We start from the raw sequence: 56,453 nt of genomic DNA on the forward strand, positions 1-56,453 counted from the left end.
CGGCACGCAACGCGCTCACCGCGGCCTGCAGGTCGACTCCCGACATGCTTCGAACATACATTCGACCACCGACAAAAAACGGCCTGCGCGTCTGCGATGTCATGCGAGATAACGCGCTTGCGTCACGGTCTGTTTGGGGCGCCACCGGGATGGCCGGGGTCAGTGCGCCCCCTCGCAGGGAGCCAAGGGTGCTTCAGTTATATCCCGCTGAGGCTATATCCCGCTGGGGCCCATGTCCCGGTGATACCGCCCAATATCTGGGAGAGTCACCTCCGTTACTGCCCGCCTCACCTCCGTTTACTGCCCGCCTACGCGCGAATTATTCGCTGCCAGCGAATAATTCGCTGATAGCCGGGCAGTTGCACACATGGGCCCGGCGGGGGACTGGTGAGACTGGTGGTGCGAGTCGCCTGGCCCCGCCACGAATTCCACGTCCGGTCGAGTCGCGCCTGGCCGCAGCATCAGCCCCGAGAGACCTCGGGTAACCGGGCTCCGGCGAACACTCCGACGAGCCCCATCGCCGCGAGGAACAGCAACGCCCAAGAGATGTGGACGATCGCCAGCAGCGAGCTGATACCACCGACGATCAACAGGATGAATCCCATCGCCGAATTCGAAACCGCCACGTACACGGTCCGCTGGTCACCGACGGCCATATCGATGACATAGGTCTTGCGCCCCACCCGCACGCCGGTGTGCATCAGCGCGAGAGCGAAGTACACGGCGATGAACATCGCATTGCTCAACCAGCCCACACCGCTGAACCCGGGAAGCGCGACGATGACGACCGTCGCGATGACGATCACCGAAGACACGCCCGCGCCCACGCTCATGAGCCGCTTGCTCGAGCGGTCGGCGAAGCGGCCGAAGAGGCGACCGCCGATCAGCGCCGCAAGCCCGGAGGCGATGACGAAGCCCCCGAGACCGGCGAGGCTGTGGGCGCCCGACTGGATCGACAGCGTCACCACGAACGGTGTGCTCAGCGAGGAGACGAGCAGCAGGCTGCGCACCCCGACGAAGTGCCGGAACAGCTTGTCCTCCCGCAGCAGCGTGTGCGTCTGCCTGAACCAGTTCTCCGACTCGGTGAAGCTGTCGAGGTCGGAAGAGGCGTCCGGCTCCGGCTCCTCCCATGGCGCTTCGCCGGGCGGCTCGTGGACGCCTCGGTAGACCACCGCCACCGCAACCCAGAGCACCGCACCCGCGGCGAGCACCCACGCGAGTTGACCGGGCGAAAGATCCTCACCGCCGAAAAGACGGATTGCGAGCCCGAGAGTGACGGCGACGAGCCCGGCCGCCGTCGTTGCCACGCCGTTGATCTGGCCGCGTTCACCCTTCGGGATCGTTCGACCCTGCACATCCTTCGAAGCGATCGAGCACAGGCAGCGGCCCAGCGCGAAGACCGCGAGGCTGGCCACGATGACGACACCGGCGGCCAAACCCCTCCCGAGAGCCGCGGTGGCCGCCATCACCGCGACCGCGGCGGCCTGCACCAGCGCGCCCGCGATGAACACCCACTTGCGGTACCGCACCCTCAACACCAGCGGTGTCAGAAAAGCCTGCGGCAGCATCGAACCCGACTCACGGACCGGTACCAGCACACCGGTGAGGGCGGGAGGCACACCCAGGGTCGCGAACAGCCACGGCAGCACCGTCGATGCGTTGACCGTCTCATCGCCCGACGACTGCAGGGCGCTGGCGAGCATCAGCCTCAGTCCGTTCGGCGCGAGGTTGCGCCGCACCTCGCTCGGCAACTCGCGCTCGGCTTCCCGATTCCGCTTCAACAGTGCGGAATAGAGGTTTTGGACTGCGCCCATCGCGTCAGCGCCTCAATCGGGTCCTCAGAGACCGGCGGGCTTAGTGGTCCTCGTCGGCCTGCGTCTCGTGCACCGTGCCATGGGCGTGGTGCGGCGGCGCGTACAGGCTGTACAGCTTCAACGGCTCATCGCCGATGTTGGTGATGTTGTGCCACGACCCCTTCGGCACCAGGATGATCCAGTCGTCCGAGATCTCCTCGTCGAACGTGAGGTTGTCCTTTGACGGGCCCATCTGGACTCGCGCGCGGCCGTGCTCGAGGCGCAGGAACTGGTCGGTGTCGGAATGGATCTCGAGACCAACATCGCCGCCCACCGGGATCGACATGAGCGTGAGCTGTAGCTTCTCGCCCGTCCACAACGTCGTGCGGAACTTGTCGTTGGCTTCAGTGGCATCCTCGATGTTGACGACGTAGGGCTTGGGTCCGTGGTCGGTGAACTGGGCCAACGGTCTCTCCTTATGTTCGGGTCGCAGACGGCATTTCGGGCAAGCGTCGGTGGTTGCCCACCGGATGCCGACGACCCGGTTCGCAAACCCGAACGCGCGCAATGGCGCTCGGGCAAGCGGCCAGGTCATCAGGCATTGTCTGACGCTAACAAGCCGGGGTGCTCGCTTCCAGCAAGGGCAGCCTGACCTTGTGTATCCTGGCGGCCTTTGAGCGTGGCGGGAGACGTGGCGAGACAATGACCAGTGTGAAATTCTTTTCCGACCCGGTACTGGAGTCGATGGCGACGCGGCGGTCGATCTCGAAAGTGGGTCCGGACACGCCGGGCGACGAGGAGCTCGCCGAGCTCCTCGCGGCCGTCACGTCCGTGGCGGATCACAAGGCCCTGCGTCCCTGGCGGCTCATCCTCCTGCGCGGCGATGATCGGATGAAATTAGCCGAGGCGCTCGACGCGGCGGCAGGCGAAGTGCGCGAGCCCGGCGACTACAACACGAAACCCTTCCGCGCCGAACTGTTGATCGCGTTGGTCGCAAGCCCGACGGAGCATCCCAAGGTGCCGACCTGGGAACAGCACGCGGTCGCTGCCGGGGTTGGTCACCTGCTCGAACTCGCGCTGTGGGCCGCAGGGTGGGGCGTCATGTGGCGCACGGGTCTGCTCGCCAACAGTCGTGAGGTTCGCGCGGCCCACGGCCTGACCGAGCAGGAGCACTTGATGGGCTGGCTATACGTGGGCAGCATCGACGACTCTCTGCGTAGGCGTCTGCGCGAATCGAAGCGCCCTGCCCTCGATCCCCACCAGTTCCTGGGCCGCATGCCCCCGTAGCGGCAACTGCGCTCAGGAGTAGAACGAGTCGAGCAGCTCCTGGTTCTGTTTCTCGACAACCCCCCGCTTGACCTTCAGCGACGGTGTCAGCTCACCGTTTTCGATCGACAGGTCGTGGTCGAGCAGCTCCCACTTCTTGATGGTCTCCCACCGGTTCAGTTGCGAGTTGAGCTCGTCGACGTAGCCACCCACCATGTTCCGCACCGCATCCGCCTGGACCAGCTCCGCGTAGGACTTGCCGCCGAGGCCGTTGTGCTCGGCCCAGCCGGACAGCGCATCGGGATCCAGCGTGATCAGCGCGACGCAGAAGTTGCGGGATTCGCCGAAGACCAGAATGTGGCCGGCATACGGGCACAGGGCCATGAACTTGCCTTCGATGGCCGGCGGAGCGACGTACTTTCCGCCCGAGGTCTTGAACAGTTCCTTGATCCGGCCCGTGACCGTCAAGAAGCCGTCCTCGTCCAACTGGCCTTTGTCCCCGGTGCGTAGCCACCCGTCCTCGGTGAACGTCTCCGCCGTCTTGTCGGGCAGGTTGTGGTAACCGTCCATCACGCATGGGCCCTGCACTTGCACCTCGCCGTCATCGGAGAGACGCACCGACGTGCCGTCGAACACCTGCCCGACGGTGCCCAGCTTGTAGTTGTCGGGCCGGTTGATGAATGCGCCCGCCGCGGTCTCTGTCAGCCCGTAGCCCTCCAGAATCAACAGACCGGCGGCGTGGAACCATTCGGCGATGTCGCGGTTCAGTGGAGCGGATCCGGAGATGAAGAATTTGATGCGCCCGCCGAACACATCGCGCACCTTGCTGAAGACCAGGCGGTCGAACGCGGCGTGCGCGATCTTCAGCGGAAGCGGTACCGCCTGACCCGCCAGCCGGTAACGGTCGGCGTTGCGTCCCGCGGCGAAGGCGGCGGTGAACAGCTTCTCCTTGACCCCTTCCTGAGACGAGGTGACGCGCGCGTGGGCCTTCTCAAAGATGCGCGGAGCCGCGCCCATGAATGTCGGTTTCACCTCGGCCATGTTCGGCACGATCTTGTCGACGCGGCCGTCGATCGCGCTGGCGAAGCCGCACGCCAACTGCGCCGTGATCAACACCTTGCCGAACGCGTGCGCCAGCGGCAGCCACAACAGCTGCAGGTCGTCCTCGCCCAGAATGCCGAAATCGGCGATGGTGTTTCCCTCGTACACCCACGCCCGGTGCGACAGCCGCACACCTTTGGGCTTGCCGGTCGTACCCGACGTGTAGATCAGCGTCGCCAACATATCCGGCGTGATCGAGTCCGCCGTTGTCCGCACGCAGTCGGGGTGATCGGCGAGGTACTTGGTTCCAAGGCCGGCCAACTCGGCGATGGTGGTGACGTGGTCTCCGTCGCCCGAGCCGTCGAAGAGCACGACCTTCTCGAGGTGCGGCAGGTCGTCGCGCCGCTCTTTGAGCTTCTCCAGTTGCGTCTCGTCCTCGGCGAACACGACGCGAGACTGCGAATCGCTCAGGATGTAGGCGGTGTCGGTCGCGTTGGTCGTGGGGTACACCGTGGTGGTGGCGGCACCGGCACACATGACCGCGAGATCCGCCAGAATCCACTCGTACCGTGTGCTCGAGGCGATCGCGACGCGTTCCTCGGGCTGGATGCCCAGCGCCAGAAGCCCGGCGGCCAACGCCTCCACCTGTTGTGCGGCCTCTCGCCAGGTGAGGGAGACCCATCGATCCCGATCGAGTTTGCGGAACGCCTCCCGGTCTGCGGATTTCCCGACGCGGTCGAAGAACATGACGGCCACGTTGGCCGGCGACACGGTCGTGGATGGCTGGTTGGTGTCGGTCGACATCGCTGATCTCCTGAATCTCTTACGGCACCGGTGCCGTTCATGGTGCGCCTCTCATACCCAAAGCGGGCAGGTATGACGCGATAGGGCTGGAAGCCCCGATGTCGGCGTCGTGTTGTCCCTCTCCCTGGGGGAGACTTGAGCATGAGTACATGACACTGCACAAGAGCGATGGCACCGACATTCGACGCGATGAACTGCCCTGGGCGGTCGCGACCTATCTCACCGCGCACCGCGACGTCACAACCGCGCTGACGGCCTTCACCGCCGACGCCGCCGTCACCGACGAGGGCCACACCTACCGCGGCCACGACGAGATCGCCGACTGGATTCGCAACGCGGCCAGCGAGTACACCTACTCGACCGAGCTCGTCAGCGCGACCCGGTTCGGCGGCGCACACCTCGATGTCCTGCAGCATCTCGAGGGCGACTTTCCCGGTGGCGTGGCCGACCTGCACTTCCGGTTCACGCTCGAGGGCGAGCTGATCGCGCGCCTGGTGATCGAACCATGACCAGGACGTGGTTCATCACCGGAGGCACCCCCGGCGGGTTCGGGATGGCGTTCGCCGACGCCGCTCTCGAGATCGGCGACCGGGTCGCCTTGACCGTCCGCCGTCCGGCCGAGCTGACCGACTGGGCGCAGCGGTACGGCGAGCGCGTCCTGGTGCTGCCGCTCGACGTCACCGACACCGAGCAGGTGCGCGAGGCGGTGCGCGCGACCGAGGAGCACTTCGGCGGTATCGATGTCCTGGTCAACAACGCCGGCCGCGGCTGGTACGGGTCGATCGAGGGTATGGCCGATACGGCGGTCCGAAAGATGTTCGAGCTCAACTTCTTCGCGGTGCTGTCAGTGATTCGCGCCGCGCTGCCCGGTATGCGTTCCAGGGGCAGCGGGTGGGTCATCAACATGTCTTCGGTCGCCGGATTGTGCGGCGTCACCGGCTTCGGTTACTACAGCGCAACGAAATCGGCGATCGAGACGGTCACCGAGGTCCTTCGCGAGGAGGTCGAACCTCTGGGCATCCGCGTCATGGCGGTCGAACCAGGAGCGTTCCGCACCCGCGCCTACGCGGGTTTCGCCGACGAACCGATCGAGGAGTCCGTTCCGGAGTACGCCACTGTGCTCGAGCGGGTCCGCGACGCGATGGTCGAACAGGACGGCGCGCAGCCGGGGGATCCCCGACGTGGGGTGCGCGCGGTCATCGCGGCGATGGCCGAGGATCCGCCGCCCCGGCGGCTCGTCCTCGGCAGCGACGGTTACGACACCGTCGTCACCACACTCGAAAACTCCCTCGCCGAGATCCGGGCACATGAGAAGCTGTCCCGCGGTGCAGATTTCCCGCCTGAGAGCTGACGCGAGCTCAGACGGGATCCCCATCGGGAGCGACCCGGAACACCGGCCAGCCGATCTCCGTTCGCCACCGCGCCGGATCCGTCGTGTCGCGGGGCCCGACAACGTACGTTTCGTGGATCGGCCCGTCGACAGCGAGCGCATTGTCCACCACCCAGGCTCCGAGACGGCCGTAGGTGACGTCGAGATCGTCGTGCGGACCTTCGTGGACGGTGACGACCAGATCGACGGGCGGAAGCTCCACGACCTCGATACGGCCGGACGGCCGCGGGACGCGCACCGGCCGGAAGACCGTCATCGCCCCGACGGACTGGGTGAACAGTTCGTTGGCGTAGCGCCCGCCGGGTGGTCCGGTGCGCTCGGCTTCGGGGAATGCGGCATCCAGTTCGGCCATCGCCTCGTCGTACCACGCAAGCGAATCGTCGAGCCGCACAAGACCGGTGATCGCGGCGACCCGCCGCGCGGGAACCGACCGCAGCTCGACATCGAGGTCGGCCGGCTCCGGATTGAGCAACCGGCGCAGCGACACCACGGCGGCGCGCGTCCGGTCCAGCTCGCCTTCCAACCGCCGCACATGACCGGCGATCACCTCCGGGCGTCGCTGCGGATCCTCGGTGTCGAGGATGGCCCGGACTTCGGCGAGCGGCACGTCGAGTTGACGCAACCTGTGGATCACCTGGGCGGTCGGTATTTGTTCGGCGGAGTAGTAGCGGTATCCGGTGAACGGGTCGACGGAGGCGGGTTCGAGCAGTTTGGCCTCGTGGTAGCGGCGCAGCGTCCGCACGCTCAGGTGCGTCACCGTGGCGAACTCTCCGATGGTCAAACCCGACCGCATGCGGCCAGTCTGCCTTCTCGCCGTCTATCCTGCGCGCATGGGAAGCTCGCGAGTGTCCGGCGGCGTGGTGCACAAGCTGCCGACCGATCTGCGTAAGGCATTGCTCGCCAACGACACCGCGCTCGCGGCCTGGAACGACATCACCCCGCTGGCGCGCAACGAGTTCATCTGCTGGGTCGAGGACGCCAAGCAGGAGAAGACCCGCGAACGCCGGATCCGCCGGACCCAGGAGGAACTCGAAGAAGGTAAGCGCCGCCCGTGCTGCTGGCCGGGCTGCAAGCACCGTGAGCGAAACGGCAGATAGTCACTGCCCGTACGCGGGCGCCGTCTGCAGTTCCGGTGCCGCCGCGGCGAGCAGCGCCTGACGGTCACCGGTCAGCGGGGGATAGATCCGCTCGCCGTTGATGATCCGCTTTGTGGCCTTGGCCGCCGCGCCGGTGCTCACGACGCGCCGGTCCCAGCCCTCGGTGTACACCGCACCGGCCGCACCGAGGTCGAGCACCGTGACATACCAGGGGATCCGCAGCGTCCTCATGGGCAGACCCAGCAGGTCGCCGATCACGTTGTAGCCCGCGTACCGACCCATCGGCCTGCCGTGTTGACACGACATCACCGACATGTGCTCGTCATCCATCCGCGCGGCAGCCACGTCACCGGCCGCGAACACACCACTCACGCCCTGCACCCGTAGGTAGTCGTCGACTGCGACGCGGCCGAACCGGTCCAGCGGAACACCCAGCTGACCGGTCAGCGGATGGGCGCGCATACCGGCACACCAGACGACGGTGGCCGCGTCGATCACCTCACCCGTCGACAGCGTGACGCTGCGCTCACCGACCGCGGTGACGCCCACTCCGGTGATCACCTCGACGCCGTTGTCGCGCAACGCTTTCTCGATGACCGGCCGTGCGGATGCGCCCATGTCCGAGCCGACGTGTGCATTCCGGTCGACGAGCACGACCCGCGGTGTCGATCGCGGACCGAGAGCGTCCGCCAGCCTCGCGGGCAGTTCGCTGGCCGTTTCGATACCCGTGAGGCCGGCGCCGACCACGGCGGCCGTCGCCGACGCCGGGTCGCCGGGCCGCAGCGAGCGAAGGTGTCTCTGCAGCTTGTGCGCGGCGTCGTAGGTGTCGACGTCGAACCCGAACTGCGCCAGACCGGGGATGTCGGGTGTGACGACGCCACTGCCCACCGCCAGCACCAAGCGGTCGTAACTCAATGTCGCCCCGTCGGCGGTGCTCACCGTCGCGGCCGCCGGGTCGATTGTGGCCACCTCGGCAGCCAGGTAGCCGACGCCGACGGGATCGAGCAACTGCGACAGCGGAATTCGGCACGGTGTGAGGTCGGGTTCGTAGTTGCGCACCCGGATGTCGTGGTATGGCTTCGGGCTGACGACGGTGACGTCCACCGTGCGGACGTCGAGTTCGTCGAGGCGGCGCGCTGCGCCGAGCGCGGCCCACAGTCCGGCGAACCCCGACCCGACTACGAGAACACGCGCTGACGTCGGCATCGTCTCATCGTGGTGCGGCGACGGGGCGCGGGCAAGCACCATGACGAACTCGCGAACTGTACGCCAGGGTCGTGGTCGCCGGCATCCCGCGACCCTCCGGTACATTTCGCGAGCTTCACGACGTGCTGACGCCGCCGAGGCTAAATCAATCGCTTGATTTAACCAGGGCCGGGGTGTCTACTGAGTCGGTGACCGCAGCCCGGCCCCTGAGTGGACACCGATCGGAAGGGACGCGCGAAGTACTGCTCGCCGCCGCCGAACGCCTCTTCGCCGAACGGGGTATGCACGCCGTGTCCAACCGCCAGATCAGCGAGGCCGCTTCGCAGGGCAACAACGCCGCGGTCTGCTACCACTTCGGCACCCGCACCGACCTTCTGCGCGCGATCGAGAGCAAGCACCGGGTGCCGATCGAACAGTTGCGCGCCAGGATGCTGGTCGAGATCGGCGCGTCCGCGGACCTGCGGGACTGGGTCGACTGCCTGGTGCGGCCGCTGACCGAACACCTCGACCAGCTCGGCAACCCGAGTTGGTACGCCCGGTTCGCCGCGCAGGCCATGGCCGATCCGACCTACCGCGAGGTCGTCACCAAGGACGCCCTGTCGTCGCCGCATCTGGTCCAGGTGATCGACGGCATCACGGGATGTCTCGCCGAACTGCCCAAGCGAGTCCGCTTCGAGCGGATCGTAATGGCGCGCAACCTGCTCATGCATACCTGCGCCGAACACGAGGGGGCGCTGGCGCACCACGGTCGGCTCGCGCGGTCGCCCTGGAAGCAGGCCGCCGAGGGACTCACCGACGCGATCACCGGGCTCTGGCAGGCGCCGGTCCGTCGCACCGCTTCCGGGAACTCGCGGTGAGCACACGGCCGTGACCTACCTGGATCGAGCGCCATGACAACCGACGCGATCACCGCGGCCGACGAGGTCTTCCACTCCGCCACCGACGATCCGCACTGGAACGAGAGCGGATGGTTCAACTTCGCGATCCCCGAGCGCGACATCAACGGATTCGTGTACTACTTCCACGACGTCCGCACCGGGACCAGCGGAGGCGGGCCCGCGATCTGGGACCCCGGCGGCGAGCAGACTTACGACTGCCTGTTCTACGACTGGCGCTGGATCCAGCCTCCGACCGGGACATTGGATTTCACCGACTTCCGACTCCCGAACTCGTTGCGTCACAGGGTCGTCGAACCGATGCACCGCTACCGGCTGTCCTACTCGGAACTGGGACTCGACCTCGACCTCGAGTGGACGTCGCTGCTGGCGCCACACGTCCTCGGTGACGCATCCCCGCAGCACTGCCACTTCGACCAACCGGGCCGCATGCGGGGCACCGCGACGCTGAACGGCCAGCGCCTCGACATCGACTGCTTTTCAATGCGGGACCGCACCTGGGGCCCGCACCGCCCCGGGGCCCGCCGCTCCGGTGACTATCTGTGGGCCATCGCCGACGCCGAGTCCAGCTGGCATGCCATCACGATGGCGACCCGGTCCGGCGTCGACCGCGTGATCGGTGGGTATCTGCTGCGCGACGGAACGGTGGGGGAACTCGTGACCGGCGAGCGCCGCGTGCTCGACCGCCGCGCGGGCGCTCCCGTGCGGGTGGTGCTCGACGCAGAAGACGACCGCGGTCGCGCCCTGCACGCCGAAGGCGATGTGCGCACCGCGTTGCGCTGGCTCGGCTGGCCGGGACGGATGACGTTCTGGACGCTGACCGATTGGCGATGGGACGGCCGGCAGGGGTGGGGCGAGGATCAGGAGTTCTTCGCTCGCGAGCAGGTGCGGGCCCTTTTACGTTAGAGCGCACCAAGTTTCGTCACACCACCACGCGTATGCCACAGGTTCAGCACATTGATCAGCATCTGCAACGGCGCGCGCACACTCTCGTCGGACCGGATACGCGGATCGGTGCGGGTGGTGTGCGGGCCGGCATCGGGAAGCCGCTTGTGGATCAACGCCGGGACGTCGAGTAGCCAGGTGACACCCATCAGCGTCGCGTACAGGACAAGGTATCGCTGTACCGCGGCGGGGTCGAGCGTCGGTCCACCGCTGGCGAGCACCTCCTTGCAGAACATCTCGAGCAGCTCGTCGAGATGGTGGTCCCACAACGATGTCTCGGCTCCCGAAAGGGATCCCCAGACGGCCATCGACACGTTCATCCGGCTGACGCAGCCCCAGTCCATCAGCCCGCAGCGCAACTCTCCGTCGTCGTCGCGCCAGAACCAGGCGTTGTCGACGTTGGCGTTCCAGTGGCACAGCGCGAGGTAGTCGGGGTCGACGCTCAGCTGCTGCCACACTTCCCCTTCGCGCCTCATCAACTCCGTTGCCTCCGTGGTGATCTGAGACAGGAACGACGACGACCGCACGTTGGGCGCGAACAGACCCCGGTGATGCTCGACGAATTCGGCGAGCCGGCGTAGGCGGCGCTCGAGTTGACCGGCGGTGTACGCCGGCGGTTGGCCCACCGTCGCCGCCTGCAGGTCCACCGGGAACTGTGCGAGCAGATCGACGGGCAGCAGGCCCGACCGCTCGGTTCCCGCGAGCCGGGCCACCGCGGTCAACAACGCCCGATAATGTGTTGCCTGGTCCGGCATCTCGTAGTCCAGGCACTTGTGGTACTGCGGTTCGATCGCGCCAGTGCCGAACGCGATCCGCTCGCTGATCATCAACCCGGTGCCGGTTTCGCGGTGGAAGTCGGCGAACACGGTGGCCGGCACGGCGATCGGAAAGCCCGGGGCGCGGGTGAGCGCGGCGAACCGGGTTTCGGACTCCATCTGGGTGCGACCGATATCGCGCACCGCGTCGTCGAAGTCCCGGGAGAACTTCACGAACAGGTCGGTGTGCGCGTCGGGATGCTCGCGCGCGTAACGCACGCTCAGCAGGGCCTTGCGTCCGGTGCTGCCGCCGGACACGTCCTCGAAGCGCTCGATCGCGACCACCTCGTTGTCGTCGGGCAGCGCACCATAGGCGCGGAACGCCTCGGTGAGAAAGCCGGTTCCGGCCGCCCGCAGCGAGTCGGGATGGGCGGGGAACGCGAGTCCGGTCGCGTCGCCGCGCACCCAGTCGATCTTCACCATGTCTGTTCCGCCGCGCGAACGAGGATCTCGTTGACCGCGACGTGCCGGTCGCGGGTCACCATGTACCTCACGGCATCCGCGACGTCCTCGGGCCTCAGTTTGACCATCCCGGCTGTCCTGGATTGTTGAGCCGTAAGCGCCTGCGGGTCAAGGTGATCGAAGATCTCGGTCTCGACGGTGCCCGGTTCGACGATTCCCACGCGGACGCGGTTGCCGATGAGTTCCTGGCGGATGCCCTCGCTGAACGCGTTGACGCCGAACTTGGTCAGCGAGTAGACGGCGGTTCCCGGCCGCGCCACCCGCCCGCCCGTGGAGCTGATCGTGACCACGTCGGCGACGCCGCGGACAGAATCGGAGGCCGCGGCGATCAGATGGGGCAGCGCCGCACGCGTGGCGTACAGGACGCCTCGAATGTTGACCGACACCAGGGCGTCCCAGTCGGCCAGCGCCGCTTCGGCAGCGACACCCATCCGCAGCAAGCCGGCGTTGTTGATCAACGTGTCGAGGCGCCCCCACTGGTCGACGGTCGTCGCCACGGCGCCCGCCACCTGATCGGCATCGGTCACATCGGCGGGCACCACCAGTGCCCTGCCTCCAGCCTCCTCGATCTCTCCGGCGACCGCCCTCAAGCGCTCAGAGCGCCGCGCCAGCAACGCGATCGACGCGCCCTCGACGGCCAGCGCACGCGCGGTTGCCGCACCGATCCCACTGCTGGCGCCCGTCACCAACGCCACCGTCCCGGCCAACGCGGTCATCTGTTCCCCCCGTCCGTGCGCCCGAGGATGTCACCGAGCACATAGTCGTTGTGTTCGCCCAGAATCGGTGCTCCACGCTCGATGCGGGCGGGACGCGTCATCAGCCACGACGGCCCCAGCACGGGTCGCTGTCCCTCGAGCCGGTCGGACACGAACCGATACGTGCCGCGCCCCCAAAGCATTTCGTCACCGATGACGTCGGTGGCCGTTGCACTTTTGGCCGCGGGCACGCCGACAGAACGCAACCGACGCGCGAGGTCGGCAGCGTCATGATGGCGGGTCAACGCGCTCAGCTCGGCATCCAGGGCCGCCGCGTTGGATTGCCGCGCATCCACCGTCGGGTAACGGGCGGCGAGCGCACCGGCGCCCAGCGCGCCGCACATTCGGTGCCAGTCATCGTCGTCCGCGACGGCGACCGCGATCCAGTCACCGCCCGCGCAGGGGTAGCTGCCGTGCGGCGCCATGTCGGGGTGGCGGTTGCCGTCGGGCCCCAGCAGCATGCCGGTCAGGTTCTGCTCGAACAGGCAGTCGCCCACCATCGATGAGAGCACCTCGACGGCGGAGACGTCGACGAATTGGCCCTGCCCGGTGCGCTCCCGGTGCAGTAGCGCCGCCACGGCGGACATTGCCGCGGCCGCACCCACGGTGGAATCGCCGTAGCGCATGCTCGCCCCGAGCGGAGGGCCGCCCGGATAGCCGACCAGCGAGGCGAGGCCCGCCAGGGCGGCGAAACACGGCGCGTAGCCGGTCTGGTGGCCCAGCGGCCCGTCGTTACCCCACATCTTGACCGACACCGAGATGATGTCCGGTTTGAGCGCGGTCAGGTCCCGGTATCCGAGGTCTTGGCGTTCCATGGCCCCGGGCCGCAGGTTGTTGAGCACGATGTCGCTGTGAGAAATCAATGCCAACAGGGCATCCCGGCCCCGGGGAGTCTTGATGTCGAGGTCGACGCTGAGGATCTCGGGGTTGATGCTCAGGAAGTAGGGGGCGTGGTTGATGTCGGTGCCGCCGTAGGCGCGCATCTCCTCGGGAGTGGCCGAGCACTCGACCTTGATCACCTCGGCGCCGAGGAAGGCCAGCAACTTGCCGGCGTAGGGTCCCGCCCACACCTTGGTCAGCTCGACGACGCGTACACCTTGCAGCGGACCACCCCGCGAATCATTCGGGGTCTTGAGTTGAGGGTTGCGCACCGCGGGCGGGGTGTGCGGGCGCGAGAGCTCGGCCAGGACCTCGTCGGTGTGCTGGCCGAGCCCGGGTGCGGGTCGAGCGATGCGGGCCGGCGTCGCGCTCAGTCGGTAACCCACGGTGGGGTAGGCGCTTGTGCCCAGTGCGGGATGGGTGACGTCACAGAAGAATTCCCGGTGCCGGTACTGCGGTGAACGCAGGAGTTCGGCCGCACCGTTGACAGGTACCAAGGGAACGCCGAGTCCCTGCGCGGATTCCGCAGTGTCCTCACCCGGCCGGTCGCGCATCCAGTAGGCGAAGCCGCGCCGGAAGTCGGCGACTTTCTGGGGTGTGACGCCGAATTCCAGCCAGTCGTCCTCGAATTCGTCGAGCCATGCCGGGGTACCCATCAGCGTTTTGAGGCCCAGCCAGTGCGCGCGGTTGGTCATGTAGAGGTAGACGAAGCCGTCGCTCGAGGCGAAGAACGTCGCGGGGCCGGCCTGGTCGTAGTCGTCGCGGCGATTCTGCGGCGCGATCTCCCCGGTGATGAATCGGCCCAGAATGCAATCGGCCCGGGAAACCATGACGGCCTGCACTGACACGTCGATGTATTCGCCCCGCCCGGTGTGCATGCGGTCGAACAGTGCCGACATCACGCACAGGGCGGCATCGAGGGCGCCCTCGTAGTCGGTGAGGAACCGGCCGGGTCCCTTCAACGGCGGCCGGTCCGGGTCGGCGTGGCTGGGAGTGTGGTAGCCCCACCCGCTGGCGTGAAAGACGTTCAGCCCCAACGCGTTGTCGAGTGCGGTCGGTGCGGTGCGGCCGAATGGCGTGACGGCGCAGAACACCACGTGGGGATGACGACGGGCGACCTCGGCCGCTGTCAGTCCGTGCTCGGCGGCCCAGGTTGCGCTGTGGTCGTCGATCACCGCGTCGGCGGTGGCGATCAAATCATGTGTTGCGGCGGTGTCGAATTCAACGGATCGCTTGCTGGTGTTGAGGTAGGCGAACAGCGCGCTGCGCTCGGGACCGTCATCGCCACCGATGAGGGGGGCCATGGCCCGGGTGGGACTGCCCCACCCGGGCCGTTCGACTTTGATGACGTCGGCGCCCAGATCGGCGAGCAGCTTGCCGCAGTACTCACCGGCGACCCGCTCGGCCACTTCGACGATCCGGAAGCCGGTCAGCGCCGACATGCCGGTCAGGGCTTGTTGCGTCCCGACCGGCTCAGCCGCCACTCCGGTGGGAAGTTCATGTCGTTGTCCTTGACCACGTTGTTGAGCCCCTTCTCGAAGGTGCCCTCGGTGAGATCGACATCGTTGCGCTGGTCGTTCTGGATCAGCGGCAGCATTCCCTCGACCATGCCGGTCAACAGGCTGCCGAAGTACTCGCCCTTGTGCTGCTTGTACAACTCGAGGAAGGTCTTCTGCACCGCGACCGTGTCGGTCGGACGCGACTTCGAGCAGGCGAGCGCGTACTTCTCGGTCTCGGCTTCCAACTGGTCTCTGGGCACGACGCTGTTGAGGAAGCCGCACTCGTACATCTCTTGCGCGCTGAACGGCCGGCCGGTGAACAACATCTCGGAGAACTTGCGCAAGCCCATCGTCTCGGCCCACCACCACAACCGCGGGCCCCAGCCGACATAACGGAACGCCGGATGGCCGAAGAGCGCGTCGTCGGAGGAGACCACGAGATCGGCGTCGCCCGCCTGATAGAAATGCCAGCCGTAGCAATACCCCTTCGCTTCGATGATGCTGACCTTGCGAAGTTCCTGCAGCGGCCGGTTGCCGGCACGCGCCTTGGCGTAGAAGTCGGTCACCGTCGAGAGGTAGCGATACGAGCCGCCGGGCGGGTACTTGACGTCGTCGTCGTTGATCGCGAGTTCGTGCAGCAGCGGCATGCCCGGGTTCTCGAGCATGTCCCGCTGTTCGGGGAGATCGCCGCCGCTGCCGAAATCCTCGCCCTCGCCGCGGATCACGACGACCTTGACGTCGTCGTCGACGTTGCACTTGTGGATCATGTCGGCGTAGAGCTGGCGCATGCCCATCGTCGTCGAGTTCTGCGCCTCAGGCCGGTTGAACGTGATGTAGGCGATCCGGTTCTTCCGGTCCTTCTCGAACCGGATGTGCTGCTCGGCTTCCCGCTTCATCTCTTCGTAGTCGTACTCTGGCATCGTCGCTTCCTCCACTTTGTGTCATCTCCAGTAGGCGGCCCGGCAGCCGGGCAGCTGAACGCCTCCGACGCAATCGAATTCGTCAGCGGCGAAGACTCTGATCGTTATGCGTATCGCTCGTCCGTCAAACCACCACGGCAGGCATCGAGTCCCATCCACGCACGGTGGACGTCGGGCTGAGTTCGGCATCGGTGAGGTCGACGTGCCGGTCCGGGAATCGTTGAAGAGTCTCGTCCAGCGCGATCCGTCCCTCCAGTCCTGCGAGCGCGTTGCCGCGACCGGCCTTGATGCTCTCCAGAACCGCCTTGCGCGCCGAGCTGAACAGCAGCGCTGCGTCGACTTCGGCGTAGCGGCTCAGCGCATGGAAGTGGTGCTCGGCGCTGTAGTACAGCGGCGCGTGCACGCGGGTCCGGGCGAACATCGGATCGGCATCGCGGTTGAGGTGGGGGTCGTAGTGCACGTCCCCCGTCTTGACGGCGCTGTCTCGGCTGTCTCGCACACCTTCGTCAGCGCTCACCGTCATCTGCGTTCCGCCTTCCACCGGACCTCACTCACTAGCGGTGACGCCACACGCCACCGGCTCGTGGACAGTCTGTCAGCGCTCGCCCGCGGCGGGGCTGTTTAGACCTTCCGCTTAAAACGCCGTGTCCTCGTTCCAGCGGACCGTTTCCCGGCTACTAAATGGTCACCAAGATCAATGTTCCGGCGATTTGGTTTCGCCGCCGGGAAGCGCACGTTTCCCAGCGGACCTCCGGCTCGGACGTCGCGGTGTCACGGCGGCGTGGTCACCGACCACGACCTGCTCCGATGGCGGAGGATGAGGCCGCGCTGCCCACCCCGCGAACCAGTCGTCGCCATTCCGGACCTCGACTTGTGAACCAGTCGCGGCGAGGTTGATCTTGAGCCGCCATTCACGATGGTTCTTCGGTCGGCAAAGATTTGCAGCAATCCACTCGCAAACGTCACCAATAGCTCTGTATTGCGGGGCTATATCTATGTAACAATCGTCTATCAAACCCTCTCTCAACGAGGGTTCTCTTTTCGGACGGAGGCGATCATTCCCACGTCACCTTTGCGCGTCACGGCGGGTGTATGTGTACTCGCTGCCGGATTGCTGTTCGGCGCTGGCGGCGCCGTCGCCAGTGCTGACGACTCGAGTAGTGCGGGAACGAGCGGCTCGACCGGGGCCGGCCCGGGTTCCACCACCAGCGCCGACGGTTCGGAGACTCCCGGCGCGACCACCGGGACCGCGACCAGCACCACTCCGAAGATCGACCGGCGCTTCCGGCTGCGCCTCCCGGATTTCTCCCGGCAGTCGCCCTCGCGGCAGAACGGATTCAACCGGCCGACGACCATCCTGCGCGGCGGCGTCGAGACGCAGGCCGAGAAGGACGCGAAGCTGGAGGACTCCGACCTCGCGTCCGACAACGAGACCGCGGCGGTCGACGATGCCAAGACCACATCCGATCCGCAGGGGACTGAACTCGGCATCGAGGCGGAGACCACCGAGAACGCAACCGGCCCCGCCACCCAGGAACTGACGACGGAGACCGAAACCGGTGCTGAGGGCCCGGTGCCGACGGTGCCCGCCGATGCCTCGGGAACTCAACCCGACTCGAACTCCGCCGCAGACGATGCCGCGGCGTCACCCACCCCGCAGGCGGGGACGACCCCGCAGACGGGGACGACACCCGCAGTTGAGGTCGATGCCCCGGTCACGCCGGAGGCCAAGACCGCTGATCCGCTGACCAACGCGTTCGTCACCATCAACGGCGCGATGGTGACGTGGTCGGAGTCGCTCGCCGCGCTGCAGACATCGAAGACGCCGGTCCGAGATGCGATCACCTCGCTGCAGACCATGCTGACGACCGTGGCCGGCGCAGTCACGCGGGTGCCGTCGGACTTCTACGCCATGCTGGGCATCCCCACTTCGGCCGGTCCGCCCCAGTCGTTCATCGGTGGAAGCGGCACGCTGGACGCCAGGAAGGTCAACGCCCCGACCGGCGGAACACTGGTCGGACCCCATCCGGGTGAAGCCACGCGACCCGTGGTCCCCGCGGACAGCGGGTCGTTGTTCGGCACCATGGCCCCGCCCCCGGTACAGGGCAAGGTGGCCACCACTGACACCGTCCAACCGCTCTCGGTCTCGGGAACGGTGCCGCTGAGCACCGCCGCGGCGCCCGCCAGTGCGAAGTCCATCTTCGAGCACGTCATCGAGGCGGTCCTGGTGCCGGCATCGTTGACGGCTCTGGCTGCTCTGGCGTTGCCGGGTGTCGGCGCCTTGCTCATCGTCGCCGCGGCGGGCATCCGTGTCGGCTACCGGCAGGCGAAAGCCGCTGTCGCGCTGCGAGCCTCCGGTATCGCGCGGTTCGCCGGACCGGGTCCGCTGGGCGTCGTCCGCGCGGGCTCCATGGTTGCGCTACGACAGCGCGCCCGTGGGCCGCGCACCAAACGCGCGGTGTGCCCGGAGGCGGACCGCCTGGCGCGCAGCCACGAACGCGTCGCCTAGCCTGCGGCTACATCCTCGATTTGGCGTCGGTCAACGCCGCATCGATCTCGGTCCATGTGCGCCGCACGATGTCCGCGACCGGCAGCAGCTCGCCGATCCGGGACGAGACCTGTCCGGTGTTGGCCACACTGGCGTCCATATCGCCGTCGAAGTACAGCTCGGTGATCTTGCCCAGCAGGCGGGCGCCCGGGGCGTGAGCCGCGACCCGTGCGGCCAGCCCGGTGCGCAGGACGCGCATCGTCGGGTTGCCGGGGATGTCGAGCAGCACGGTCCCGGAGTCGTCGGCCGTCACGATCGCGTCCTTGAAGTTCGCGTGCACGGCCGCCTCGACGCTGGCCAGCATCCGGGTGCCCATCTGGACGCCTTCGGCGCCGAGGACCAGCGCCGCGGCCGCCGACCGGGCGTCGCACATACCACCTGCCGCGATGATCGGCAGGTCCACGTTCTCGGCGACCAACGGAAGAAGCACCATCGTCGACGCGCCCAGCAGCGACTTGAACCCGCCGCCTTCGACGCCCTCGACCACCAACGCGTCGACGCCGGCATCGGCCGCCTTGCGCGCGCCCTTCAAGGATCCGACGACATGTACGACCGTCATGCCGGCGTCGTGCAGGCGTGCGGTGAACAACGCCGGATCGCCCGCCGAGGTGAAGACGTGGTTCACCCCGGCCGCGGCCAAGATGTCGACGATCGACGGGTCGGCCTTCCAGCCTTGGATCATCAGGTTGGCCGCGACCGGCTTGTCGGTGAGCTCCCGCACCCGCTGCAGATCGGCGCGGCCGTCCTCGGTCAGCGTCTCGATCATGCCCAGGCCGCCGGCCTCGGAGACCGCCGCGGCCAGTTCGGCCCGCGCGATGTAGGTCATGGGCGCCTGCACGACGGGGAAGTCGACGCCGAGGAGCTCCTGGATTCGGTTGGTCACGACGTCATTCTGCGGTGAGGCCCGCCCGCGGCGAAATACCCTGGCCATTTTTACATTGAGTGCTCTATCATTTGTCGGACCGAGACCCAGTGGCAGCGCAGCCCGAGAGGACGTCGATGGCCAAGCCACCCCTGTCGATGAAGCCGACCGGATGGTTCCAGGTCGCGTGGTCGGCAGAGCTCAAGCCCGGCGACGTCCGGCGGATGAAGTACTTCGACCGCGAGATGATCGCCTGGCGAACATCTTCCGGCCAGGCCGTGGTGATGGACGCGTACTGCGAGCACCTGGGGGCCCATCTGGGCTACGGCGGCCATGTCGAGGGTGACGTCATCGAGTGCCCGTTCCACGGCTGGCAGTGGAACTCCGAAGGCCGCAACGTCTGTATCCCGTACCAGGACCGGCCGAACCGCGGCCGTCGGATCCGCAGCTACCCCGTCACCGAACGCAACGACTCGATCTACATCTGGCACGACATCGACGGACGTGCACCCTATTTCGACGCGCCGGACATCTTCGGCAGTTTCGGTGACACCCGCACCGCTGCCGACTACTACCCGCCGATGACGCTGCACCGCGAGGGCCTCGAACTGCATCCTCAGTACGTGCTGGAGAACGGCGTCGATTTCGCGCACTTCAAGTTCGTGCACAAAACACCGATCATCCCGGTCTTCACTCGCCACGACTTCGCCGAGCCGTGGTCGTATGTCGACTTCACCATCACCTTCGAAGGCGACGAGACCCAGTCGATCGACGACGTCCGAAGCGGTGTGGAAGCCATCAACGGTGGTCTCGGCATCGCGGTGACCAAGAGCTGGGGCATGGTGGACAACCGGACGATCTCGGCGATCACCCCCGTGGACGACCGAACATCGGATGTCCGGTTCATGGTCTACATCGGACGGACCCCCGGCCGCGACGACCAACGGGCCGAGGCCAAGGCCACCGAGTTCGGCGCCGAGGTCATCCGCCAATTCACCCAGGATGTGCACATCTGGTCGCACCAGCGCTATTCCGACCCGCCCGCGCTGGCGACGGCCGAGTACGAGGGTTTCACCGCATTACGCAAATGGGCGATCCAGTTCTATCCCGACGGCCGCGGCGGCAATGCCGCGGACCTCGAAACATCCCGCGCCACCACGTCATCCGAGAAAGGCCCGACCCGATGACCGCACACCCCGCCCGCCCGACACGTGTCTTCCAGGTTGCCACGGGCAACCTCGGGACCGAGATGATCAAGCGGATCGGGGAGCATCCGGATCTCGAGCTCGTCGGACTGCACTGCTACACACCTGAAAAGGTCGGACGTGACGCCGGTGAGATCGTCGGCATCGACCCGATCGGGGTGACGGCCACCGGCACGGTCGAGGAGATCCTCGCCGCCGAACCCGATGTGCTGACCTTCCACGGCGTGTTCCCCGATGAGGACCTCTACGTCCGGGTTCTCGAGGCGGGCATCAACATCGTCACCACGGCCGACTGGATCACCGGCTGGCACCGCGACACCAACCATCCGCATCCCTCGGGTAAGTCCGTGTCCCAGCTCCTCGAAGAAGCCTGTCGCAAAGGCGGTTCCACGTTCTACGGCACCGGGATGAACCCCGGCCTCAACCAGATTCTCGGCGTCGTGTGTTCGGCCGACGTCGCCGAGATCGAGAACGTCACCACGATCGAGTCCGTCGACGTGTCGTGCCATCACTCGCGCGACACCTGGATCGAGGTCGGCTACGGCCAACCCGTGGACGATCCGCAGATCCCGGGCAAGCTGGAGAAGTACACCCGGGTGTTCGCCGACAGCGTGCTGATGATGGCCGACTGCTTCGATCTGGAACTCGACGAGGTCAAGTTCAGCTACGAATTGGGCGCCTGCACAAAGGATGTGGACCTCGGCTGGTATCAGCTTCCGAAGGGCTCGCTGGGCGGGAACTACATCAAGTACCAGGGCATGGTCGACGGGGTCCCGCGGGTGGAGACACATCTGGAATGGCAGATGACACCGCACACCGACCCACACTGGGATATCAAGGGCTGCTACATCACCCAAATCAAGGGTGACCCGTGCGTGTACAACAAGCACATGATCTTCCCGAAGCCCGGCGTGGACCTGTCGAATCCCGAGAGCTTCGCCTCCATCGGAATGACGGTCACGGGAATGCCTGCGCTGCATGCCATCCGGTCTGTGGTGGCCGCGCCGCCGGGGTTGATCACCAGCGCCGACCTGCCGCTGCGCGGGTTCGCCGGCCGCTTCAAGAGTTAGGAATGCCCCAGGCCGCCAACGTCGCGCCGCGCCGCCCGCCCAACGGCAAGCAGGTCCGCGCGGACCGTACCCGCGCGATGGTCATCGAGGAGACGGTGCGCTGTGTCCTCGAGGAGGGATTCGCCGCGGCGAGCGCCAAGCACATCACCGAACGCGCGGGCGTGACCTGGGGGGTGATCCAGTACCACTTCGGTGACCGCGACGCGTTGTTGATGGCCGTCGTCGACGAGGGCTTCGGGCAACTGGTGGCCTGCCTGCACGACGTCCAGTCCGAACTGGGGGAGCACCACGGGCGCGCGCGCACCGAACTGGTGATCAACGCGGTCGCCGACGCCTTCCTGAGCCCGACATCCGTTGCGGCGCTGGAAATCTTGATCGCCACCCGAACCGGGCGCGCCGATGCTCAGCAGCGTCATCTGGCGGAGCTGTTCTCCACACTGACCCGGCTCGGCCGGTTCGTCGCCGAGGGCCTCGAGCGCAAACACGCCGACGCGGTGGGCAACCTGATCTGGACCACGCTGATGGGGGCGATGGTGGCCAAGATGGCGGTCGAGGAACCGGTCGACGTCGGCCGCGAGCTGCGGGCGTTGACCGACGTCGTCACGGCCTACGTCGAACTTCAGCTCCGGGCCGCGCGGTAGCTCACCGCGGCCGCACGACGATTACCGGTGCCTTGGCCGATTGAGCGACCTTGGTGGCGACGGAGCCGAGCACAAGGCTCGAGAATCCGCCGCGGCCCCGGCTGCCGACGACGACGAGCGCAGCCTCGCCCGACTCCTCGACGAGCCGTCGTGCGGGGTCGTCGCTGACGATCCGGCGCTGTACCTGCACATCCGGGTACCGCTCCTGCCAGCCGGCGAGGCGCTCGGCGAGGATCCGGTGCCCGCCCTCTTCGTACCGTTCCCAGTCGGTTCCGATGGAAGGAAACGACGCGTCGCTCCACGCGTGCATGGCGATGAGCGGCACGCCACGCCTCGAGGCCTCGTCGAACGCCAGCGCGGTGGCCTCTTCGGAGGCCGGCGATCCGTCGACGCCGACGAGGACGGGGGCGCTGGTCTCGACGGCGGGCGCGTCATCGGTCCGCACGATCGCGATCGGCCCGCGTCCGTGATGCAGCAGGGCACTGCTGACCGAGCCGAGGAAGGCCCGGCCCAGGACACCGAGGCCTCGGGACCCGGACACGGTCATGTATGCGTCGCGCGAGGCGGCCACGAGCGCCGCGGGCGCCGCTGCGTTCACGATGTCGGTTTCGATGGCCGGTGGCGCCTTGTCACCCGCGGCCGCCTGCACGACTTTCTGCGCGGCATCGAGGATGTCGCGGCCGTTGGTTTCCATCGACTCGATGTAGCTGGCTTCCAGGTACGCCACCGGCCAGGTCACCACGACGGGCGCGATCGCATGGAGCAACCTGATCGGTTCGTCCCGCAACAGCGCCTCGCGGGTGGCCCACCGGATGGCGGCCTCCGAGTCCGGTGATCCGTCGACGCCAACAAGAATTCCGCTGGGACCGGCAGCCATGATCTCTCCCTTCGCCACATGGCGGTTGACCGACTCCACGTTAGGTGGTCGGCGGTGCATGTGGACAGAGCCTTTGGTCCCTCATGCCGTCGCGAGGGTCAGGACCTGGTCAGCTCCGCGTAACGGGTGACGTGGAAGTCGGTGGTGCCGAACTCGTACTGCAGCGCTGTCAGCCGCTTGAAATAGTGGCCGATTGCGAGTTCCTCGGTCATGCCCATACCGCCGTGCAGCTGAACCGACTGCTGTCCGATGAATCGCGCGGCCCGACCGACGGTGGCCTTGGCGGCCGAAACCGCGCGTGCCCGCACATCCGGTTCGGCCTCGAGGTTGAGGACCGCCAGGTAAGTGGCCGACACCGCCTGTTCGACTTCCATGTACATGTCGACCATGCGGTGCGCCAACACCTGAAAACTGCCGATCGGCTGGCCGAACTGCTGGCGTTGTTTGGCGTATTCGACGGTGTCGGCCAACACCTTCCGCATGCACCCGACCGCTTCCGCGCAGACCGCGGCGGCTCCTTCGTCGCGTGCCTGCGCCAGCGACGGCCACGCCGAGCCCTCCTCGCCGAGCAGCGCGTCGGCCGGAAGCCGCAGGGCGTCGAAGGTGAGGTCGGATGCCCTGCGGTCGTCGATGGTGCGGTAGTGGTGGGCGGCGACGGCGTCACCGGCCGACTCGAGATCGACGAGAAACAGCGAGATCCCGTTGGTGGTGCGCGCGGTGGCCAGAAGGTGAGTGGCCAGAGGCGCACTCGCGACGACGATCTTGGACCCCCGCAGCACCCATTCGTCACCGTCGCGCTCCGCGCTGGTCGCCACCTCCGCCCAATTGTGGCCGGACGCCGACTCGTTCGCCGCCAGCGCGACGATCGCCGTTCCCTCGACGATCCGCTCGAGCAGCGCCGAAGCCCTCTCACCGCCCGCACGCTGCAGCAGGCCACCGGACACGACAACGGTGTCCACGTACGGCTCGACGGCCAATGCATGTCCGAGCGCCTCGGCGATCACCATCACTTCGACCGGCCCGCCGCCGATTCCGCCGAGGTCCTCGGGCAAGGCGGCGCCGAGGATTCCGAGTTCGTTGGCGAACCCGGCCCAGATGTCGGGCTGCCAACCGGCACCCGACTTCGCCGCCGCGCGGCTGCTCTCGAGCTCGTATCGGCTCGACAAGAACTTGTTCAAGCCGTCGCGCAACAGTTCTTGTTCCTTGCTCAGGTTGAAGTCCATCTGAAGCCCCTCAGAGTCCCAGCGCCGCTTTGGCCAGGATGTTGCGCTGAATCTCGTTGCTGCCGGCGTAGATCGAGCCGGCCCGGTCGTTGAAGTAGCGCAACGGCGCGACCGCCTGCCACGGTTCACCGCTGGTGTATCCGTCCGACGGCGGTTCGAACTCGGCGATCGGTCCGCCGGGGCAGGTGGCGTGCGGCTGGTAGACGCGGCCCCGCGGTCCGGCCGCTTCCATGGCCAGTTCGGTGATCGCCTGGCTCAACTCGGTTGCGAGCACCTTGAGCATCGACGAAGCGGCGCCGGGGTTCTTACCCTCGGCCACCGTCGCCAGCACCCGGTACTCGAGGATCTCGAGCACCTCGGTGCGGATCCGCGCATCGGCCAGCTTGCGGGCGAAGGCGGGGTCGTCGATCAGTCGGCCGCCGCCGGGGCCCGGTTCAGTGGCCGCGACGGCGGCGATCTCCTGCGCCATCACCTGCAGTGCCGGTGACGACGCCCCTCCACCGCGTTCGAACTCCAGCAGATACTTGGCGACGGTCCATCCGTCGTCGATCTCGCCGAGGACGTTCGACGTGGGCACGCGCACCTCGTCGAAGAAGACCTGGTTCTGTACCTCTTCTCCGGATGTCATCACCAGCGGCCTGATCTCGATGCCGGGGGAGGACATGTCGATGAGCACGAACGTGATGCCCTGTTGTTTCTTCTGACCTCTCGACGTGCGCACCAGCGCGAACATCCAGTTCGCCTCGCGGGCGTGCGTCGTCCAGATCTTGCTGCCGGTGCAGACGAGGTCACCGGCCGATTCGTCGAGGACCGCCGCCATCGACAGCGCGGCCAGATCGGACCCCGCCTCGGGTTCGGAGTAACCCTGACAGAAGAAGACCTTGCCGGTGAGGATGCGGGGCAGAAAGAAGTCCTTCTGTGCGTCGGTCCCAAACTTGATCAGCGCGTGGGCAACCATGCGGATCCCCATCGGTGACAGCGACGGCGCACCCGCGAGCGTGGACTCCCGGCTGAATATGTAGTGCTGGGTGAGGCTCCAATCGCAGCCGCCGTACTCGACCGGCCAAGCCGGTGCGGCCCAGCCCCGCTCGTGCAGGATCTGCTGCCATTTCATGCTTGCGTCGTGGTCGGCGTAGACGCTCGTCATGAGGCGGCCCGCGCGGCGAATCTCGGGCGTGAGCTTCTCGTCGAGAAAACTGCGCACCTCGTCACGAAACGCCGTGTCGGCCGGTGACCACTTCAGGTCCATCGTCGATCCCCTGTCTCTTGACGCCCTACACAGTAAACCTAGTTGACTAGGTGGCCTTTCCGGGGGCGTTGAGTTGACGGCGCTCGTACCTAATAGTGGAACGGGGGCGCTGGGGCGACGGCATAATTGAATCCGTGGAGCGACGACGAGACGGTCAGGTTGCGAAATCACCGACGGCTGTTCTCGGGGAGTTACCGGCTGTGGTGGTGCTCGATCGTCTGCCGGTACCGGTGTTGGCGATCGCAGAAGACGGTGCGATCGTGTTCGCCAACGAGGCGTTCGCCGACATGGTGGGCTATTCCGCCGATGCGCTCCGCGAGCTGCATTTTCATCAGATCTTCCACACCCTGCCCGCCGATGAGTCCGCGGTGTCGGTGATGCGCGCGCACGAGGAGCTGGTCGTCGAACTGCTACACCGGGACGGATCGATCGTGCGGGCCAGGATGAGCAAATCGGCCCTGCGGCGCGGCAGCGACCCGGTCGCGCTGGCCACCTTCCAGGACCTGACCGAACAGCTCTGGGTCGACGAACTGTGAGTCAGGGCTCGAGGGGCGGGGCGGATTGGCGCATCGACTCGCGAGCCAGGTACTGCTGGAAATAGCTCAGCGACTCGTCGGTCACCAGGGCCGGCAGCAATATCTCCCATACCCGCCCGAGGCGCTCGACCACGTTGACACCGGAAGCCATGATCGTGGACAGGAGTTCGGCGCCCACCATCGTTCCGAGGATGGTCTCGGCGACGGCTGACGGATCCAGCTCGGCTCGCAGATCGCCGTCTTCGATCGCCTCGACGGCATCCGAGATGATCTCGTCGAGCCAGCGGGAGTAGGCGCTGGCCGCCACTGTGTGGAACTCGCCGAAGGCGCGCATCAGATGGATGCTGCTGCGGGCAATGGCGTCGGTGTTGAGGAGGCCCACGATGACGAAACTGCTGTGAATGATGCGTTCGAGCGCAGGCGCCGACGATTCCCGGATCCTGGCGAACTCCCGGAACAGGATCGCGCTGCCTTCCTCGATGATCGCGGTGCCCAGCGCTTCCTTTGAATCGAAGTGATAGTACAGAGCGCCCTTCGTCATTTCCGCGCGCTCGATGATATCGCCCAGACTCGTTGTGGCATAACCGATCTCATTGAACAATCCCACGGCCGAGTCGATGATCCGTCGTCGGGTCGCCTCAGATCGGGCTTGGCGCGCCATCGCCGGTACCTCCGGATGCTCCGACGGCCTCAACCGGGTGGAGATGGCCTGGTCGGGGGATCATAGATCATCCAAGCGGGGTTGCCCTCTTCACGGCGACGGCGGTGCGCCGCTTGACGAACTCGGCGAGATAGGAGAAGCGGTCCTGGTGGGCCAGGCCGGGCAGAAGCAGCATCCAGGCCGACTGCAGGTCGCGCATGAAGCGTTCGGGGTCGTCGAGATCGCTGGTCTGACGTAGGCCCATGTAGACAGAGACCAGAAGGCGGCCGATCGCCGCGGTGTCAGCGTGGTCGCGGAGGTCGCCCTCGGCGACCGCTCGGTCGATGACCTTCGCGTAACCCTCGACCCACGTGCGCAAAATGTCGGGTTGCAATCCGTCGGTGCGGCCGATGGACTCCAGGAGATTCAGTCCTGCCCTGGCCACCTCGCTGCCGATGTCGTCGATCGCGAGCCGAAACGACAGATCGATGAGCGTCTCGAGGCCCGACAATCTGCGTGCCAGCACCTCATCGACCGATGCCCGCGCTTCCTCCATGCGGAGTTCGACGATGGCCGACGCCAGCGCGTGTTTGGAACGGAAGTGGAAGTACATCGCCCCCTTGGTGACCGCGGCGTCGGTGAGGATGTCGTCGAGGTTGACCCGGCTGTAGGAGCTGCGGGCGAACAGACGAGACGCCGCACGCAAGATCTGGAGCCGCGTCGAGTCCGACCGTCGATCGACCTGTTCGGCCGGTGGGGGTACGCGGTTCAGCGGGGGCCTCGTTTGCCTGAAATTAACCAACCCTGCAATTCTTCCATCCACTTCCCCGGTTCGACGAATTCTCTCGAGTTAGCTGTGTGCGACAACGCGGGTGGCCACCTGTTCTTCCGGCACATTCGATTCTTCTTGCAATCTTTCGTCTGACTATTCCAAGAATCCCGCACGTCGAATTGTTGTGTCCGACACGTCAAACTCTAAGTCATAGTTAGACCCCCATAACATCCGAAAAGTATGTAAAGTACCCCCCGTGATGACTTTCGGTTCGCGCCAACGCCTATCGCGACCCGTCGGTCTCACTGCGTCGCCGGCATCCCGTGCTCACCGCGAGCGGACCTGCCCGGCGCCGCGCACGTTGTTTCCTATCGCGTTGCCATTGCCTGTAGCGGCAAACCCCTCGAAAACGCCCTACAGGCAATGGCAGCTTTCTGAACGGGCTCAACCACGGAGTTATGCGGAGATTCGTCTCGGCAGCGAGGCCCGACTCTAAGTTTCAGCGACCCTGGAGAAGTTAACGGTGCAGTGGGATGAGGAAGTCGATGTGGTGTGCGCCGGCGCCGGTGCGGCCGGGCTCGCACACGCCATCGCGCTCGACGATCTCGGCGGCGAGGTGTTCGTCGCCGATTGGGGCGTCGCGGAGCGCAACTGGCTCGGCACGACCGCGGCCGACGCGAGTACTCGGGACTTCTTCGAGGAGATGACGTCGGATCTGGGCCCGCCGCATCGTCAGTCGCATGACGTCGGCGTGCCGATCCGCGCGGTGCCCCCGCACGTGCCCGCTGATAACGGCCGCACGGTGGCACCGTTCGTCGGGGCGCGCTTGCGGGAGTGGGCAGCCCAATGTCTGGCGACACCGTTCGGATACCTCTCCACGCGGCTTCCGGATTGGAGCGCGACGACTGTTCAGGCGTCCGACGGCCAGATCCTCGAGGTGCTCGAGATCGGTGCGCTCGCCGCCGATACCGAGGAGCTCGCCGGTTCCGTGCTCGATCTGCTCACCAAGGGCGTAGTCGACCGAGACATCGAGGTGCACTCCGAGCACGCGCTGCAACGCCTGGTGTTTGAGGAGGGCGTCGCGGTGGGCGCGGTGTTCGCGACTCCCGCCGGACCGACGGCGGTCCGGGCCCGGCACGGTGTCACCGTCACCAGTGGAGCCGTGCGACTTTCGGAGGTCGATCGCCGCTCGGTGTCGGGTGACATCCTGCGTGTCTGCCTGGTCGGACAGCGCGCCAGCAGGTTCGGCCGCGTCGAGGTGCTCACCTCCGAGCCGCCCGCACTGTCCGGCGCGGCGTGCCATGCGCGCGGCCGCCGTCTACCGGCCAATCTTCGTGAGACGTACCGCCACTCAGGATCGTGGCGATGCGGCAAAGTCCACGGGTATCCGTCCCTGGGCGAGTAGCGATTCCATCTCGGCAGCGGGCAGCGGACGCGACAACAGAAACCCCTGCGCCCGGTGGCATCCATGCTCGAGCAGGGTGCGCGCGGCCTCCTCGGTCTCCACACCCTCGGCGACGAGCTGTAGGCCGAACGCGTCGGCCAGCGCGATGATCGCGCGCACGATCGCGAGATCGCCGGGATTCTCACCCAGCTCCCGAACGAAGCCCTTGTCGATCTTGAGGGTGTCGACGGGCAGCGACTTCAAATGCGACAGCACGCTGTAGCCGGTGCCGAAGTCGTCGATGGCGACCTGCACGCCGACCTGTTTGAGACCGGCCAGCGTCTTGCGGGTGGTTTCGATGTCCTGAACCACGACGCTCTCGGTGATCTCCAGGCACACCGATCCGCCGTCGAGGCCGAACTCGCCGATGGTCGCGGCGACCGATTCCACAAATCCGTCGCTCACCAGTTGGACCGGCGAGACGTTGACCCGCAACACCGCGTCGCGGCCGACGCCGTTCGCGCGCCACTGTGCGAACTCGCGGCATGCCGTCCTCATCACCCAGCGCCCCAATTCGCCCGCCAGGTTGATGGATTCGGCCACACCGATGAAGGAGCCGGGTGCAAGCAGGCCGCGCGTGGGATGCTGCCAGCGGACCAACGCCTCGGCGGCGAGGATCTCGCCGGTGCGCATGTTGACCTCGGGCTGATAGTGCAAGAGGAGGGCGCCCGCTTCGATGACGTTGTGCAGGTGAAGCTCGATGTCGTTGCGGAAATCGGACTCCATCGACATCTGCTCGGTGAACACCGCGACGTCGTTGCCGCCGGAAGCCTTGGCGGTCAACACCGCTTGGTCGGCGCGCCGCAAGAGGTCTGAGGTGTCGTCGCGGCCCGGCTCGCCCAACGCCACACCGATGCTGACCGTCCGGGTGAGCCGCTCGCCGTCGACCGCCACCCGCTCGTTCAGCGCCGATTGCAGCCGGAAGGCCAGTTCCCTGGCGGTGTCGACGTCCGTCGGCCCTGCAGGCACGGCCACGAACTCGTCACCACCCAGCCGAGCGAGGAATGTGCTGTCGTCAGCGCTTTGACGCAGCCGTTCGGCCAGCACGCGAATGAACCAGTCACCGGCGGTGTGGCCGAGGTAGTCGTTGATGGCCTTGAGCCGGTCCAGATCGAAGAACAGCACCGAGACCGGCCCCGGTTGTCCCCGCTCGAGACGGGCGTCCAGGTGCGCCAGCAGCGCGCGCCGGTTACACAATCCCGTCAAGTCGTCGTGTTCGGCCAGGTAGCGCAGGCGATCCTCGGCATCGACGCGCGCTTGAACCTGGGCGAACAACGACGCGATCGCCTTGAGCGCGTTGAGTTCCTCCGGCGTCCAGTCCCTGTCGCCGAACTTGACGAATCCGAGCACACCGGACGTGACCTCGCCCGAGAGCATCGGCACGCACGCCATCGACGTCGAGGGAACCTGTCTGCCCTCGGCAATGGTCTGCTGGTACTCCTCGGTCGAGGGCTCCGGGCGGAACACGATCGGTTCCTTCTGGTGCTCGCACCGGGCGAACACCGGGTCGGCGTCGGCGAAATACACCACGCCCAACGGGTCGGGGTCCGGAATTCCGGGACGGACCGGCCACTCCGCGACCAGCACCGACGCCCGGATCGAGTGATCGTTGTGGCGCAGGAAGCTAACGTCGACGCCGAGGTACTCGACGAGATCGGCCAACACACGCTGACTCACCTCTACCGAGGTCGCGGCGTTCACACCCATCAGGTGCGTGGCGACCGAGGTGACGAGGTTCTCCAGACTGCTGGGCACTAACCCTCCCTAACGCCGTCGGCGCTGTCGCGACGGTGATGACTGCGGCGCCGGCTTCGGACCGAAGGGCGGGCCGCGTAGGTCAACCTGAGGATCAACGCCTGCGACTGCGCCGTACCGGTTCCCGCGAGTTGCCGGAAATCATATTGCAGCCTGCCGAGGTCGTCGGCGAAAGCGGGCGAGACCCGGCGGCGGTCCTGCTCGTCGAGCACGTACAGAAACGGTGGTGAAACCGGTTGTACGGCAAGCCCATGCTGCTGGGCCCGGATCCACACCGACTCGACGGCCGCCCCGGCGCGCGCGTAGTCGGTGAGCCGGCGCCCGGTCACGGAGATGACGGCGAGACCGGCGCATTCGCGTACGCGGCGCGCGGTGTCGTCGCCGAGGGCCCGCCCACCGTCCCACGCCTTCAGGTGGCTCATCACCTCCGGTCGCCGCAGGATGTCGAGCATCACCAAGTCCGACGGAGCGAGTTCGAGTGTCCGTACGTCGATGCCGTCATCGAGGGAGGGGGCGTCGGGCCATCGCAGTTCGGCGAACATCTCGGCGTGCAGGCGCGGAGTGAGGTACCGGATGCGGTCGGCGGCAGCCAGGATCGTTGCGGCCGATTCGAGGTCGTCCTGCTCGGTCAGGACGCTCAGCCGGGCACCTTCGGCCTCCGCGGCGGCGACCAAGGTGGCGATCGTGTCGGCGGGTATCGGCGCCGCGTTGCCGAGATGCCGATTCGTCTCCCGGGCCAGCATCGGTTCGTACAGCGATGCGAGCTCGGGATCGTCGCCCGGCTCGAGATGCACCGTCGCGATCAACGGGGAGGCCTCGTCGCCGCGTCCGTACTCCACCTGCGCGATCATGTGATGCGAGGCGGCAGCCACGCGCGCGTTGAACGTGGCGGCGCCGACGGCGACGGCGCTGGCCCGGAAACCGACGTCCATCGTCGTCGTGAAGCGCGTGTCCAACGAGACCCTCGCCGATTCGGCCGTCACCTCGATCCGCCACGGCTGAGCATTGCCGCCCGAGGGCGCGCGCCGCGCGGCGGCCGCGATCGCGTCCGTCGCGCGGTCTGGTGGGGCGTCGGGGGGCGGATCATCGACGGTGTGGTCGGCACCGGGCACCACTGGGGTCACGAGGCGGTCGAAGACCTCGGCGATGTCCATCCGCACCCGTCCCGACGGGAGATGCTCGCCCAGGCCGATCCGCCGGACCGCCTCGGTGACCAGGCTCGTGTTCAGCGCCACTTCGGACGTCAGCTGCGGCCACGTCGACAAGGTCTGGCCCACCTCGATCAGCGAGGCCGCCATCCGGGCCGAAACCTGGCTCGCCTCGGCCAGCCGAAGCGAGTACGGCAGCTTGTCGGTGCTGCTGAGATTCGCGAGGCCCGCCGCGTCCAGGTCTCCGACGAGGCCGTGCAGGATCGGGCGCGCCGGCTCGAGGTCGAACCGCTCGACATCGAGCAGCGCGCGATCGCTGGTCGACATGAGCACCGGGATCCCACGCTCCCGTGCGGCCTCGCGGACCAGCAGTTTGGCGTCCAGGGAGTCGCATTCCTCGATCACGAGGTCGAGGCCGTCGAGGAATCCGTGCACGGTTCGCTCGTTCACGCCGGAGACGTCGACCCGCACGGTTAGGTACGGATCGAGTTCGGCGATCCTTCTGGCGCACACGATCGCTTTGTTCACCCCGATGTCGAGCACCGAGGCGGGCACCCGGTTCAGGTTCGTCAGATCCATGTCGTCGAAGTCGCTCAACCGCAAGTGACCGCACAGCCCCTGAGCCGCCAGCGCGTAGGCGATCGTGTGACCGACGCTCAAACCGAGGACGCCGACCGTGAGGTTGGCGAGCTTCTTCTGTTCGGCCGGCGTGATCAGGTTCCGGTTGCGGTCCAGCCGCACACGCCGAAATCCTCTGGGGCCGAGGATGCTGGCCGCGGCCCGCCGCCACGGATAGTAGGCCCAGCGAGTCGGTTCAGCGAGAACGTCTTCCGGCGGTGGCGGCCGGATCTCGCGCAGCTCTCGCTGTTGTTGTGCGGCGCTGTCGGTGAACGCGATGCCCGGATCTGACTGCAGTTCGGCGAGGTCGGGATCGTCGGCGCGCAGAATTACTGCAGTGCACCAACTCTTGTCGTTGTCCCCGCCGATCACCGCTCCGTCCCGGTGGCGGCCGATACCCCCGCCGCCTTGTGAACCGGAGCCAGCATCTGTTGTTCGGCGAAATACAGCGAAAGCTGTTTGGGGTCGGCGTGTTTGGCGAAAGTCGCACGATCCCACCAGGCCAGTCGAGTTTCATAACGCTCGTCGGGATACGGCGTCGGAGGAATCTTCGTCGCCAGGATGCCGCCGGACGAGAGCCATCGCTTGAGCACATAGGAGGCCGCCGTGGCGACGATGAACTGAATGTCGAGCAGCCCCATCGCGTGCAGCGGTGTTCGGGAGATCGCGTAGGTGAGCTGACGGTTGCGATCGGGATCGTCAGTCACCCATGCGGTTTTCATCTCCACGACGCCGAATGGTAGCCGGTCGCTGATCATCTTTCGCACCGCATCGAAGCCCGGTTGGCCTTTCCACTCCAGCAGCGCATGGGCCTCGTCGGCCGACTGGTAGGGCCCTTTCGCGCGTAGGCCGCCGACCACCTTTCCCGTCCGGTCGACGCAGGCGGCGAACAGGATGGTGTCCGAGCCGGTGTGCAACGCATCCATGTCGAGTGCTTTTGCGACACCGTGCTTGGTGTAACTGCGGGCGGCCCCCTGGACGAAATCGCGCCAGAGCTCGGGTTCGACAGCGGGGTGCGCAAAGGTGATCGTGCATTCCGTGTCCGAATCCCAGAAACTGGGAGTCTGTCGCAAACTGGCGGCAACATCGGTGGCGGGCTGGAATTGTGCAATGGTCATAATCGTCCGATCATCCGGCAGTTCCCATGGTCAGGTCGCTGCTGATTACGTGTGGATTTCCCACATCCATATGAGTATCTCGCCGAGTTCTGTTTTATTACCAGCAAGCGCACTGATCTTGTTGTGAAAAAGCTTGTTGTCGGCGCGAAAAGGATGTTCGACATCGTGCGTTGGATCGCCTACAGCTAATTGGTCGCGATCCGTTGCGGAATGGAACGGGCCTGCCCGCGGATTCGGTGCGCGAACCCGCGATGCGGCGGTTCACCTGCGCTTGTGGCGGCCGAGTGCCACGCTGGGAGAGGTGACCGGGGGATATCCGAGTCCGGGTGCAGGGAACCTACCCGTTAAGGATGTGGGCAGGTTGCTGCTTCGTTGTGTGGATCGGCCCGGATTGGTGGCGGCCGTCAGCGCTTTTCTCGCCGCCGCCGGTGCCAACATCGTGTCGCTGGATCAGCACGCGACCGAACAGTCGGGCGGCACATTCATGCAGCGCACCATTTTTCATCTGCCCGGCCTGACCGCCGCACGCGATGAGCTCGAACGCGAATTCGCCGAGCAGGTCGCCGTACCATTCGGTATGGACTTTCGGCTGACCGAAGCCGCGAAACCCAAGCGGGTGGCGATCATGGCGTCCAAAGAAGACCACTGCCTGCTCGATCTGCTGTGGCGCAACCGGCGCGGCGAGCTCGACATGAGCGTGGCCATGGTGATCGCGAACCATCCCGATCTCGCAGATCAGGTCCGGCCGTTCTCCGTTCCCTTCCTCCACGTACCCGCCAGTAGGGAAATCCGCGAAGACGCCGAACGTCGTCAGCTCGAATTGTTGCGCGGCAACGTCGACCTGGTGGTCCTGGCACGTTACATGCAGATCCTCACGCCGCAATTCATTGCGGACGTCGGGTGTCCGCTCATCAACATCCACCATTCGTTCCTGCCGGCGTTCATCGGCGCCGCGCCCTACCGGCGGGCCAAGGAACGCGGGGTCAAGCTGGTCGGCGCTACGGCGCATTACGTCACCGAGGACCTCGACGAGGGCCCGATCATCGAGCAGGATGTGGTGCGGGTCGACCATCGGCACAGCGTTGAGGATCTGGTCCGCCTCGGATCCGACGTCGAACGCGTTGTGTTGTCCCGGGCGGTGCTGTGGCACTGTGAGGACCGCATCATCCGATTCGGCAACCAGACCATCGTCTTCTAGCCGGATCCTGTCGCCGGTACGAAGGAGAAGCAGTGAAGAAGTTCAGCGACCTCGACGAGTTCATCGCGGCCGAGGGCAGCCAGCTCGGCCCCACCGAATGGCTCGAAGTCACCCAGGACCGCGTCAACCTGTTCGCCGACGCCACCGAGGACCACCAGTGGATTCACGTCGACCCGGAGAAGGCGGCCAACGGACCGTTCGGTCAGACGATCGCCCACGGCTTGCTGACGCTGTCGCTGCTTCCGCACTTCTCGCACCAGCTGTACACGGTCGGCAATGTCGCGATGGCGATCAACTACGGGTACAACAAGGTTCGTTTCATCACACCGGTCAAGGTCGGCGCCAAGATCCGCGCCAGGGCCGAACTGACGAAGATCGACCAGCTCGACGGTGCCGTGCAGTCGACGATGACCACGACGGTCGAGATCGAGGGTTCGGAGAAGCCTGCCGCGGTTGCGGAGTCGATCGTCCGCTTCATCCGCTGAGGAGTCTGGGCGCCCCTGGGGCGGCGTCAGTACTGGGTGGAGCCCTGATCCACCGGAATGGCCGTCGCCGTCATGTGTTTCGACTCGTCGCTGGCCAACCAGCACACCACGTCGGCGACGTCCTCGGGCTCCAGGATCCACGTCGGCAGAAACGGCGTCATCATGTGCTGTAACTGAGGATTGGTCTCCATCACCTTGCCGATCGCGGTGATCATGTCGCCGGAACCCATTGCGGTGTTGACGGGGCCGGGGTGCACACTGTTGACGCGGATCGAGTGCCTGCCGAGTTCGGCGGCGAGCGCGCGGGCCATGCCGGTGACGGCGTGCTTGCTGGCGGTGTAGTGAACCATGAACGGCTGCAACTTGATTCCCGCAGCCGAGCTGATCAGGATCACCGATCCGCCCCGGCCCCCGTCGATGATGTGCTGCGCGCCGGCGCGCACGGTGTTGAACGTGCCCGCCACGTTGATGTCCATGACGTCGCGGAAGTCCTCCGGCGTGATCTCGTCCCACACCTGCGGTGGTGAGACACCCGCGTTGGCGACGATCACATCGAGCCTGCCGAACGCCGCGACCCCCTCGGCGACAACCTCGCCCAGGGTCTCGGCGTCGCGAATGTCGGTCTGTGAGGTGAGGATGCGCCGGCCGGTGGCCTCGACCAGCCGGGCTGTCTCGGCCAGGTCCTCAGGTGTGGCATGGTCGTAAGGCACACAGTCCGGGAGCTTTCCGGCGATGTCGACGGCGATGATGTCGGCGCCCTCGGTGGCCATCCGTACCGCGTGTGCGCGGCCCTGCCCACGCGCGGCGCCGGTGATGAACGCGACCTTGTCGGTGAGCCTGTTCATGAGCGCTCCTTCTGCGCAGTCTTGACGAGATTGGATCCGATGATGAGCCGCTGAATCTCGCTGGTGCCCTCGTAAAGTCGCAGCAGCCGGACATCGCGGTAGATGCGTTCGACGGGAACCTCGCGCATGTAGCCGCTGCCGCCGTGGATCTGGACGGCGAGATCGGCGACATCGCCGGCCATTTCGGTGCAGAACAGCTTGGCCGCCGACGGTGCCACCCTGCGGTCCTCGCCGCGGACCCACTGGCGCGCGGTGTCGCGGACCAGTGCGCGCCCGGCCATCACGCCGGTCTGCTGATCGGCGAGCATCGCCTGCACCAACTGGAAGTCGCCGATCGGTGTGCCTCCCTGAGTCGCGGTCGCGGCATAGGCGACCGACTCGTCGAGCGCCCGTTGCGCGGCCCCGACCGCCAGAGCGGCGATGTGTACGCGTCCGCGCGCCAACGAGATCATCGCGGCGCGATAGCCGATGTCCTCGCTGCCGCCGACGAGCGCTTCGGCGGGTACGCGCACGTCGTCGAAGCTGACGTCCGCCGTCCACGCGCCTTCCTGGCCCATCTTCGCGTCCTTGGCGCCGACCTGGACGCCGGCGGTGTCGGCGGGCACCAGGAACACGGCGATGCCGGCGCCGTCCGCGTCGGCGGGGCGGCTACGGGCGAACACGACGAAAAGGTCGGCCGTCGGGGCGTTGGTGATGAACCGCTTCTGGCCCGTGATCGCCCAATCATCGCCTTGCCGAACGGCTTTGGTGCGAAGCCCCGACGGATTGGAACCTGCGCCGGGCTCAGTGAGCGCGAACGATGCGACGACGTCACCGGTGGCCATCGGCTCGAGCCAGCGCGCCTTCTGCTCGTCGGTACCGAAACCGACCAGGACCTGTCCTGCGATGCCGTTGTTGGTGCCGAACATCGAGCGCAGGGCCAGCGAGGTGTAGCCCAGCTCCATCGCCAGCTCGACGTCCTGCGAGAGATCCAACCCAAGCCCGCCCCACTCCTGGGGAATGGCGTAGCCGAAGAGCCCCATCTTCTTGGCCTGTTCGCGAAGGTCGTCGGGGACGCGGTCGGAGGCCAGGATCTCCTGTTCGCGGGGGATCACCGCGGTCCGGACGAAGTGACGGGTCTGCGCGAGGATCTCCTGGAAGTCCTCGTCGCTGACTTCGGACGTCGTCATCCTGTGCTCCTGTCCCTCATCTGCCCATGTGAGCGTCGATCGATGCGACGGCGAACGCCCGCGCCGTATGACCGGTCGGGCCATCGAATGGACGCGATCATATATGAAATATGATGTTCGATTGATGCGGCCCTGGGTGGGCCTTGACCAGCGGAAGGGGTGATCAGGTGTCGCTGTTGGCCGGACAGACGGCGGTCGTGACCGGAGGGGCACAGGGCTTGGGATACGCGATCGCCGAACGGTTTATCGCCGAGGGTGCCCGGGTGGTGCTGGGCGATCTGGATCTGGCGGCGACCGAGGCGGCGGCCGAGCGACTCGGAGGTGCCTCGAAAGATCCGGTCGCGATCGCGGTGCGGAGCGACGTCACGAAGGCCGACGACGTCGAGGCCCTGGTCGGTGCCGCCGTGGAGCGGTTCGGTGGTCTGGACATCATGGTCAACAACGCCGGGATCACCCGTGACGCAACGCTTCGCAAGATGACCGAAGAGCAGTTCGATCAGGTCATCGCCGTGCACCTCAAGGGCACATGGAACGGGCTGAAGGCGGCCGCACCGATCATGCGCGAGAACAAGCGCGGCGCAATCATCAACATGTCGTCGATCTCGGGCAAGGTCGGCCTGGTCGGGCAGACGAACTATTCGGCGGCCAAGGCCGGCATCGTGGGCATGACCAAGGCTGCCGCCAAGGAACTCGCCCATCTGGGCGTGCGGGTCAACGCGATTCAGCCCGGATTGATCCGCTCCGCGATGACCGAGGCGATGCCGCAACGCATTTGGGATCAAAAGCTCGCCGAGGTGCCGATGGGTCGCGCGGGTGAGCCCGACGAGGTGGCCAAGGTCGCGCTCTTTTTGGCCAGCGACCTGTCGTCGTACATGACCGGCACCGTCCTCGAGGTCACCGGCGGGAGGTACGTCTGATGCGCGAGGCCGTCATCTGCGAACCGGTGCGCACGCCGATCGGCCGCTACGGCGGAATGTTCAAATCGCTGACGGCCGTCGATCTCGGCGTCACCGCGCTCAAGGGTCTGCTGGAGCGCACCGGAATTCAGGCCGAAGCGGTCGAGGACGTGATCCTGGGGCACTGCTATCCGAGCAGCGAGGCGCCCGCCATCGGACGCGTGGTGGCGCTGGATTCCGGGCTGCCGGTGACCGTGCCCGGCATGCAGGTCGACCGGCGCTGCGGTTCGGGTCTGCAAGCCGTCGTCCAGGCCTGTCTGCAGGTTGCCAACGGTGACAACGACGTCGTGGTCGCGGGCGGTGCCGAGAGCATGAGCAACGTGACGTTCTACTCGACCGATATCCGGTGGGGGTCCAAGTCCGGCGGCGTCATGCTGCACGATTCGCTGGCCCGCGGACGCACCACCGCCGGTGGCCGGGACTACCCGGTGCCCGGCGGGATGCTCGAGACCGCCGAGAACCTGCGCAGGCAGTACGGCATCTCCCGTGAGGAGCAGGACGAGCTCGCCGTGACGTCGCATCGCCGCGCGGTGGCCGCCCAGAAGGCCGGCATCCTGGCCGAGGAGATCATCCCCGTCACCGTGCGCACCCGGCAGGGCGAGGAGGTGATCGACACCGACGAGCACCCGCGCCCGGACACGTCGCTCGAATCGCTGGCGAAGCTGCGACCGGTTCTCGCCAAGCAGGATCCGGAGGCGACGGTCACCGCGGGCAACGCGAGCGGCCAGAACGACGCCGCATCGATGTGCGTGGTGACCACGCGTGACAAGGCCGACGAGCTGGGGCTGACGCCGCTGGTGCGGCTGGTGTCATGGGGTTCGGCGGGTGTGGCGCCCAACATCATGGGGATCGGGCCCGTGCCCGCCACCGAGGTTGCGCTGGCCAAGGCGGGACTGTCGTTGACCGACATCGACCTGATCGAGCTGAACGAGGCGTTCGCCGCACAGGCCCTTGCGGTGATGCGGGAGTGGAATTTCGGCGCGGCGGACACCGAACGCACGAACGTGCACGGTTCGGGAATCTCGTTGGGGCACCCCGTCGGTGCGACGGGCGGGCGGATGCTGGCGACGCTGGCGCGCGAGCTGACCAGGCGCGGCGCCCGCTACGGTCTGGAGACCATGTGCATCGGCGGAGGCCAGGGGCTGGCCGCGGTGTTCGAGAGGATCGGCGCATGACGAAACTCGCCCAGACGGTCGGCCTGACCGATGTACAGACCGAAATCCTGTCCACCGTACGCCAATTCGTCGAGAAGGAGATCATCCCGAACGCGCCGGAGTTCGAGAAGACCGACACCTACCCGCAGGCCATCGTCGATGCGATGAAGGAGATGGGACTGTTCGGGTTGATGATCCCGGAGGAGTACGGCGGTCTCGGCGAATCGCTGCTGACGTACGCGCTGTGCGTCGAGGAGTTGGCGCGCGGCTGGATGAGTATCTCCGGTGTGCTCAACACCCACTTCATCGTCGCCTACATGCTCCGCCAGCACGGCACCGATGCGCAGAAGCAGCACTACCTGCCGCGGATGGCGACGGGGGAGACGCGCGGCGCGTTTTCGATGTCCGAGCCCGAACTCGGATCCGATGTCGCCGCGATCCGGACGCGGGCCACCCGCAACGACGACGGCACCTACCGGATCGACGGCCAGAAGATGTGGTTGACCAACGGTGGCACGTCCACACTGATCGCGGTGCTGGTGCGCACCGACGAGGGGGCCGACAAACCGCATCGCAACCTGACCGCGTTCCTGGTCGAAAAGCCGGTCGGCTATGGGGAAGTCGCGCCTGGCCTGACCATCCCCGGCAAGCTCGACAAGCTCGGCTACAAGGGCATCGACACCACCGAGCTGATCTTCGACGGCTACCTGGCGAAGGCCGGCGACATCCTCGGCGAGGCGCCGGGGCAGGGCTTCTTCCAGATGATGGACGGGATCGAGGTCGGCCGGGTCAACGTATCGGCGCGGGCGTGCGGTGTGGGCATCCGCGCCTTCGAACTGGCGGTCCGCTATGCCCAGCAGCGGCAGACGTTCGGCAAGCCGATCTCCGAGCACCAGGCCATCGCCTTCCAATTGGCCGAAATGGCAACCAAAGTCGAGGCTGCCCATCTGATGATGGTCAACGCCGCCCGGTTGAAGGACTCCGGAGAACGCAACGACGTCGCGGCCGGCATGGCGAAGTACCTCGCGAGCGAGTTCTGCGCGGAGGTCACCCAGCAGAGTTTCCGGATCCACGGCGGCTACGGGTACTCGAAGGAATACGAGATCGAGCGGTTGATGCGCGACGCGCCGTTCCTGTTGATCGGCGAGGGCACGAGCGAGATCCAGAAGAACATCATCAGCAAGCGCCTGCTCGCCGACTATCAGGTATGACCGATGACAGCGCCCGAATTCGCCTTCCGGCCCCAGCTCGCCGAGGACGTCGCACGTTTCGTGCGCAAACGCATCTTCGACGGAACCTACGCCGCCGGTGAGTACGTGCGGCTGGATCAATTGGCCGCCGAGCTCGGCATCAGTGTCACCCCGGTCCGCGAGGCGCTGTTCGAGTTGAAGGCCGAAGGGCTTCTGGCCCAACAGCCGCGGCGCGGATTCGTCGTGCTGCCGGTGACCGGCCGCGATCTCACCGACGTGTCGAATGTTCAGGCCTACATCGGCGGTGAGCTCGCGGCGCGCGCCGCGGCCAACATCACCGACGAGCAGTTACGCGACCTGAAGCAGATCCAGACCGACCTGGAATCCGCGTACGCCGCCGCCGACGACGAGCGGGCGGTACGGCTCAACCACGAATTCCACCGCGCGATCAATGTCGCCGCGGACTCGCCCAAGCTGGCGCAGCTGATGTCGCAGATCACCCGCTACGCCCCCGAATCGGTGTTCCCGGTCATCGCGGGTTGGCCGGAGAAGTCGAACGATCACCACCGCAGGCTGCTGGCGGCGCTCGAACAGCACGACCAGGCCCTCGCGCGCGCCGAGATGTCCGAGCACCTCGCCGCGGGCGCGAAGCCCCTAATCGACCACCTCACCGAGCGGGGCGTGGTCACCTGACCTGATCCCGCAGGACCTCGCGCAGCGCCAGGACGTCGACCTTGCCCGACGCCTTGCGGGGGAGGTCGCCGTCGTTGCCCGTGACAAGCCACACCGTCGGGACCTTGAAGGCGCTCAACCGGATTCGCGCCTCTGCGCGCAACTCGTCGACGGGGCGTTCCGACACCACGGCGGCGCCGACGGCACCCGCCACGTCGGTCACGATCGCGTTGTGCACGCCGTCGATGGTCCGCAACGCGCGCTCCACCTCGCTGGGATAGACCGTCGCGCCGCTGACCTTGAACATGTCATCGCAGCGACCGTGAGAGAACATGAAGCCCTCGTCGTCGACATGCCCGAGGTCACCGGTGGGGTAGAAGCCGTCAGGGGTGAACACGTCTTCGCGGCTGCGTCGGCAGATTCCTCGCATGACGTGTGGCCCGCGGATCTGGATCATCCCGATGGTCCCGGTCGGCACCGGCACACCGCTGTCGGTGTCGACGATGCGGACCTCCATACCGTCGAACGGTTTTCCGCAACTGCCCCATGCCGAGCGTGGCATATCGGTGTCGGCGGGATAGCCGCAGTACGGGCCGAACGATTCGGTCATCCCGAACAAGTTGGCCCGCGCGCCGGGGGCCGCGCGCTGCTCGGGTGGCAGCAACGCCTCCATGCTGCCGGGCCGCAGCTCCGAAAGGTCAGCTCCCGCGGTGGTGTTGGCGCGTGCCATCGCCTGCGCCTGGTCGGGCCAGCCGCGGAACAGGGTGACGCGTTCACGTTCGAGCAGCCGCAAGGTCGTCTCCGGTCGCGGGATCTCCTCGGTCACCAACGTCGCGCCGGTCAGCAACGCGGACAGCAGACCGCCGGCCAACCCGCCCACCCAGAAGAACGGCATCGGCAGATACAACCGGGTGTCGGCGAAGATGCATCGCGCCGCCAGACCGGATCGCACCGCGCCCAAAGCGTTGCCGTGCGAGTGGATCACTCCCTTGGGCGGGCCACTGCTGCCGGAGGTGAACATGATCGCCAACGTGTCGCTCGGCGTGACCGCGGCCGTGATCTCGTCGACGGGCGCCGCGCCGCGCGGGGGCAGCCGGTCCGCGCGCCAAACCTGGCGCAGGGCAGGAAGACTGCCGCGCTCGGCGCGGACGTCGTCGAGGTAGCGGTGGCCGCGGAACTCCTCGACGGCCACCACGAACTGCACCGCGGCCATGCGAAGCTGGGCAGCGAGTTCGGGTGGCTGCAGCAGCGTGCTCAACGGCACGAGCACGGCGCCGATGCGGGTCAGCGCGATCGCGATCCGCACCCACTCGACGCTGTTGGGCATGATCAAGGCGACCCGGTTGCCCTTGCCCACGCCCGCAGCCACGAAGGCCGCGGCCAGCTCATGCGTGGTGGCGTCGAGCTCGGCGTAGGTCATCCTGGCCGACGGGTCGACCACCGCCGGCTTGTCGCCATGTTCGGCGGCTCGCAGCCGCACCACCGCGTCGATCGTGTCAGACATCGAAAACCTCTGCCAAACGGGACAAGTCGACCTTTCCGCTCGACAACACCGGGATGTGAGCAGCGGGCACGGCGGCGAACCGCCGGGGGATCTTGTAGGCAGACAACTCGGCCTTCAGTCGTTCGCGGCAGGAGGCCTCGTCGAACGACGCGCCGTCCTCCAGCGCGACGACCGCGGCGACGAGCTGGCCGCGGTCGGCGTCGGGGAGGCCGATCACGTGCGCGACGGCGCCGTCGGTGACCTTAGCGATCGCCCGTTCCACCTCGGCGGGTGCGACATTGGCGCCCGCGGTCTTGATCATCGAGCCGCGGCGGCCGACGAAATAGAAGAAGCCGTCGGCATCCGTGCGGACGAGGTCGCCGGTGCGGAACCAGCCGTCGGCGTCGAAGCACTCCTCGCGGCTGCGTTTGTAATACCGCTGCATCATGAACGGCCCACGAGCGCACAGTTCACCGACGGCGCCGGCGCCCACGGGCGCTCCGGTGTCGGGATCGACGACCTTGACGTCGAACCCGGGTACCGGCTTGCCGAACGATCCGCGCCGGTGCTCGGGCTGATCGGATTCGTCGGCGCAGGCCAGGATGACGCTGCCGGATTCGGTCATGCCGAGCATGGTGTGGCGTAGTTCGGGGTCGGCGGGCCGGACGTCGGGTGCCATGATCGGGTACAGGTTGCCTCGCCTGATCGACGACAGATCGCGGCTCGGCAGGCTGGGGTGGCGGGCCAGGTGTGCGATACCGGCCACGAACCCGTTGGTCATCGTCGGCTTCTCGGCCTCCAGCAGATCGAGCGTCTCGCCGGCATCGACGGCGTTGGAGCACAACAGCGTTGCGCCTGCGAGCAGCGTGGCCAGTACGGAGTAGGCGCACCCGCCGATCCAGAAGAACGGCGAATTGCTGAACAGCTTCACATCGGCGGTCAGCCCGCGGATCTCGTTGAGCACCACCTGGTGGTCGAGCAGTCCTGCGTGTGTGTGCACCACGCCCTTGGGCGCGCTGGTCGACCCCGACGTGTAGATGATCGCCAACTCGTCGCACGGCTCGACGTCGTCTTCGAGCGCGGTCAGCAGTTCGGCGTCGGCGAGCTGCGTGAGCTCGGTGTCGACGAGAACGTGGCGCAGCAGCGGAAGGCCCGTGACATCGGCGAGCCGTTGCCGGTAGTCGTGGGACCGGTACGACGCTGTGGCCAAGAGGATCTCGACGTCGGCGTGGCCGAGTTGTTCGCGCATTTCCGGTGCGGTCGCCAGCGTCGAGACCGGGATGACGACGGCGCCGATCCGCGCGGCGGCCAGCATCGCGACGACGAACGCCGACCCGTTCGGATACAGCACACCGACGTGCGTGCCCTTGCCCGCGCCGAGTCCGATCAGCCCCCGAGCCAGCAGGGCCGATCGGCGTTCGGCGTCGGCATAGCTCAACCGGTCCGCATCGCAGATCAGCAGAGGGTGATCACCGCGCGCGGCGGCCTGCGCTCGCAGGACCGAGCCGACGGTGCGATCAGGCATTGTCGACGGTGGCTTCGACTGTGAAGTACTGCCGCACCGCGCTCAGGTCGGGCTTACCCGACGGCGTGCACGGCATCTGTTCGACGATCGCGATCGCCGTGGGAACCTCGTAGCGGGCCAGGCGGTTTCGCAGGAACTCCTCGAGCGTCGCGGCATCGACGGGTTCGCGGGGCTGCACCATCGCCACCGGTGTCTCGCCGAGTCGTTTGTCGGGGCGACCGACGACGGCGGCGCTGTGCACCGCGGGGTGGCTCTCCAGTGCTGCGCGAACATCGTCGGGCATGACCTTGAAACCGCCGCGGATGATCGCCTGGTCGGCGCGTCCCAGGATCCACACGAACCCGTCGCCGTCGATGCGGGCCATGTCGGTGGTGCGCATCCAGTCCGCTGCCGGGCCCAACTGGCCCGGCTTGACCTCGAGCAGGCCGGGCGCATCGACGCCGAGGGGGCGCCCGTCGTGGTCGACGACGCGCAGCTGTGCGCCGAGGCTGGCTCGCCCCACACTGCCCCGCTTGGTCTGCCAGTACTGGTGGTGATCGGCCAGCGTCCAGCCGGCGACCCCGCCGCCGAACTCGGTTGCGGCGTAGGACGTCAGAACCGGTATGCCGAACTTCTCGGTGAACGCGTCGGCGTCCTCGGCGGACAGCGGTGCGGTTCCGGAGGTGACCGCTTGGATGCCGGCCAGATCGTCGCGGGTCAGCTCCGAGTGCAACACCGTGCGCAGTGCGGCCGGCACGAGCGACACCGCGCGTGGACGGTGCCGTCGCACCGCGTCGGCCCAGCGGTTCAGCTCGAAGCGGTCGAGCAGGACGAACGAGCGCCCCTCGCAGACGCACTGCAGCACCCGAAAGACCCCACCGATGTGCACCAGCGGCGCGTTGACGATGGCCACCCCGCCCCGCAGTTGCCTCGGCGGTGGCGCTTCGTCGAAACCTTTGCCGATCACGCTGTGCGCCAACATGTCGTAGGTGAGATCGATCCGCTTGGGCGGCCCCGTCGTGCCGCTGGTCAGCATCCGCACCGCGACACCGATGCGGTTCTCCTCTGGCACCAGGGCGCGCGCCGCGGTCAGGCGGATGGGATCGGAGACCGTCGAGATCGCCACCATGTCGGTGCCCGGAGTGCGCACCAACCGCGTCAGGTCCTCCTGTTCGCCGATCACCACCGGTAGCGCAAGCGCGTCGAGGTCGGCCCTGATGCGGTCGTCGCCGCGGGATGGGTTGACGACCACCACGGTGCCCCCGCCGAGCAGGACACCGAGGAAGCTCGCGACGTGGGCGGGCGTGTTACGCAACAACATTCCCACCTGTCGACCCGTCACCCCGACACCGTGGATCTGGGCGGCCAACTGGGCCAGCTGGCCCCACGTGAGCCATTCGCCGTCGTATTCGATGGCGGGCGCGTCCGCATCGAGGGCGAGGACATCGCTGATGCGTTGGCGCAGCGGGTGATCACCCATCATCGGATCCTCGGTTCGGGCCGCGCGATCGGCGGCGCCTGGGCCAACTCGGCCTGACCGAGCGGATTGCCCAGCCGGGTGTAGATCAGGTTCTGCTCCATCGCCGCGCGGTACGGCTTCTCCAGCGACTCCCAGATCGCCTTGACGGTGCCTTGTGTCGCCGACGGTGGCTTTGCGGCGATGCCGGCGGCGATCTCATGTGCGCGTGTCCACAGGCGGTCGGCGGGCACCACCTCGGTCACCAGGCCCATCTGCAGTGCCGTGGTGGCGCTGACGCGTTCGTCGTTACCCATCAACGCGATTCGCAGCGACTGGGCCAGCCCGACGCGGCGCATCAGCCCGATCGGCTCCAGCGCGCACACCAGGCCGGCGCTCACGTGGGAGTCGAAGAAGGTGGCATCCTGCGAACAGATGACCACGTCGGCCTCGTTGAGGAAGTAGAACGCCCCCGCGGTGCACATGCCCTGTACCGCGCAGACGACCGGCTTCCACATCTTCTGCCACTTCGGGCTGAGGTGCTCGCCGGGATCCTCGTGGTTCCACACGTTGTCCGGCTGGCCATAGGACGCCTTGATGTCCAGGCCCGCGCTGAACGCGCGGTCGCCCGCCGCGCGAAGCACCACCGCGTTGACGGCGTCGTCGGTCTTGACGAGGTGCCAGGCCTGCGACATCTCCTCGCACATCGTGCGGTTGAAGGCGTTCAGCGACTCCGGTCGGTTCAGCGTGATGGTCGCGACGTGGTCGGTGGCGTCCACCTCGACGATGATGGTCTCGAACGACGGCGTCGTCGGGTCTATCTCCATGGTCATCGGCACTGCCAGTTGGGGGCGCGTTTCTCCATGAACGCCTTGGGTCCCTCGGCGGCGTCGTCGGTGCGTACCACCCGCTCACGGAACGTCTCGGCGAGGATCTCGGCCTCGTGCAGCGGTAGGTCCAGCGTCTTGTGGATGGCTAACCGGGTGCCACGGACCGCAAGCGGGGCATTGGAGTTCACGATGTCGGCGATCTCGTGCGCGCGCTCCAACAGCCGGTCGTGCTCCACCACTTCGCTGATCATCCCCAGCTCGTAGGCCCGTTCGGCACTCATCCGCTCATGTTTCCCCATCAGCGCCATGCGCAGCGCGATGTTGCGGGGCAGGATCCGCGCCAGGCGGACCATTTCGCGTCCCGCGACCAGCCCGATGCTCACGTGCGGATCGAAGAACGTGGCTTTGTCGGAGGCGATCGCGATGTCGCCGGTGGTGATCCAGTCCAGCCCCGCGCCACAACACAATCCGTTCACCGCGGTCAGGACCGGCTTGGCCATCCGCCGGAACGGGGGAGTGCCCTCCTGCGGGGCCTCCCACTGTTCGTAGGTGGACAGGTACGGCCGCTCGTAGATGACGCGGCCGTCCTCGGGGATCTCGCCGACGTCGGCGCCGGTGCAGAACGCGCGGCCCGTGCCGGTCACGATCAGGAGCCAGATGTCGTCGTCGTTCTCGGCTTCGTCGTAGGCGGCGCGAAGTTCGGTGACCATGTGCGGGCTCAGCGCGTTGAGCGCATTCGGCCGGTTCAAGGTGATCGTGGCCTTGTGCCCGTCGACTTCGTATTTGATGTCGTCAAAGGTGTGGGACATTCTTGTTCCTATCCGTCAGCGCCCTTGGAATTTCGGCGGGCGCTTGTCACGGAACGCCGCCAGTCCTTCTTTGAAATCGGTCGTCCGGCAGGATAACTCGACGTTGTAGAGCTCCCTGCTCATCGTGTCGGAGAGCGATGCGTGCTGGCCGTAGTGGATGGACTGTTTGGCCAGGCCGAGCGCGACGGTCGGTCCGGAGGCCAACCGCTCGACGAGTTCGTCGCTCACCGCGGATAATTCGGATTCAGGTACCGCGGCGTGGATCAGGCCCCACTCGGCCGCGTCGGCGCCGCTGACCTTCTCGCCCAGCAGCAGCATCCGCTTGGCGCGTGCCAGGCCGATGAGCCGGGGCAACAGCCAGGACGAGCCCGAGTCGGGGCTGAAACCGCGGCCGAGGAACGGCTCCCAGAACACGGCGTCTTCCGCGGCGACGGTGAAGTCGGCTGCCAGCGCGAGGTTGCACCCCAGGGCAGCGGCCCATCCGCGCACCGTGCACACCACCGGCAGGTGCAGCGTGTGGATCAGTTCGACGACCCGGTGTGCGGTGTGGGGTTGGCGCCGGACGATATCCCCGGTCCGCGGGCGCTGACCACCGGCGTTGGACGCCACCCAGTCCACCCCCGCGCAGAAATCCGACCCGTCGCCGCGGATGTGCACGACCCGCAGAGAGTCGTCGGTGGCGGCGGCGGTCAACGTCGCTACGAGTGTGTCGGTCATGCTGCGGCTCAACGCGTTACGCCGGGCGGGCCGGCTCAGCGTGATGCGCAGTATCGCGTCGTCGCGTGATGTCTGCACCACGCCCTCGTCGGCCGCATCGGTCACCGTTGAATCCGCCAATCTCGAGCTTTACGGTTAGACATACAGTATTGCTATCTTGTACAAGTTAGCAAGGACAGCGGTCGAATAGACGGCGCCGCCGACGAGAGGCCATCGATGGCACAGGACACGCCCAGCTACGGCGAGCAACCGCTGGCGCAGACTGTCGCCGCCGCGGGCGCCCTTCGCCGGCTCAGCAGTCTGCTGCTCTCGCTCGAACACGAACACCCGACCGTCGATGTGATGTTGCGCCAGATCGACGAGTGGGAACGCGAGCTGGCGTCGGCCGCACCCCCGGATCCGACACCGCGCATCGGACCCGACGCCACCGAGTCACAACGCGTCTACCTCGACCACGCCTTCGACATCGGCGCGTACAACCCGGCGTTTCCCGAATACACCGTCGACGAACTGGACGCCGACTCCGCGTCGGGCCGGGTCACGTTTCCGGTCGTGTTCGAAGGTCCGCCGGGCCTGGTCAACGGTGGATTCCTCGCGGTGTTCTTCGACTGCGTGACCCAGCACCACAGCTGCGCGACCGGCCGAACCGGCAAGACCCGCTCGCTGACCGTCACCTTCCGCAGGCCGACGCCGATCCTCACCGAGCTGAGATTCGACGTGACCCGCGCGGAGGCCGACGGTCGCGTGACGTCCACGGCACGGCTGCTGCTCGGTGACGAGGTGTTGTGCACCGGCGAGTTCAGCACGTCGGCGTCCTCACCAGAGCGGCTGTCGGTATTTCAGTTCGGGAAGCGCCGGACGAAATGACCAACGCGCACAGGATTCGTCAGCCGCGAGTCGCGGAGATCATCGCCGCGCGGTTGCGCGACGACATCCTGTCCGGGCGGCTCAAGGAGGGCGATGTGCTGCCGTCTCAAGACGGCCTGCTCGCCGAGTTCGGAGTGAGCCCTCCGGCGTTGCGGGAGGCGATCCACATCCTCGAGACGGACGGACTGATCTCGGTGCGGCGGGGCAATATGGGCGGTGCGATCGTGCACCAACCGTCGGCGGACCGGACCGCGCACATGATCAGTATGGTGTTGCAGGCCCGCTCGGCGACACCGGCGGACGTCAGCGGCGCGTTGCTGCACCTCGAACCGATCTGCGCGAGCATGTGCGCCGCCAGGGCCGACCGCATGACCGAGGTCGTACCCTATCTCGAGGGCGAGATACGAAGGCAGATCGACGAATTCGACGACCCGGCACGATACGTCCCCAACGCCCGGCGGTTCCACGAAACGATCGTCTCCCGTTGCGGCAACGAGCCGATGATCCTGTTGATCGGCTCCTTGGAGCTGATCTGGTCGGCGCACGAGTCGTCGGTGTGGGGAGACGAGACCGGAGCCGATCCGATGAACGACAAGACGATGCGGGCCGCGCTGCGGGATCACCAACGCCTGCTCGACGCGATCCGCGACGGCAACCAGTCCCGTGCCGCGAAGCTGGCCGCCGACCATCTTGCGGTCGCCCGGCGCAACACGCTCGCGGCCGGAACGGACAAAACCATTGAGGCCAAGCTCATTTCCGATGTTCAGTGAGGACACCCATGACCAACGCCGATGACCGCGTGCTGTTCGACGTCGACCGCGACAAGCGGATCGCGACCATCACGTTGAACAACCCCGCGCAGCGCAACTCCTACGACGCGGCGATGCGCGAGACGGTGGGCCGTCACCTCGACCAGGTCGCCGAGGACGACGACATCACCGTCGTCCTGCTGCGCGGCGCCGAGGGGGTGTTCAGCACGGGGGCCGATATGAACAACGCGTACGGCTGGTACGGCGATGGCGATGAGCGCTCGCGCGAAGAGCGGAAGGCAAAGGACTCGGCGCAGGCGAAGCGGCGCCCGAGCCAACGTCGACGATTGACGGTGGACCGCAAGTCCTTCGGCTTCTACCACAACTTCATGGGCTTCCCGAAGGTCACGGTGGGGGAGATCAGCGGGTATGCGCTGGGCGGCGGCTTCGAGATGGCGTTGATGACCGATATCTCCGTCATCGCCCGCACCACGAAGATCGGCATGCCCGCGACCCGCTTCCTCGGGCCCGCGCTGGGCAGCCTGCACATGTTCTTCCACCGCCTGGGACCGGTGCTGGCCCGCCGGCTGCTGCTGACCGGCGACATCATCGAGGCCGGCGCGGTCGAGCACCTCGGCGTCTTCACCGAGACCTGCGAGGCCGACAAGGTCGCTGCACGGGCCCGGTATTGGGCGGAGAAGGCCGCCAAGATGCCCGCCGACGGAGTCGTGATCGCCAAGGAGGCGTTCCGCCTCGTCGAGCAAAGCCAGGCCTACCAGGGCGAAGAGGTGGCGAGCTACCTGTTCCACGCGTACGGGACGAACCTGCAGTTCGCAGAGGGTGAGTTCAACTTCGTCAAGACCCGCGCGCAACACGGCACCAAGGAAGCGTTCCGGCTGCGTGACGAGCATTTCCACGTACCCGAGCCCGAGTAGCCGGGTCCGCTACACTAGCTGCTAGTTTTGTAACGCCGCTAACGTCGAAACCCGAGGTAGAAACATGGGAACACCCGTCATCGTCGGTGCCGCCAGGACCGCGATCGGCCGCTCGTTCAAGGGCACGCTGGTCAACACCCCGCCGGAGACGCTGATCACCGCCGTCCTGCCGGAGGTGATCCGTCGCTCGGGTATCGACCCCAACGACATCGACGACCTCATCTTCGCCGAATCCCACTACGGCGGCGGCGATTTGGCGCGCTACGCGGCCGACGCCTGCGGGCTGCCCGATGTTCCGGGCCAGTCGGTGAACCGGCACTGCGCGGGCAGCCTCACTGCGATCGGCAACGCGGCAGCGCAGATCGGTTCCGGCATGGAGCGCGCGCTGATCGCCGGCGGTGTGCAGTCGCTGTCGATGACGCCCCTGGTCAACTGGCGTATCCCGGGCCCTGAACTGAAGTTCGAAGAGAAGTGGATGCCGCCCACCCACGTCGAGACGCCTGACGCGCCGACACGGGACATGTCGATCACCGTCGGATGGAACACCGCGCAGGCGGTCGGCATCACGCGCGAGGAGATGGACGCCTGGGCGGCGCGGTCGCACCAGCGCGCGATCGCCGCGATGGACGCGGGCAAGTTCGTCGACGAGATCGTGCCGCTGAAGGTGCAGCAGTTCGACGGTTCGGTCACCGAGTTCAGTGTCGACGAGCATCCGCGCCGCGACACCACCGTTGAGAAGCTGGCGGGTCTCAAACCGCTGCACCCCGAGATCGAGGGCTTCTCGATCACCGCGGGCAACAGCAGCGGCACGAACGACGCGGCGGCGGCGGTGGCGCTCGTCGACGCCGACTACGCCGGCGCCAACAACCTCACCAGGCTGGCCACCGTGAAAGCCTGGGCCGCAGCGGGTGTGCCGCCGCGCGACTGCGGACTCGGCGCGGTGAAGGTGATCGGCAAGGTGCTCGACCGCGCCGGCCTCAAGCCGTCCGACGTCGCGCTGTGGGAGATCAACGAGGCGTTCGCATCGGTGCCGATCGCGGCGTGCCGCGAGTACGGGATCGACGAGGAGCTTGTGAACTTCTCCGGAAGTGGTTGCAGCCTCGGCCATCCCATCGCGGCATCGGGTGCGCGGATGGTCACCACGCTGGTCTACGAGCTGCAGCGGCGCGGCGGCGGAATCGGAGTCGCGGCGATGTGTGCCGGCGGCGGCCAGGGCGGCGCCGTCGTCGTGGAGGTGTAGGCGGTCCAGCCCACCGCCGCTCGATTGTGCATCTGGCGACGAATTTCACCGCGAAACGTCGTCAGATCCACAAACGAGGGCGCAAGCCCAGAAGTCAGCGCTTGCGGGCCGTCTTCTTGGCCTTACCGGCGTCCTCGATCAGGCGTTCCGCCCGGTCGAGGATGCACTCGAGGCCGAACTCGAAGTTCTTGTCGTCGGCCGCACCGATGTGGTGGCCCTTCTCGGTGACCAGCGCCAGCAGCGGTGTGCTGTCGGCGTCGATGCTCATGGTCTCCTCGAGGTCGCTGGGGCCCTCGTCGGCGGCCCGGTTCTTCTCCCGAAGGCGGTGCAGCACAACGGATCCGCGGACATGCACCGAGACCGCCGAGTACGTGTCGAACGCATCCTCGGCCGACAGACCCGCCTCGACCAGGCCCGCGATCGCTTTCTCGACCTCCTGCACGCCCAGCTTGGCCACCCGGGGGCTCAGCGCCGACCGGATGAGGATCAGGTCGCACAGAATCGGGTTGCCCATGAACGTCTTGCGCATGGTGCGCGCATGGTTGCGCAACGTCTCGCGCCAATCCTTGGCCTCCACATAGGGCGTGGCGAACACGTACTGGCGCAGTGCGCGGTCGGTCATCGCGTTGAGGAGATCGTCCTTTTTGCGGAAGTACCAGTAGATGCTGGTGACGCCGACGCCGAGATGCTTACCGAGCAGCGGCATGGACAGGTTGTCGATGCCCACCTGTTCGGCGAGTTCGAAGGCGCCCTTGATGATGTCGTCGGGATTGATCGATCCGCGCTCGCGTCGTTGACGCTTCTCCGCGGTCGCCTGCCTTGCCACTAGGGCACCTCCATCGAATTAGCCGCGCGCAGCCTGCAAAGCGGGTTGGTGGACCTGAATGTACCGTCAGCCGCCTCTGATCTGCGCCAATGCAGGGGTGTCGCGGCCACGCCGTTGCCGTCAACCATACTGGCAGCCATTCCGTCGCCGGTCTCCACGGTGATTTCGCTGTTCTACTGTAAGTCCTATAGTAAGCTTTTCTACGCAATCGGGTGAGCGAAAGGCCGCATGGACCTCGGGCTGAAGGACGCCACCGCCGTCGTGGTCGGCGGCGGGCGCGGGATGGGTTTTGCGACGGCGCGCTGCCTGGCCGAGGACGGGGCCAGGATCGCGGTTGTCGGGCGGACGCCGGATGTCCTCGCAGACGCGGCGACCGCCCTCGCCGAAATCGGAAGCCCGGACACGCTCGCGCTGAGCGCCGACACCACCGACGCCGACCAGGTGCAGCGAGCCTTCGACGAAGTCGCACAGCGCTGGGACGGTCGGCTCAACATCCTGGTCAACGCCGTCGGTCCCGACGCGGTCGGCACCTTCGAAGACCTCACCGACGAGCAGTGGCGCATCGCGTTCGACAGCGGCGTGATGGGCATGGTGCACTGCGTGCGCTCGGCTTTACCGCTGTTGCGCGCGGCCGAATGGGCGCGGGTGGTCAACTTCTCCGCACATTCGACGCAACGGCAGAGCGTGATCCTGCCCGCCTACACCGCCGCCAAAGCGGCGCTGACGAGCATCTCGAAGAACCTGTCGCTGCTGCTGGCCCCCGACGAGATCATGGTCAACGTGGTCTCTCCGGGCAGCATCGCCTCCGAAGCGCTGATCGGGTGGGCCGAGTCGGTGGGCGTCGACGGCAACGATCCGTACGCGTTGATGTCCGCCATCGGCGAGCACTTCGGCCATCCGGCGCATCTCCCGCGCGCGGGGCTGCCCGACGAAATCGCGCCCGTTGTCGCATTTCTCGCCTCCCGCCGCAACTCGTATATGACCGGCGCCAACGTAAACGTCGACGGGGGCTCAGATTTCACCTGAGCCTTCACGTGAGATCCGATCGAATCGGCTGAGGAGGTCATCGTGGCTTCGGCGAAGGATGCCCGGGAGTGGGCCCGCAATCATCTGCGCGGGATCGGTGATTCGCTCTACACGCCGTTCTGCGGCGTCGACGGTGACGACATCGATTGGGACGCCTACCGGACGCTGGTGCGGCACTGCGTCGGTGCGTTGAATCATCCGCTGCTGTGGTGCACAAGCGGTATCGCCGAATTCTGGGCGCTGACGCTCGACGAGCGAAAGCGGTTGCTGGAGATCGCGATCGAGGAGGGCCGCGCCGCCAACCCCGATGTCGTCGTGCAGGCGTGCACCGCGGCGACGGCCGCCAAGGACTGCCTGGAGCTCACGCGTCACGCGCAGGAGGCCGGAGCCGACATCGTGTACATCCAGACCCCGATGATGGAGGCGCACGCCGGGCAGGGTGTGCTGAACTTCTTCCGCTACATCGCCGACCGCACCGACATCGCATTGGGCATGTTCAATTCGCCGTCGTCGGGCTACGTCCTGACACCGGCCGAAAGCGCCGCCATCTACAACGAGATTCCGGCGGTCTGCGCGACGAAGGAAGGCGCCTTCCGGCCGATGGCGAGCAGGATGCTGCACGAGTTGGCGCCCGGTCTGGCGGTGTGGGAGTGCGACAAGACCGTGTACCGCGCCGGGTGGCTGCGCGACGGCATCGTCTGCCCCGCGCAATTGGGCACCGCCGGCTATCTGTTCGAAACCCCGGAGCGACGCGTGTTCAGCGAGTACTGGGAGCTCATCGTGAACGACAAACTCGTGGAGGCGATGGACCACGCGCGCGAGTCCGGGCTCGACCAGTTCGACCTCGACATGGGCTCGTGGTTCACCTGCTATCCGGGGCGGCCCGACTACTTCACCCACTGGGGCGGGGCGTTCAAATACGCGGCGTCGGTGCTGGGCCTGCCGATCGGGGAGTATCCGCACTCTCGTCCGCCCCAGGCGCAGCTGCCCGCTGAGGCGAAAGCCCAGATCGACGCCGCGTATCGGCGGCTCGGACTGGTCGATGCGTAAGCGTCTCGACGTGCCGTCCGACCACGTTCGGCAGGCGGCGGCAGCGGTTGCGGAAGGCGCTACCGATAGGTGTACAGTATGAGCATTCACAAAGCTCGCGCCGCTGGAGGAGGACTGCTGGGTGAGCGCTCCTGACCACGTCGTCGACGCCCGTTCCGACTCCGATGACGCGCCGGTCCGCTACGAGGTGCTCGACACCGGGGTAGCGGTGCTCACCCTCAACAGGCCGGACCGGATGAACGGTTGGGGCGGCGGACTTGCCGGCACGTTCTACGAACGCATGGATGACGCCGAAGCCGACCCTGCGGTGCGGGCGATCGTCGTCACCGGCAGCGGCCGCGCCTTCTGCGCGGGTGCCGACATGGGCGACCTGACGACGATCAGCGCGACGACGGTCGACGCCGCGGCCGACACCGACGTCGGCAAGCTCGTCGGGGCCCGGCATCCGCACTTCCTGATGGGCATGCGCAAACCCGTCATCGCCGCGGTCAACGGCGCCTGCGCGGGCATCGGGCTGACGCTGGCGCTGGCGTGCGACGTGCGCTTCGCGGCCGAGGGCGCCAAGTTCACGACGTCGTTCGCCCGGCGCGGGTTGATCGCCGAATACGGCATCTCGTGGATGCTGCCGCGCATCGTCGGCACCGGCGTGGCCATGGACCTGCTGCTGTCGGGACGGGTGTTCTTCGCCGACGAGGCCGCCAGGCTGGGCGTGGTCAACGAGGTGGTGGCAGCCGACGAATTGCTGGCCCGCGCGATCGGCTACGCCGAGGACATCGCCGCCAACTGTGCGCCCAGTTCCCTGGCGGTGATCAAACAACAGGTGTACGCAGACACCATGCGCGATGTCTTCGACGCCAGCGACCACGCCGAGAAGCTGATGCACGAGTCGATGGCACGACCCGACTTCCTCGAGGGCATCACGAGTTTCTTCGAGAAGCGCCCCCCGAACTTCCCGCCCCTGACACGTGAGGAGGATGCGACATGAGCGCACCACAGCCCCTGGACTACATGGCCATCGACGTCGACAACCACTATTACGAACCGCTCGACGCGTGCACCCGGCACCTGCCCAAGGAGTTCCGCAGCCGCGGCGTGCAGATGCTGACCGACGGAAAACGCACGTACGCGGTGTTCGGCGGTGTGATCAACCATTTCATCCCCAACCCGACGTTCGACCCGATCATCGAACCCGGCTGCCTGGACCTGCTGTTCCGCGGCGAGATACCCGAAGGTGTCGACCCGGCGTCGCTGATGAAGGTCGACCGGCTGGCCGATCATCCCGAGTACCAGGACCGCGACGCCCGCGTGAAGATCCTCGACAAGCAGAACCTCGAAACCGTGTTCATGCTGCCGACTTTCGCGTGCGGCGTCGAGGAGGGACTCAAGCACGACATCCCGGCCACCATGGCGACGGTCCATGCTTTCAACCTGTGGCTCGACGAGGACTGGGGATTCGACCGGCCCGATCACCGCATCATCGCCGCGCCGATCATCTCGCTGGCCGACCCCGAGAAGGCCATCGAGGAGGTCGAATTCGTCCTGAACAGGGGCGCGAAGCTGGTGTGCGTGCGGCCGGCGCCGGTGCCGGGTGAGGTACGGCCGCGCTCGCTCGGCGATCCGGTGCACGACCCGGTGTGGGCGCGTCTGGCCGAGGCGGGCGTCCCGGTGGTCTTTCACCTGTCCGACTCCGGCTACATGGCGATCCCCGCGCTGTGGGGCGGCAGCGGTGTGTTCAAGGGCTTCGGTAAGCGCGATCCGCTCGACATGGTGATCATGGACGACCGCGCCATCCACGACACCATCGCCGCGATGATCGTC

Annotated in this window: 53 protein-coding genes and 1 pseudogene (1 of these 54 running past the window's edge); 26 read left to right on the forward strand and 28 right to left on the reverse strand. The window is 66.8% G+C overall.

Annotated elements, in window-relative coordinates; genetic code table 11:
• Positions 1-461: 461 nt before the first annotated feature.
• Together AU072_RS14205 and AU072_RS14210 are read right to left on the reverse strand one after the other, a co-directional pair.
• Positions 462-1,814, reverse strand: coding sequence for an MFS transporter (locus tag AU072_RS14205; protein WP_064414370.1), 1,353 nt, complete (start codon positions 1,812-1,814; stop codon positions 462-464).
• A gap of 40 nt (positions 1,815-1,854) precedes the next feature.
• Positions 1,855-2,259: a cupin domain-containing protein gene (locus AU072_RS14210; RefSeq protein WP_064349516.1), complete on the reverse strand. Its 405-nt coding sequence runs from the start codon at positions 2,257-2,259 to the stop codon at positions 1,855-1,857.
• Between the two features lie 158 nt (positions 2,260-2,417).
• Between AU072_RS14210 and AU072_RS14215 the strand changes: the two genes are divergently transcribed.
• Positions 2,418-3,080 carry a nitroreductase family protein gene (locus AU072_RS14215; RefSeq protein WP_235629985.1) on the forward strand — a complete coding sequence of 221 codons (663 nt, stop codon included), beginning with the start codon at positions 2,418-2,420 and terminating at the stop codon, positions 3,078-3,080.
• Between the two features lie 12 nt (positions 3,081-3,092).
• Here the strand turns inward: AU072_RS14215 and AU072_RS14220 are convergent, their stop codons facing one another.
• Complete coding sequence (locus AU072_RS14220; protein WP_064414371.1) at positions 3,093-4,904, reverse strand: AMP-dependent synthetase/ligase; 1,812 nt, start codon at positions 4,902-4,904, stop codon at positions 3,093-3,095.
• Positions 4,905-5,053: 149 nt separating this feature from the next.
• Between AU072_RS14220 and AU072_RS14225 the strand changes: the two genes are divergently transcribed.
• Positions 5,054-5,413, forward strand: coding sequence for a hypothetical protein (locus AU072_RS14225; RefSeq protein ID WP_064414372.1), 360 nt, complete (start codon positions 5,054-5,056; stop codon positions 5,411-5,413).
• Complete coding sequence (locus tag AU072_RS14230; protein WP_064414373.1) at positions 5,410-6,255, forward strand: SDR family NAD(P)-dependent oxidoreductase; 846 nt, start codon at positions 5,410-5,412, stop codon at positions 6,253-6,255. The genes AU072_RS14225 and AU072_RS14230 overlap by 4 nt, the downstream gene beginning before the upstream one ends.
• A gap of 7 nt (positions 6,256-6,262) precedes the next feature.
• On the opposite strand, the gene AU072_RS14235 is transcribed toward AU072_RS14230, so the two are convergent.
• A complete protein-coding gene (locus AU072_RS14235) occupies positions 6,263-7,087 on the reverse strand; it encodes a MerR family transcriptional regulator (RefSeq protein ID WP_064414374.1) in 825 nt (274 codons plus the stop codon).
• Between the two features lie 37 nt (positions 7,088-7,124).
• Between AU072_RS14235 and AU072_RS14240 the strand changes: the two genes are divergently transcribed.
• A complete protein-coding gene (locus tag AU072_RS14240) occupies positions 7,125-7,391 on the forward strand; it encodes a YdeI/OmpD-associated family protein (RefSeq protein WP_064349525.1) in 267 nt (88 codons plus the stop codon).
• Here AU072_RS14240 and AU072_RS14245 read toward each other — a convergent pair whose 3' ends face one another.
• A complete protein-coding gene (locus tag AU072_RS14245) occupies positions 7,392-8,597 on the reverse strand; it encodes an NAD(P)/FAD-dependent oxidoreductase (protein WP_064414432.1) in 1,206 nt (401 codons plus the stop codon).
• A 173-nt stretch (positions 8,598-8,770) separates the two neighbouring features.
• Between AU072_RS14245 and AU072_RS14250 the strand changes: the two genes are divergently transcribed.
• Together AU072_RS14250 and AU072_RS14255 are read left to right on the forward strand one after the other, a co-directional pair.
• Positions 8,771-9,454 (forward strand): TetR/AcrR family transcriptional regulator, encoded by a 684-nt coding sequence (locus AU072_RS14250; RefSeq protein WP_064414375.1) that lies wholly within the window; start codon positions 8,771-8,773, stop codon positions 9,452-9,454.
• A gap of 33 nt (positions 9,455-9,487) precedes the next feature.
• On the forward strand, positions 9,488-10,399 hold the full coding sequence (locus AU072_RS14255) for a DUF7064 domain-containing protein (RefSeq protein WP_064414376.1): 912 nt from the start codon (positions 9,488-9,490) through the stop codon (positions 10,397-10,399).
• Here the strand turns inward: AU072_RS14255 and AU072_RS14260 are convergent.
• The 5 genes and pseudogenes from AU072_RS14260 to AU072_RS28010 all read right to left on the reverse strand — a co-directional run.
• Complete coding sequence (locus tag AU072_RS14260; RefSeq protein WP_064414377.1) at positions 10,396-11,676, reverse strand: hypothetical protein; 1,281 nt, start codon at positions 11,674-11,676, stop codon at positions 10,396-10,398. The genes AU072_RS14255 and AU072_RS14260 overlap by 4 nt on opposite strands.
• On the reverse strand, positions 11,670-12,431 hold the full coding sequence (locus tag AU072_RS14265) for an SDR family NAD(P)-dependent oxidoreductase (protein ID WP_064414378.1): 762 nt from the start codon (positions 12,429-12,431) through the stop codon (positions 11,670-11,672). The genes AU072_RS14260 and AU072_RS14265 overlap by 7 nt, the downstream gene beginning before the upstream one ends.
• Complete coding sequence (locus tag AU072_RS14270; RefSeq protein WP_064414433.1) at positions 12,428-14,791, reverse strand: CaiB/BaiF CoA transferase family protein; 2,364 nt, start codon at positions 14,789-14,791, stop codon at positions 12,428-12,430. The genes AU072_RS14265 and AU072_RS14270 overlap by 4 nt, the downstream gene beginning before the upstream one ends.
• Positions 14,792-14,796: 5 nt before the next feature.
• Entirely contained in the window at positions 14,797-15,768 is a 972-nt protein-coding gene (locus AU072_RS14275) for an enoyl-CoA hydratase/isomerase family protein (protein WP_064414379.1), read from the reverse strand.
• Positions 15,769-15,892: 124 nt separating this feature from the next.
• Positions 15,893-16,042 (reverse strand): annotated as a pseudogene (locus AU072_RS28010) (cytochrome P450); the annotation flags it as partial.
• Positions 16,043-16,879: 837 nt separating this feature from the next.
• On the opposite strand from AU072_RS28010, the gene AU072_RS14285 reads away from it, so the two are divergent.
• Positions 16,880-18,277: a hypothetical protein gene (locus AU072_RS14285; RefSeq protein ID WP_064416762.1), complete on the forward strand. Its 1,398-nt coding sequence runs from the start codon at positions 16,880-16,882 to the stop codon at positions 18,275-18,277.
• Positions 18,278-18,284: 7 nt separating this feature from the next.
• Here AU072_RS14285 and AU072_RS14290 read toward each other — a convergent pair whose 3' ends face one another.
• The gene (locus AU072_RS14290; protein WP_064414382.1) at positions 18,285-19,199 is read right to left on the reverse strand and encodes an NAD(P)H-dependent flavin oxidoreductase; all 915 of its coding nucleotides are present in this window, start codon (positions 19,197-19,199) and stop codon (positions 18,285-18,287) included.
• Between the two features lie 116 nt (positions 19,200-19,315).
• Here AU072_RS14290 and AU072_RS14295 point away from each other — a divergent pair, with 116 nt between their 5' ends.
• Genes AU072_RS14295 through AU072_RS14305 form a run of 3 tightly spaced genes read left to right on the forward strand, consistent with a single transcriptional unit; the run spans position 19,316 to position 22,094 of the window.
• The gene (locus AU072_RS14295) at positions 19,316-20,365 is read left to right on the forward strand and encodes a Rieske 2Fe-2S domain-containing protein (protein ID WP_064414434.1); all 1,050 of its coding nucleotides are present in this window, start codon (positions 19,316-19,318) and stop codon (positions 20,363-20,365) included.
• Complete coding sequence (locus tag AU072_RS14300; protein WP_064414383.1) at positions 20,362-21,453, forward strand: NAD(P)H-dependent amine dehydrogenase family protein; 1,092 nt, start codon at positions 20,362-20,364, stop codon at positions 21,451-21,453. The genes AU072_RS14295 and AU072_RS14300 overlap by 4 nt, the downstream gene beginning before the upstream one ends.
• Before the next feature lie 2 nt (positions 21,454-21,455).
• Positions 21,456-22,094, forward strand: coding sequence for a TetR/AcrR family transcriptional regulator (locus AU072_RS14305; RefSeq protein WP_064414384.1), 639 nt, complete (start codon positions 21,456-21,458; stop codon positions 22,092-22,094).
• Position 22,095: 1 nt separating this feature from the next.
• Here the strand turns inward: AU072_RS14305 and AU072_RS14310 are convergent, their stop codons facing one another.
• The 3 genes from AU072_RS14310 to AU072_RS14320 form a co-directional block, all read right to left on the reverse strand.
• A complete protein-coding gene (locus AU072_RS14310) occupies positions 22,096-22,971 on the reverse strand; it encodes a universal stress protein (protein WP_064414435.1) in 876 nt (291 codons plus the stop codon).
• A 98-nt stretch (positions 22,972-23,069) separates the two neighbouring features.
• Positions 23,070-24,194, reverse strand: coding sequence for an acyl-CoA dehydrogenase family protein (locus tag AU072_RS14315; protein ID WP_064414385.1), 1,125 nt, complete (start codon positions 24,192-24,194; stop codon positions 23,070-23,072).
• Between the two features lie 10 nt (positions 24,195-24,204).
• Positions 24,205-25,443: an acyl-CoA dehydrogenase family protein gene (locus tag AU072_RS14320; protein WP_064414386.1), complete on the reverse strand. Its 1,239-nt coding sequence runs from the start codon at positions 25,441-25,443 to the stop codon at positions 24,205-24,207.
• Between the two features lie 134 nt (positions 25,444-25,577).
• Between AU072_RS14320 and AU072_RS14325 the strand changes: the two genes are divergently transcribed.
• Positions 25,578-25,979 carry a PAS domain S-box protein gene (locus AU072_RS14325; protein WP_064414387.1) on the forward strand — a complete coding sequence of 134 codons (402 nt, stop codon included), beginning with the start codon at positions 25,578-25,580 and terminating at the stop codon, positions 25,977-25,979.
• A 1-nt stretch (position 25,980) separates the two neighbouring features.
• Here AU072_RS14325 and AU072_RS14330 read toward each other — a convergent pair whose 3' ends face one another.
• A complete protein-coding gene (locus AU072_RS14330; protein WP_064414388.1) occupies positions 25,981-26,640 on the reverse strand; it encodes a ScbR family autoregulator-binding transcription factor in 660 nt (219 codons plus the stop codon).
• A 67-nt stretch (positions 26,641-26,707) separates the two neighbouring features.
• Entirely contained in the window at positions 26,708-27,325 is a 618-nt protein-coding gene (locus AU072_RS14335) for a TetR family transcriptional regulator (protein WP_235629984.1), read from the reverse strand.
• Positions 27,326-27,914: 589 nt separating this feature from the next.
• On the opposite strand from AU072_RS14335, the gene AU072_RS14340 reads away from it, so the two are divergent.
• Positions 27,915-28,796 carry an FAD-binding protein gene (locus AU072_RS14340; protein ID WP_064414389.1) on the forward strand — a complete coding sequence of 294 codons (882 nt, stop codon included), beginning with the start codon at positions 27,915-27,917 and terminating at the stop codon, positions 28,794-28,796.
• Here AU072_RS14340 and AU072_RS14345 read toward each other — a convergent pair.
• Genes AU072_RS14345 through AU072_RS14355 form a run of 3 tightly spaced genes read right to left on the reverse strand, consistent with a single transcriptional unit; the run spans position 28,743 to position 33,474 of the window.
• The gene (locus tag AU072_RS14345; protein WP_064414437.1) at positions 28,743-30,542 is read right to left on the reverse strand and encodes a bifunctional diguanylate cyclase/phosphodiesterase; all 1,800 of its coding nucleotides are present in this window, start codon (positions 30,540-30,542) and stop codon (positions 28,743-28,745) included. The genes AU072_RS14340 and AU072_RS14345 overlap by 54 nt on opposite strands.
• A 47-nt stretch (positions 30,543-30,589) precedes the next feature.
• Complete coding sequence (locus AU072_RS14350; RefSeq protein WP_064414390.1) at positions 30,590-32,728, reverse strand: Rv1355c family protein; 2,139 nt, start codon at positions 32,726-32,728, stop codon at positions 30,590-30,592.
• Positions 32,725-33,474, reverse strand: coding sequence for a hypothetical protein (locus AU072_RS14355; RefSeq protein ID WP_064414391.1), 750 nt, complete (start codon positions 33,472-33,474; stop codon positions 32,725-32,727). Before AU072_RS14355 ends, AU072_RS14350 begins: the two co-directional genes overlap by 4 nt.
• Before the next feature lie 301 nt (positions 33,475-33,775).
• Here AU072_RS14355 and purU point away from each other — a divergent pair, with 301 nt between their 5' ends.
• Positions 33,776-34,672: a formyltetrahydrofolate deformylase gene (gene purU / locus AU072_RS14360; protein WP_082681057.1), complete on the forward strand. Its 897-nt coding sequence runs from the start codon at positions 33,776-33,778 to the stop codon at positions 34,670-34,672.
• Between the two features lie 32 nt (positions 34,673-34,704).
• Positions 34,705-35,157, forward strand: coding sequence for a MaoC family dehydratase (locus AU072_RS14365; protein ID WP_064414393.1), 453 nt, complete (start codon positions 34,705-34,707; stop codon positions 35,155-35,157).
• Between the two features lie 26 nt (positions 35,158-35,183).
• Here AU072_RS14365 and AU072_RS14370 read toward each other — a convergent pair whose 3' ends face one another.
• Together AU072_RS14370 and AU072_RS14375 are read right to left on the reverse strand one after the other, a co-directional pair.
• Positions 35,184-36,002, reverse strand: coding sequence for a mycofactocin-coupled SDR family oxidoreductase (locus AU072_RS14370; RefSeq protein WP_064414394.1), 819 nt, complete (start codon positions 36,000-36,002; stop codon positions 35,184-35,186).
• Positions 35,999-37,171 carry an acyl-CoA dehydrogenase family protein gene (locus tag AU072_RS14375; RefSeq protein WP_064414395.1) on the reverse strand — a complete coding sequence of 391 codons (1,173 nt, stop codon included), beginning with the start codon at positions 37,169-37,171 and terminating at the stop codon, positions 35,999-36,001. The genes AU072_RS14370 and AU072_RS14375 overlap by 4 nt, the downstream gene beginning before the upstream one ends.
• A 167-nt stretch (positions 37,172-37,338) precedes the next feature.
• On the opposite strand from AU072_RS14375, the gene fabG reads away from it, so the two are divergent.
• The 4 genes from fabG to AU072_RS14395 are packed head-to-tail and all read left to right on the forward strand — an operon-like array spanning position 37,339 to position 41,164.
• Positions 37,339-38,088: a 3-oxoacyl-ACP reductase FabG gene (gene fabG, locus AU072_RS14380; RefSeq protein WP_064414438.1), complete on the forward strand. Its 750-nt coding sequence runs from the start codon at positions 37,339-37,341 to the stop codon at positions 38,086-38,088.
• Entirely contained in the window at positions 38,088-39,302 is a 1,215-nt protein-coding gene (locus tag AU072_RS14385; protein WP_064414396.1) for an acetyl-CoA C-acetyltransferase, read from the forward strand. Before fabG ends, AU072_RS14385 begins: the two co-directional genes overlap by 1 nt.
• Entirely contained in the window at positions 39,299-40,492 is a 1,194-nt protein-coding gene (locus AU072_RS14390; protein WP_064414397.1) for an acyl-CoA dehydrogenase family protein, read from the forward strand. The genes AU072_RS14385 and AU072_RS14390 overlap by 4 nt, the downstream gene beginning before the upstream one ends.
• 3 nt (positions 40,493-40,495) lie before the next feature.
• Positions 40,496-41,164: a GntR family transcriptional regulator gene (locus AU072_RS14395; protein WP_064414398.1), complete on the forward strand. Its 669-nt coding sequence runs from the start codon at positions 40,496-40,498 to the stop codon at positions 41,162-41,164.
• Here the strand turns inward: AU072_RS14395 and AU072_RS14400 are convergent.
• Genes AU072_RS14400 through AU072_RS14425 form a run of 6 tightly spaced genes read right to left on the reverse strand, consistent with a single transcriptional unit; the run spans position 41,157 to position 48,047 of the window.
• Entirely contained in the window at positions 41,157-42,647 is a 1,491-nt protein-coding gene (locus tag AU072_RS14400) for a class I adenylate-forming enzyme family protein (RefSeq protein WP_064414399.1), read from the reverse strand. The two genes, AU072_RS14395 and AU072_RS14400, sit on opposite strands and share 8 nt — an antisense overlap.
• Positions 42,640-44,151 carry a class I adenylate-forming enzyme family protein gene (locus AU072_RS14405; RefSeq protein WP_064414400.1) on the reverse strand — a complete coding sequence of 504 codons (1,512 nt, stop codon included), beginning with the start codon at positions 44,149-44,151 and terminating at the stop codon, positions 42,640-42,642. Before AU072_RS14405 ends, AU072_RS14400 begins: the two co-directional genes overlap by 8 nt.
• Positions 44,144-45,610 carry a class I adenylate-forming enzyme family protein gene (locus AU072_RS14410; RefSeq protein ID WP_064414401.1) on the reverse strand — a complete coding sequence of 489 codons (1,467 nt, stop codon included), beginning with the start codon at positions 45,608-45,610 and terminating at the stop codon, positions 44,144-44,146. Before AU072_RS14410 ends, AU072_RS14405 begins: the two co-directional genes overlap by 8 nt.
• Positions 45,610-46,413 (reverse strand): enoyl-CoA hydratase/isomerase family protein, encoded by an 804-nt coding sequence (locus AU072_RS14415; RefSeq protein WP_064414402.1) that lies wholly within the window; start codon positions 46,411-46,413, stop codon positions 45,610-45,612. Before AU072_RS14415 ends, AU072_RS14410 begins: the two co-directional genes overlap by 1 nt.
• 2 nt (positions 46,414-46,415) lie before the next feature.
• Complete coding sequence (locus AU072_RS14420; protein WP_064414403.1) at positions 46,416-47,225, reverse strand: enoyl-CoA hydratase/isomerase family protein; 810 nt, start codon at positions 47,223-47,225, stop codon at positions 46,416-46,418.
• Between the two features lie 15 nt (positions 47,226-47,240).
• Positions 47,241-48,047 carry an enoyl-CoA hydratase-related protein gene (locus AU072_RS14425; RefSeq protein ID WP_064414404.1) on the reverse strand — a complete coding sequence of 269 codons (807 nt, stop codon included), beginning with the start codon at positions 48,045-48,047 and terminating at the stop codon, positions 47,241-47,243.
• 111 nt (positions 48,048-48,158) lie between these two features.
• On the opposite strand from AU072_RS14425, the gene AU072_RS14430 reads away from it, so the two are divergent.
• The 4 genes from AU072_RS14430 to AU072_RS14445 all read left to right on the forward strand — a co-directional run bounded on the left by AU072_RS14430 (position 48,159) and on the right by AU072_RS14445 (position 51,733).
• Entirely contained in the window at positions 48,159-48,809 is a 651-nt protein-coding gene (locus AU072_RS14430; protein ID WP_064414405.1) for a hotdog family protein, read from the forward strand.
• Positions 48,806-49,579, forward strand: coding sequence for a FadR/GntR family transcriptional regulator (locus tag AU072_RS14435; protein ID WP_064414406.1), 774 nt, complete (start codon positions 48,806-48,808; stop codon positions 49,577-49,579). The genes AU072_RS14430 and AU072_RS14435 overlap by 4 nt, the downstream gene beginning before the upstream one ends.
• Positions 49,580-49,587: 8 nt before the next feature.
• Complete coding sequence (locus tag AU072_RS14440) at positions 49,588-50,493, forward strand: enoyl-CoA hydratase/isomerase family protein (RefSeq protein WP_064414407.1); 906 nt, start codon at positions 49,588-49,590, stop codon at positions 50,491-50,493.
• A 64-nt stretch (positions 50,494-50,557) separates the two neighbouring features.
• Positions 50,558-51,733, forward strand: a complete 1,176-nt coding sequence (locus AU072_RS14445) for a thiolase family protein (RefSeq protein ID WP_064414408.1) — start codon at positions 50,558-50,560, stop codon at positions 51,731-51,733.
• A 94-nt stretch (positions 51,734-51,827) separates the two neighbouring features.
• Here AU072_RS14445 and AU072_RS14450 read toward each other — a convergent pair whose 3' ends face one another.
• Positions 51,828-52,559, reverse strand: a complete 732-nt coding sequence (locus AU072_RS14450; protein ID WP_064348943.1) for a TetR/AcrR family transcriptional regulator — start codon at positions 52,557-52,559, stop codon at positions 51,828-51,830.
• Positions 52,560-52,787: 228 nt separating this feature from the next.
• Between AU072_RS14450 and AU072_RS14455 the strand changes: the two genes are divergently transcribed.
• The 4 genes from AU072_RS14455 to AU072_RS14470 form a co-directional block, all read left to right on the forward strand.
• Positions 52,788-53,585, forward strand: coding sequence for an SDR family NAD(P)-dependent oxidoreductase (locus tag AU072_RS14455; RefSeq protein ID WP_064414409.1), 798 nt, complete (start codon positions 52,788-52,790; stop codon positions 53,583-53,585).
• A 42-nt stretch (positions 53,586-53,627) separates the two neighbouring features.
• Positions 53,628-54,635 carry a dihydrodipicolinate synthase family protein gene (locus tag AU072_RS14460; protein ID WP_064414410.1) on the forward strand — a complete coding sequence of 336 codons (1,008 nt, stop codon included), beginning with the start codon at positions 53,628-53,630 and terminating at the stop codon, positions 54,633-54,635.
• A 121-nt stretch (positions 54,636-54,756) separates the two neighbouring features.
• Complete coding sequence (locus tag AU072_RS14465) at positions 54,757-55,620, forward strand: enoyl-CoA hydratase (RefSeq protein WP_064414411.1); 864 nt, start codon at positions 54,757-54,759, stop codon at positions 55,618-55,620.
• Positions 55,617-56,453 carry the 5' portion of an amidohydrolase family protein gene (locus AU072_RS14470; protein WP_064414412.1) on the forward strand. Its footprint extends 381 nt past the window's final position, so 837 of the gene's 1,218 nt are visible here — the first part of the coding sequence; its start codon is at positions 55,617-55,619; its stop codon lies beyond the right edge, outside the window. Before AU072_RS14465 ends, AU072_RS14470 begins: the two co-directional genes overlap by 4 nt.

The sequence above is a fragment of the Mycolicibacterium novocastrense genome, from assembly GCF_001499835.1.
GTDB classification, from domain to species: domain Bacteria; phylum Actinomycetota; class Actinomycetes; order Mycobacteriales; family Mycobacteriaceae; genus Mycobacterium; species Mycobacterium novocastrense.

What these genes read in the sequence shown, in the direction of transcription:
- AU072_RS14205 (WP_064414370.1), bottom strand. Translation starts at nt 1,814, where the DNA reads ATGGGCGCAGTCCAAAACCTCTATTCCGCACTGTTGAAGCGGAATCGG.
- AU072_RS14220 (WP_064414371.1), bottom strand. Translation starts at nt 4,904, where the DNA reads ATGTCGACCGACACCAACCAGCCATCCACGACCGTGTCGCCGGCCAAC.
- AU072_RS14225 (WP_064414372.1), top strand. Translation starts at nt 5,054, where the DNA reads ATGACACTGCACAAGAGCGATGGCACCGACATTCGACGCGATGAACTG.
- AU072_RS14230 (WP_064414373.1), top strand. Translation starts at nt 5,410, where the DNA reads ATGACCAGGACGTGGTTCATCACCGGAGGCACCCCCGGCGGGTTCGGG.
- AU072_RS14235 (WP_064414374.1), bottom strand. Translation starts at nt 7,087, where the DNA reads ATGCGGTCGGGTTTGACCATCGGAGAGTTCGCCACGGTGACGCACCTG.
- AU072_RS14240 (WP_064349525.1), top strand. Translation starts at nt 7,125, where the DNA reads ATGGGAAGCTCGCGAGTGTCCGGCGGCGTGGTGCACAAGCTGCCGACC.
- AU072_RS14245 (WP_064414432.1), bottom strand. Translation starts at nt 8,597, where the DNA reads ATGCCGACGTCAGCGCGTGTTCTCGTAGTCGGGTCGGGGTTCGCCGGA.
- AU072_RS14255 (WP_064414376.1), top strand. Translation starts at nt 9,488, where the DNA reads ATGACAACCGACGCGATCACCGCGGCCGACGAGGTCTTCCACTCCGCC.
- AU072_RS14260 (WP_064414377.1), bottom strand. Translation starts at nt 11,676, where the DNA reads ATGGTGAAGATCGACTGGGTGCGCGGCGACGCGACCGGACTCGCGTTC.
- AU072_RS14265 (WP_064414378.1), bottom strand. Translation starts at nt 12,431, where the DNA reads ATGACCGCGTTGGCCGGGACGGTGGCGTTGGTGACGGGCGCCAGCAGT.
- AU072_RS14270 (WP_064414433.1), bottom strand. Translation starts at nt 14,791, where the DNA reads ATGTCGGCGCTGACCGGCTTCCGGATCGTCGAAGTGGCCGAGCGGGTC.
- AU072_RS14275 (WP_064414379.1), bottom strand. Translation starts at nt 15,768, where the DNA reads ATGCCAGAGTACGACTACGAAGAGATGAAGCGGGAAGCCGAGCAGCAC.
- AU072_RS14295 (WP_064414434.1), top strand. Translation starts at nt 19,316, where the DNA reads ATGGCCAAGCCACCCCTGTCGATGAAGCCGACCGGATGGTTCCAGGTC.
- AU072_RS14300 (WP_064414383.1), top strand. Translation starts at nt 20,362, where the DNA reads ATGACCGCACACCCCGCCCGCCCGACACGTGTCTTCCAGGTTGCCACG.
- AU072_RS14305 (WP_064414384.1), top strand. Translation starts at nt 21,456, where the DNA reads ATGCCCCAGGCCGCCAACGTCGCGCCGCGCCGCCCGCCCAACGGCAAG.
- AU072_RS14310 (WP_064414435.1), bottom strand. Translation starts at nt 22,971, where the DNA reads ATGGCTGCCGGTCCCAGCGGAATTCTTGTTGGCGTCGACGGATCACCG.
- AU072_RS14315 (WP_064414385.1), bottom strand. Translation starts at nt 24,194, where the DNA reads ATGGACTTCAACCTGAGCAAGGAACAAGAACTGTTGCGCGACGGCTTG.
- AU072_RS14320 (WP_064414386.1), bottom strand. Translation starts at nt 25,443, where the DNA reads ATGGACCTGAAGTGGTCACCGGCCGACACGGCGTTTCGTGACGAGGTG.
- AU072_RS14330 (WP_064414388.1), bottom strand. Translation starts at nt 26,640, where the DNA reads ATGGCGCGCCAAGCCCGATCTGAGGCGACCCGACGACGGATCATCGAC.
- AU072_RS14345 (WP_064414437.1), bottom strand. Translation starts at nt 30,542, where the DNA reads ATGGGTGTGAACGCCGCGACCTCGGTAGAGGTGAGTCAGCGTGTGTTG.
- AU072_RS14355 (WP_064414391.1), bottom strand. Translation starts at nt 33,474, where the DNA reads ATGACCATTGCACAATTCCAGCCCGCCACCGATGTTGCCGCCAGTTTG.
- AU072_RS14370 (WP_064414394.1), bottom strand. Translation starts at nt 36,002, where the DNA reads ATGAACAGGCTCACCGACAAGGTCGCGTTCATCACCGGCGCCGCGCGT.
- AU072_RS14375 (WP_064414395.1), bottom strand. Translation starts at nt 37,171, where the DNA reads ATGACGACGTCCGAAGTCAGCGACGAGGACTTCCAGGAGATCCTCGCG.
- AU072_RS14385 (WP_064414396.1), top strand. Translation starts at nt 38,088, where the DNA reads ATGCGCGAGGCCGTCATCTGCGAACCGGTGCGCACGCCGATCGGCCGC.
- AU072_RS14390 (WP_064414397.1), top strand. Translation starts at nt 39,299, where the DNA reads ATGACGAAACTCGCCCAGACGGTCGGCCTGACCGATGTACAGACCGAA.
- AU072_RS14395 (WP_064414398.1), top strand. Translation starts at nt 40,496, where the DNA reads ATGACAGCGCCCGAATTCGCCTTCCGGCCCCAGCTCGCCGAGGACGTC.
- AU072_RS14400 (WP_064414399.1), bottom strand. Translation starts at nt 42,647, where the DNA reads ATGTCTGACACGATCGACGCGGTGGTGCGGCTGCGAGCCGCCGAACAT.
- AU072_RS14405 (WP_064414400.1), bottom strand. Translation starts at nt 44,151, where the DNA reads ATGCCTGATCGCACCGTCGGCTCGGTCCTGCGAGCGCAGGCCGCCGCG.
- AU072_RS14410 (WP_064414401.1), bottom strand. Translation starts at nt 45,610, where the DNA reads ATGGGTGATCACCCGCTGCGCCAACGCATCAGCGATGTCCTCGCCCTC.
- AU072_RS14415 (WP_064414402.1), bottom strand. Translation starts at nt 46,413, where the DNA reads ATGGAGATAGACCCGACGACGCCGTCGTTCGAGACCATCATCGTCGAG.
- AU072_RS14420 (WP_064414403.1), bottom strand. Translation starts at nt 47,225, where the DNA reads ATGTCCCACACCTTTGACGACATCAAATACGAAGTCGACGGGCACAAG.
- AU072_RS14430 (WP_064414405.1), top strand. Translation starts at nt 48,159, where the DNA reads ATGGCACAGGACACGCCCAGCTACGGCGAGCAACCGCTGGCGCAGACT.
- AU072_RS14435 (WP_064414406.1), top strand. Translation starts at nt 48,806, where the DNA reads ATGACCAACGCGCACAGGATTCGTCAGCCGCGAGTCGCGGAGATCATC.
- AU072_RS14440 (WP_064414407.1), top strand. Translation starts at nt 49,588, where the DNA reads ATGACCAACGCCGATGACCGCGTGCTGTTCGACGTCGACCGCGACAAG.
- AU072_RS14445 (WP_064414408.1), top strand. Translation starts at nt 50,558, where the DNA reads ATGGGAACACCCGTCATCGTCGGTGCCGCCAGGACCGCGATCGGCCGC.
- AU072_RS14455 (WP_064414409.1), top strand. Translation starts at nt 52,788, where the DNA reads ATGGACCTCGGGCTGAAGGACGCCACCGCCGTCGTGGTCGGCGGCGGG.